The 57,029-nt window shown below is 43.8% G+C and carries 55 protein-coding genes and 1 pseudogene; 7 read left to right on the top strand and 49 right to left on the bottom strand.

Translation table 11 applies throughout. The features are described 5' to 3' along the window. Positions 1-158: 158 nt before the first annotated feature. The 24 genes from Selli1_RS13215 to Selli1_RS13330 all read right to left on the bottom strand — a co-directional run bounded on the left by Selli1_RS13215 (position 159) and on the right by Selli1_RS13330 (position 20,846). Positions 159-911 (bottom strand): lantibiotic immunity ABC transporter MutG family permease subunit, encoded by a 753-nt coding sequence (locus Selli1_RS13215; protein WP_117441975.1) that lies wholly within the window; start codon positions 909-911, stop codon positions 159-161. A 1-nt stretch (position 912) separates the two neighbouring features. Beyond that, positions 913-1,671 carry a lantibiotic immunity ABC transporter MutE/EpiE family permease subunit gene (locus Selli1_RS13220; protein ID WP_117441976.1) on the bottom strand — a complete coding sequence of 253 codons (759 nt, stop codon included), beginning with the start codon at positions 1,669-1,671 and terminating at the stop codon, positions 913-915. Further along, positions 1,664-2,368: a lantibiotic protection ABC transporter ATP-binding subunit gene (locus Selli1_RS13225; RefSeq protein ID WP_117441977.1), complete on the bottom strand. Its 705-nt coding sequence runs from the start codon at positions 2,366-2,368 to the stop codon at positions 1,664-1,666. The genes Selli1_RS13220 and Selli1_RS13225 overlap by 8 nt, the downstream gene beginning before the upstream one ends. Before the next feature lie 144 nt (positions 2,369-2,512). Continuing rightward, positions 2,513-2,737, bottom strand: a complete 225-nt coding sequence (locus tag Selli1_RS13230; RefSeq protein WP_117441978.1) for a hypothetical protein — start codon at positions 2,735-2,737, stop codon at positions 2,513-2,515. 19 nt (positions 2,738-2,756) lie between these two features. Further along, entirely contained in the window at positions 2,757-3,077 is a 321-nt protein-coding gene (locus Selli1_RS13235) for a hypothetical protein (protein ID WP_117441979.1), read from the bottom strand. Positions 3,078-3,232: 155 nt separating this feature from the next. Next, positions 3,233-3,550 (bottom strand): hypothetical protein, encoded by a 318-nt coding sequence (locus Selli1_RS13240; protein ID WP_055153732.1) that lies wholly within the window; start codon positions 3,548-3,550, stop codon positions 3,233-3,235. Continuing rightward, the gene (locus Selli1_RS13245) at positions 3,547-3,771 is read right to left on the bottom strand and encodes a helix-turn-helix transcriptional regulator (protein ID WP_004613729.1); all 225 of its coding nucleotides are present in this window, start codon (positions 3,769-3,771) and stop codon (positions 3,547-3,549) included. Before Selli1_RS13245 ends, Selli1_RS13240 begins: the two co-directional genes overlap by 4 nt. A gap of 126 nt (positions 3,772-3,897) precedes the next feature. Next, the gene (locus Selli1_RS13250; RefSeq protein ID WP_117536413.1) at positions 3,898-4,809 is read right to left on the bottom strand and encodes a conjugal transfer protein; all 912 of its coding nucleotides are present in this window, start codon (positions 4,807-4,809) and stop codon (positions 3,898-3,900) included. 15 nt (positions 4,810-4,824) lie between these two features. Beyond that, a complete protein-coding gene (locus Selli1_RS13255) occupies positions 4,825-5,832 on the bottom strand; it encodes a C40 family peptidase (protein WP_281873300.1) in 1,008 nt (335 codons plus the stop codon). Beyond that, complete coding sequence (locus Selli1_RS13260; protein ID WP_281873302.1) at positions 5,829-8,039, bottom strand: CD3337/EF1877 family mobilome membrane protein; 2,211 nt, start codon at positions 8,037-8,039, stop codon at positions 5,829-5,831. The genes Selli1_RS13255 and Selli1_RS13260 overlap by 4 nt, the downstream gene beginning before the upstream one ends. Continuing rightward, on the bottom strand, positions 8,039-10,489 hold the full coding sequence (gene tcpF / locus Selli1_RS13265; protein WP_117788347.1) for a conjugal transfer ATPase TcpF: 2,451 nt from the start codon (positions 10,487-10,489) through the stop codon (positions 8,039-8,041). Before tcpF ends, Selli1_RS13260 begins: the two co-directional genes overlap by 1 nt. Continuing rightward, positions 10,467-10,865 carry a conjugal transfer protein gene (locus Selli1_RS13270; RefSeq protein WP_004843362.1) on the bottom strand — a complete coding sequence of 133 codons (399 nt, stop codon included), beginning with the start codon at positions 10,863-10,865 and terminating at the stop codon, positions 10,467-10,469. Before Selli1_RS13270 ends, tcpF begins: the two co-directional genes overlap by 23 nt. A gap of 108 nt (positions 10,866-10,973) precedes the next feature. After that, entirely contained in the window at positions 10,974-11,477 is a 504-nt protein-coding gene (locus Selli1_RS13275) for an antirestriction protein ArdA (RefSeq protein WP_117788345.1), read from the bottom strand. A gap of 17 nt (positions 11,478-11,494) precedes the next feature. Further along, positions 11,495-11,998 (bottom strand): antirestriction protein ArdA, encoded by a 504-nt coding sequence (locus tag Selli1_RS13280; protein ID WP_117441985.1) that lies wholly within the window; start codon positions 11,996-11,998, stop codon positions 11,495-11,497. After that, positions 11,917-12,213 (bottom strand): conjugal transfer protein, encoded by a 297-nt coding sequence (locus tag Selli1_RS13285; RefSeq protein WP_281873348.1) that lies wholly within the window; start codon positions 12,211-12,213, stop codon positions 11,917-11,919. The genes Selli1_RS13280 and Selli1_RS13285 overlap by 82 nt, the downstream gene beginning before the upstream one ends. A 104-nt stretch (positions 12,214-12,317) precedes the next feature. Beyond that, positions 12,318-13,043, bottom strand: a complete 726-nt coding sequence (locus Selli1_RS13290) for a CPBP family intramembrane glutamic endopeptidase (protein ID WP_117536709.1) — start codon at positions 13,041-13,043, stop codon at positions 12,318-12,320. 80 nt (positions 13,044-13,123) lie between these two features. Next, positions 13,124-13,345 (bottom strand): hypothetical protein, encoded by a 222-nt coding sequence (locus Selli1_RS13295; RefSeq protein ID WP_009265886.1) that lies wholly within the window; start codon positions 13,343-13,345, stop codon positions 13,124-13,126. Next, positions 13,346-13,480: a DUF3789 domain-containing protein gene (locus tag Selli1_RS13300; RefSeq protein WP_117536720.1), complete on the bottom strand. Its 135-nt coding sequence runs from the start codon at positions 13,478-13,480 to the stop codon at positions 13,346-13,348. It abuts the gene before it with no gap. A gap of 12 nt (positions 13,481-13,492) precedes the next feature. Beyond that, positions 13,493-14,689: a MobT family relaxase gene (gene mobT, locus Selli1_RS13305; RefSeq protein WP_118744266.1), complete on the bottom strand. Its 1,197-nt coding sequence runs from the start codon at positions 14,687-14,689 to the stop codon at positions 13,493-13,495. A 183-nt stretch (positions 14,690-14,872) separates the two neighbouring features. Next, positions 14,873-16,267, bottom strand: a complete 1,395-nt coding sequence (locus tag Selli1_RS13310; protein ID WP_118744265.1) for an FtsK/SpoIIIE domain-containing protein — start codon at positions 16,265-16,267, stop codon at positions 14,873-14,875. Between the two features lie 73 nt (positions 16,268-16,340). Further along, complete coding sequence (locus Selli1_RS13315) at positions 16,341-16,757, bottom strand: 2-thiouracil desulfurase family protein (RefSeq protein ID WP_002322983.1); 417 nt, start codon at positions 16,755-16,757, stop codon at positions 16,341-16,343. A 75-nt stretch (positions 16,758-16,832) separates the two neighbouring features. After that, positions 16,833-17,216 (bottom strand): YdcP family protein, encoded by a 384-nt coding sequence (locus Selli1_RS13320; protein WP_117570680.1) that lies wholly within the window; start codon positions 17,214-17,216, stop codon positions 16,833-16,835. Positions 17,217-17,231: 15 nt separating this feature from the next. Continuing rightward, entirely contained in the window at positions 17,232-17,558 is a 327-nt protein-coding gene (locus Selli1_RS13325) for a YdcP family protein (RefSeq protein WP_005340715.1), read from the bottom strand. A 243-nt stretch (positions 17,559-17,801) separates the two neighbouring features. Then, complete coding sequence (locus tag Selli1_RS13330; RefSeq protein ID WP_117788371.1) at positions 17,802-20,846, bottom strand: SrtB-anchored collagen-binding adhesin; 3,045 nt, start codon at positions 20,844-20,846, stop codon at positions 17,802-17,804. Positions 20,847-21,712: 866 nt separating this feature from the next. Here Selli1_RS13330 and Selli1_RS13335 point away from each other — a divergent pair. Further along, the gene (locus Selli1_RS13335; RefSeq protein ID WP_281873389.1) at positions 21,713-22,546 is read left to right on the top strand and encodes a DUF4299 family protein; all 834 of its coding nucleotides are present in this window, start codon (positions 21,713-21,715) and stop codon (positions 22,544-22,546) included. Between the two features lie 48 nt (positions 22,547-22,594). On the opposite strand, the gene aspS is transcribed toward Selli1_RS13335, so the two are convergent. The 7 genes from aspS to Selli1_RS13370 all read right to left on the bottom strand — a co-directional run bounded on the left by aspS (position 22,595) and on the right by Selli1_RS13370 (position 29,402). Continuing rightward, positions 22,595-24,103: an aspartate--tRNA(Asn) ligase gene (gene aspS, locus Selli1_RS13340; RefSeq protein WP_330677591.1), complete on the bottom strand. Its 1,509-nt coding sequence runs from the start codon at positions 24,101-24,103 to the stop codon at positions 22,595-22,597. A gap of 210 nt (positions 24,104-24,313) precedes the next feature. Continuing rightward, positions 24,314-24,658, bottom strand: a complete 345-nt coding sequence (locus tag Selli1_RS13345; protein ID WP_158099311.1) for a DUF3784 domain-containing protein — start codon at positions 24,656-24,658, stop codon at positions 24,314-24,316. A gap of 69 nt (positions 24,659-24,727) precedes the next feature. Continuing rightward, positions 24,728-25,354: a hypothetical protein gene (locus Selli1_RS13350; protein WP_281873391.1), complete on the bottom strand. Its 627-nt coding sequence runs from the start codon at positions 25,352-25,354 to the stop codon at positions 24,728-24,730. Then, on the bottom strand, positions 25,287-26,570 hold the full coding sequence (locus Selli1_RS13355; RefSeq protein WP_281873393.1) for an ABC transporter permease: 1,284 nt from the start codon (positions 26,568-26,570) through the stop codon (positions 25,287-25,289). The genes Selli1_RS13350 and Selli1_RS13355 overlap by 68 nt, the downstream gene beginning before the upstream one ends. Further along, positions 26,551-27,441, bottom strand: coding sequence for an ABC transporter ATP-binding protein (locus tag Selli1_RS13360; protein ID WP_405595571.1), 891 nt, complete (start codon positions 27,439-27,441; stop codon positions 26,551-26,553). The genes Selli1_RS13355 and Selli1_RS13360 overlap by 20 nt, the downstream gene beginning before the upstream one ends. 96 nt (positions 27,442-27,537) lie before the next feature. Then, entirely contained in the window at positions 27,538-28,743 is a 1,206-nt protein-coding gene (locus Selli1_RS13365; RefSeq protein WP_281873398.1) for a HAMP domain-containing sensor histidine kinase, read from the bottom strand. Continuing rightward, entirely contained in the window at positions 28,731-29,402 is a 672-nt protein-coding gene (locus Selli1_RS13370) for a response regulator transcription factor (RefSeq protein WP_281873400.1), read from the bottom strand. The genes Selli1_RS13365 and Selli1_RS13370 overlap by 13 nt, the downstream gene beginning before the upstream one ends. A gap of 175 nt (positions 29,403-29,577) precedes the next feature. Between Selli1_RS13370 and pepT the strand changes: the two genes are divergently transcribed. Continuing rightward, positions 29,578-30,798 (top strand): peptidase T, encoded by a 1,221-nt coding sequence (pepT, locus tag Selli1_RS13375; protein ID WP_281873402.1) that lies wholly within the window; start codon positions 29,578-29,580, stop codon positions 30,796-30,798. Positions 30,799-30,870: 72 nt separating this feature from the next. Here pepT and Selli1_RS13380 read toward each other — a convergent pair whose 3' ends face one another. Continuing rightward, the gene (locus tag Selli1_RS13380; protein WP_087169263.1) at positions 30,871-31,728 is read right to left on the bottom strand and encodes a YitT family protein; all 858 of its coding nucleotides are present in this window, start codon (positions 31,726-31,728) and stop codon (positions 30,871-30,873) included. A gap of 194 nt (positions 31,729-31,922) precedes the next feature. On the opposite strand from Selli1_RS13380, the gene Selli1_RS13385 reads away from it, so the two are divergent. Next, positions 31,923-32,861, top strand: a complete 939-nt coding sequence (locus Selli1_RS13385) for a D-2-hydroxyacid dehydrogenase (RefSeq protein WP_281873404.1) — start codon at positions 31,923-31,925, stop codon at positions 32,859-32,861. Here Selli1_RS13385 and Selli1_RS13390 read toward each other — a convergent pair. The 9 genes from Selli1_RS13390 to Selli1_RS13430 all read right to left on the bottom strand — a co-directional run bounded on the left by Selli1_RS13390 (position 32,836) and on the right by Selli1_RS13430 (position 42,206). After that, entirely contained in the window at positions 32,836-33,345 is a 510-nt protein-coding gene (locus tag Selli1_RS13390) for a signal peptidase II (RefSeq protein ID WP_191427561.1), read from the bottom strand. The two genes, Selli1_RS13385 and Selli1_RS13390, sit on opposite strands and share 26 nt — an antisense overlap. A 6-nt stretch (positions 33,346-33,351) precedes the next feature. Beyond that, positions 33,352-33,639, bottom strand: a complete 288-nt coding sequence (locus Selli1_RS13395; protein ID WP_281873407.1) for a hypothetical protein — start codon at positions 33,637-33,639, stop codon at positions 33,352-33,354. A gap of 14 nt (positions 33,640-33,653) precedes the next feature. Beyond that, on the bottom strand, positions 33,654-35,345 hold the full coding sequence (locus Selli1_RS13400; protein ID WP_191434676.1) for a S8 family peptidase: 1,692 nt from the start codon (positions 35,343-35,345) through the stop codon (positions 33,654-33,656). A 62-nt stretch (positions 35,346-35,407) separates the two neighbouring features. After that, positions 35,408-36,880: an ATP-dependent Clp protease ATP-binding subunit ClpX gene (gene clpX, locus Selli1_RS13405; RefSeq protein ID WP_087169258.1), complete on the bottom strand. Its 1,473-nt coding sequence runs from the start codon at positions 36,878-36,880 to the stop codon at positions 35,408-35,410. 100 nt (positions 36,881-36,980) lie between these two features. Next, positions 36,981-37,295: a thioredoxin gene (trxA, locus tag Selli1_RS13410; protein WP_087169257.1), complete on the bottom strand. Its 315-nt coding sequence runs from the start codon at positions 37,293-37,295 to the stop codon at positions 36,981-36,983. Between the two features lie 102 nt (positions 37,296-37,397). Beyond that, positions 37,398-38,084, bottom strand: coding sequence for a Crp/Fnr family transcriptional regulator (locus Selli1_RS13415; RefSeq protein ID WP_281873410.1), 687 nt, complete (start codon positions 38,082-38,084; stop codon positions 37,398-37,400). 2 nt (positions 38,085-38,086) lie between these two features. Then, positions 38,087-40,069 (bottom strand): NAD-dependent DNA ligase LigA, encoded by a 1,983-nt coding sequence (ligA, locus tag Selli1_RS13420; protein ID WP_330677593.1) that lies wholly within the window; start codon positions 40,067-40,069, stop codon positions 38,087-38,089. Beyond that, positions 40,066-40,875, bottom strand: coding sequence for a 23S rRNA pseudouridine(2604) synthase RluF (rluF, locus tag Selli1_RS13425; RefSeq protein WP_087169300.1), 810 nt, complete (start codon positions 40,873-40,875; stop codon positions 40,066-40,068). Before rluF ends, ligA begins: the two co-directional genes overlap by 4 nt. Before the next feature lie 38 nt (positions 40,876-40,913). Further along, the gene (locus Selli1_RS13430; RefSeq protein ID WP_281873412.1) at positions 40,914-42,206 is read right to left on the bottom strand and encodes a M18 family aminopeptidase; all 1,293 of its coding nucleotides are present in this window, start codon (positions 42,204-42,206) and stop codon (positions 40,914-40,916) included. Positions 42,207-42,366: 160 nt separating this feature from the next. On the opposite strand from Selli1_RS13430, the gene Selli1_RS13435 reads away from it, so the two are divergent. Further along, positions 42,367-42,858 carry a DUF5721 family protein gene (locus tag Selli1_RS13435; RefSeq protein ID WP_087255524.1) on the top strand — a complete coding sequence of 164 codons (492 nt, stop codon included), beginning with the start codon at positions 42,367-42,369 and terminating at the stop codon, positions 42,856-42,858. Between the two features lie 104 nt (positions 42,859-42,962). Here Selli1_RS13435 and htpG read toward each other — a convergent pair. The 8 genes and pseudogenes from htpG to Selli1_RS13475 all read right to left on the bottom strand — a co-directional run bounded on the left by htpG (position 42,963) and on the right by Selli1_RS13475 (position 53,229). After that, positions 42,963-45,023 (bottom strand): annotated as a pseudogene (gene htpG, locus Selli1_RS18580) (molecular chaperone HtpG). A gap of 334 nt (positions 45,024-45,357) precedes the next feature. Continuing rightward, the gene (locus Selli1_RS13445) at positions 45,358-46,287 is read right to left on the bottom strand and encodes an Rpn family recombination-promoting nuclease/putative transposase (protein WP_281873414.1); all 930 of its coding nucleotides are present in this window, start codon (positions 46,285-46,287) and stop codon (positions 45,358-45,360) included. Positions 46,288-46,932: 645 nt separating this feature from the next. Further along, positions 46,933-47,223 carry a hypothetical protein gene (locus Selli1_RS13450; protein ID WP_281873416.1) on the bottom strand — a complete coding sequence of 97 codons (291 nt, stop codon included), beginning with the start codon at positions 47,221-47,223 and terminating at the stop codon, positions 46,933-46,935. A 17-nt stretch (positions 47,224-47,240) separates the two neighbouring features. Next, on the bottom strand, positions 47,241-48,155 hold the full coding sequence (locus Selli1_RS13455) for an Rpn family recombination-promoting nuclease/putative transposase (protein ID WP_281873418.1): 915 nt from the start codon (positions 48,153-48,155) through the stop codon (positions 47,241-47,243). Between the two features lie 596 nt (positions 48,156-48,751). Further along, positions 48,752-49,702, bottom strand: coding sequence for an Rpn family recombination-promoting nuclease/putative transposase (locus Selli1_RS13460; protein WP_162610227.1), 951 nt, complete (start codon positions 49,700-49,702; stop codon positions 48,752-48,754). Positions 49,703-50,119: 417 nt separating this feature from the next. After that, complete coding sequence (locus Selli1_RS13465; protein ID WP_242960301.1) at positions 50,120-51,232, bottom strand: hypothetical protein; 1,113 nt, start codon at positions 51,230-51,232, stop codon at positions 50,120-50,122. Between the two features lie 84 nt (positions 51,233-51,316). Continuing rightward, positions 51,317-51,688: a hypothetical protein gene (locus Selli1_RS13470; protein ID WP_140398898.1), complete on the bottom strand. Its 372-nt coding sequence runs from the start codon at positions 51,686-51,688 to the stop codon at positions 51,317-51,319. Between the two features lie 176 nt (positions 51,689-51,864). Beyond that, entirely contained in the window at positions 51,865-53,229 is a 1,365-nt protein-coding gene (locus Selli1_RS13475; protein WP_281873423.1) for an ATP-binding protein, read from the bottom strand. 413 nt (positions 53,230-53,642) lie between these two features. On the opposite strand from Selli1_RS13475, the gene Selli1_RS13480 reads away from it, so the two are divergent. From Selli1_RS13480 to Selli1_RS13490, 3 genes are all read left to right on the top strand, one after another. Continuing rightward, entirely contained in the window at positions 53,643-54,692 is a 1,050-nt protein-coding gene (locus tag Selli1_RS13480) for a helix-turn-helix domain-containing protein (protein WP_281873425.1), read from the top strand. 297 nt (positions 54,693-54,989) lie between these two features. Further along, complete coding sequence (gene istA / locus Selli1_RS13485; protein ID WP_281873426.1) at positions 54,990-56,549, top strand: IS21 family transposase; 1,560 nt, start codon at positions 54,990-54,992, stop codon at positions 56,547-56,549. Continuing rightward, positions 56,546-56,905: an ATP-binding protein gene (locus Selli1_RS13490; protein ID WP_281873428.1), complete on the top strand. Its 360-nt coding sequence runs from the start codon at positions 56,546-56,548 to the stop codon at positions 56,903-56,905. Before istA ends, Selli1_RS13490 begins: the two co-directional genes overlap by 4 nt. Positions 56,906-57,029 lie beyond the last annotated feature (124 nt).

Below are 57,029 nucleotides of genomic sequence, written 5' to 3' on the forward strand. Positions count from 1 at the left end.
AAGACTACCGAAATATCTGCGTAACGCACTCCATCCAGAGTCTATAGGGGCATAAATCACTATTTTGTCATCTGAAATATTGAATTTTCAAGGAGCGAAGCCCATTTCAGGTATGGGAAGTCTTAGTTACTAATATTTTAGCCATACAAATTTCTCCTTTATCCCTTTGTTTGCCCCTCCCATTTTTTAAACCATAATACTATTCCAACAAAAAGAAGTACGAAGAACAATAATTGTATCATTAAATCTAATGGTAAATTTACACCTTGTACATTCAAAGTATTATTATCAAAATAAATACTTGTCGTTTTCATAGACCATGTCCACGGAATTAATCTCCATATTCTTTCTTCAATCATAGGTAATGAACTAATATAAGCAACAAATATCGTTCCAAAAATACCGAAGCCTATCGAAGCACCCATATTGAAATAAAAACTACTCCACAGTTGAAAAGGTACAAGGAAAAGAGAACCTACCATAAAAATAAGTGCTGTTTTCAAAAATAGAAGAGCCGTAAAATTGTCTGGGTGATAAACACTCCAAATACTAATATATAATAATATCATAGAAAAAAACACAAAGTAAGCTAATAAACTTAATAAATATAAAGATTTAAAAAAGAAATTTTGCCCTCTATGAATACTTTTTCTTATTACTTGATAATTACCAGCTTCTTGTTCTTGTTCTCCCATAATGCCAGCTAAAATTCCCACCAACAGAGGTACAGCTATAGATGAAATGTTTATCCAATAATACAAACTATTAGAAACAATTTCGTCTTTATTACTCGTTCTACAAATAAACAAAATACAAATAGTTACTATAAGTGATAATGCGAAAGGAATTATGTTTAACATAGTTCGCTTGCTCTTTATATGTTCTACACGTAAGGCTTTCATAAAATACATTTTAATTTCCCTCTCTTTGCGAAAAAATGAATGATGTTACCAACGTAAATATTGCAAAACATATAAGAGCTAATAATATAGCTACTATAATTGTATGTGTGTTTAATAACTCACTTGTATTTTCTAAAACAATTCCATTTGGGTGAATTTTGGTAATAGGTACAACACCTCTTACACCATAACTGTATGGATTAAATATCCAATAATTCTCTGGTGCCATGATAGGTGCTGAAATAAATCCCAAAAAGCCTATTCCCAATGCTCCCACAGTTTTAAAGTTATGCGCACAAAACAAAGCAATGGGAATAATAGGTAAAGATGTTAGCCATGTTATACCACCCATTTCCAACACAGAGATTATCGTATTTATCCCAAGATGATTAAGTAATGCTAAAATACAAACAAAAATAGTCAATAGAGCAGTGGTCATAAATGAATAAAATGCCAAAGCAAATAATTTTGCTATCCAAACCCTTTTCGTTGAACGTGCTTCTACATAAATCGAACGATAGGTATTATTTTTCTTTTCTGTATATTCTGTTAATATACATAGCAATGAAATTCCTAATGTATTGAATGATATTGTCCACATATTGAAAATCATCTTTGTATAATGTTCCCATGATTTTTCTAAAGCATCAGGTGCTAAATTTGCAACTATCATCAGCAAAACAGAAAATATTACAGCTCCTATAAAAAGAGTTGGTCTAAGCAATGTTCGCTTCGATTTTAATAATTCTGAACGAAATAATCTATACATAAGAATATTCCTCCTCTCTAGTAACATTCATAAAGATATTTTCTAAATTGTCATTGTTATTCACTTTTCCCTCATATTTTAATTTTCCATTTATGATAATTCCTACATAAGACGCTATGTGTTGAATTTCTGCAAGATTATGGCTGGAAACTAAAACTGTAATCCCACTTTCATTTAACCTTTTTATTAAATCTCTTAATTCTTGAATACCAATCGGGTCTAATCCATTCGTTGGTTCATCTAGAATAACTAGACTGGGATTGCCTAAAAGAGCTATTGCAATTCCTAAACGTTGTTTCATACCGAGAGAAAAATTTGAGACTTTTTTCTTTCCGGTTTTATCCATTTTTAACAATGTCAGAACACGTTTTACTTCACTTTCTGATACTCCTAACATACAAGCATGAATTTTCATATTTTCTCTCGCAGTTAAATTTCCATAAATTGCAGGATTTTCAATTAAAACACCTATTTTATTTAAAGTATCTTTTGACCATTTCTTTCCATCAAAAATAATTTCTCCACTACTAGCCTTTAACAGTCCGCAAAGGAGTTTCATAGTTGTACTTTTACCTGCTCCATTAGGACCTAATAAACCATAAGTTTCTCCTTTTGGTACTTTCAAAGAAATTCCTTTTATAATGTTTTCATTTTTAATCTTTTTTTCTAATCCTCTTGTTTCTAAAACATAATCCATATTTTTTCCGCCTTTCTACTATATTTTGAAATTTCTTAGCCATTTCTAAGCATTTATAATATAAAACACATTTATAATTAAATTGTAACTGAAAAGGAAAAAGGCTTGCGTGATCAATCATGTACGTAAGCCTTTTTCCTTTTCTTAAATCTTTGTCTTTTTGGTAATCGTATAAATATATTCTTCTGCCGTAGGGCGTTTATTTCCAAAATACCTTTTGAAATTCGCCTGCACTTCTGGGTCGGTGCTGTTCATAGCTTCATCAATCGTCGCTTCTATATCAGCCCGAACATCAGCCAATGATACACCGCCAGCTTTTGCTCCTGCTTTCAATGCTTTTTTTATATCTCTTTTTTTTAAGATAGCCATAATACAACACCTTTCCCATTTATTTTAAAAGTAATTGAATAATAGTTACAAATACCCAAACGAAAAATAAAACACCGTCCAACTTAGCAACCAAATTCAAGACTTTGTTTTCTATTTTTTCTACTCCGCATATAGCATTAAAATTCATTGCAGAAAACGCTAAAATCAATAAAGAATAATTTGACAAATTGTTGCTATCTCCATTATAAAGGGCAAAAGCATATCCAGCCCAAATGGGAAGTAACGCAACTAAAGTAATGCCTTTTAAAAATGTCATGTCTTTTCTTTCGCTTGAAAAATAATTTCCTTTTAAATTTTCTGTTAAATGTTTGTCTGCCATAATCGCAACTCCTTTCAAAATTGTTGGAAGTTCTCTCCCTCTTTTATTGTAATACTTTTCAATCTAATTATAAAGTATTTCTTACATCAAAAGTAAAAAATCAACCACGCTTATCTGAAATGTTGTAAACGTGGCGAAATTAACTTTTTTCAAAACTATTTGATTTTCCTTAAAATCAACAATGCAATATCAGCAATAAATAGAAATAGGGTGTACGATAACTGTAAACCATTCATTAACCTAACATGGTTATCCATAAGCCAACTTAAATTATTTGCCACAATATTCAAAAGGAAGAACAAGGCAACAAAAGCGATTAACGAAGCAGTAGCAATAAGTCCTCGACCTCTTTCATCTCGTCCTTCTTTTGAAAAATAGAAGAATACAAAGAAGCCCAAAAGCAAAAAGCCGAGTATTCCATTTGCTCGCATTAAAAATTTGCTGTCTAATAAAAGCGTTATCCACTCAATCATTTTTCTGCCTCCTCAAAGTCAAATAAATCTTCAATCGCTACATCAAATACTTTCGCAATACTATATGCTAACAACATGGACGGATTGTATCGGTTTCTTTCAAGCTGTATTATCGTTTGCCGAGATACTCCAACAAGGTCAGCGAGTTCTTGCTGGCTCATTCGTTTTGTAGCTCTATAAATGTGTATCTTGCTGTCAAAAGAATACTTTTGTTTTGCCATTTAGCCACCGCCTTATTATAATTTCAGCTTATTATAACATATTTCTTACTTTTTGTGTGGAATTTATGATTATGCCATATAGAAAAAGCGTGTAAATCTGTACTGAAATACACGCTTTATTATCATTTATCCTACAATCTTCCAGTTGCTATCCTTATGTAGTACAAGCTCATATTGCGATACCTGCGTCCCCTTTGTTTGATTATCAAGGAATTTCACGGCAACCTTGACTTTCACATTATCCCCGTCCTTTGTAAAGATAGGGTTTACCAGTTCAGAATAAAGATAGTCCCTGCCGATAGGTTCAAGCACATTTCCCGTTACATAATAGGCAAGTTCTTTTTCTGTGGCTGTTGGATACAGCTTAAAGAATGTTTCCAGAAATGCGGTAGCGTCATTGACGGTATCAGCGTCTACGCTTGCGTCTGCTTCTGGTGTCTTAGGCTCATAGTCTGATTTTTCGATTGCTGGTGCAAGAGTAGGGTTCTGAATGATTACCATATCCCCGTCAGCGTCTACATGGACTTTTACTATATAGGTCGCTTTCACATTGCTTGTCTGTTCTCCCTCTTTTATCTGCTGATCTACTTCGTAGGTAGCAGAAAAAGTGTCCGTTCCCGATTGCTCGATATACCAGATAATCACATCTGTAACTGTGGAGCTGGTTGGTATATCCGTTCTGATTGTATCAACATTCAAGTCCTGCAATTCCTTTGTCAGATAACTGCTGATTGCCTGCGTCCTTGCTTCAATCGCTTCTTTGCTGTTATTCCACGTGTAATAAGACTTCGCAAAGTTCTTCACGAAATTTTCTATCCCGTTGGTGTCCTGCAAGCGAAGTTCAATGATTTCTTTTTCATGGGTCGTGTGCTGGTCGATAGCCGTAAAATTCTTATACCCCCCAAAACTCACGCTTGCGATAAGCACCACCCACAACGCAATCACGGTTTTCTTATGTGTACCTACCTTGACAGTACGCACCTTTTTTTCTTTTGGTTCTTTGAGAGTTTCTGTCTGTTTCTTATTCTTCTTAAACATATTTTCAAGTCCTTTCTATTGTTTTACTCGTCCTGCACCGATTAAGTGCTGTTGCCAGTAACTACTGCTTAGGTCTGCATATCCTATCGGGTCGCCTGCATGGTACATCTGTGTCGGCGAAACAAGAATACCGACGTGTGTTACATAACTTCCAGCGTTATAGGTGGAATGGAAAAATACCAAGTCCCCAGCCTTTGCCTGCGAGAGTGGAAGATGTTGGGTAGCGTCATACTGTGCCTGTGCCGTTCTCGGTAAAGAGATACCAGCTTTTCCATAGCACCATTGCACAAGTCCGCTACAATCAAAGGAAGTGTTCGGGTTACTGCCACCATACACATATTTCCAGCCTTGATATTTCAACGCTTCATTCATTACCTTTTGTGCCAGTTCTCCTGATACCTGCGGTACAGCTAAATACTGATTGACTAATTCCACATAGAACATATTTCCATAGCCATACCGCCAGCCCCCATTCTTCGCAACGGCTATCGGGTTCGTATAGGTTACTTTCTTTCCACCCGATTTCTCACGAGCGAAGCTCTCTGCAAGATTGTATGTATGTTTCTTTCCTTTTCCTGCCACATATCCCACATAGCCACCGCCATAATTATAGGACTGTATCGCTACATTCAAATCGTCGATACCTTGATTTTTGCAGGAAGAAAGCAGGGACGCAAAATATTTACACCCCTGCTTGATTGAGCTTTCTGTATCTAAAGAGTTAGGCGGTAAACCAAGACTTTCCGAACTCTGCATAACATCTACTGCCGTACCGCCACTTTCTACTTGAATGATAGCCAACAATACATTGACATACTCGGAAATACCGTATTCTTTGGCGTATTTTTCCACCATAGGCTGATGTTTCAAGACTTCTGCGGATAGGTTCATACCCGTAATGCCAGAAGAAAAATTGCTGTTCTCATCGTCGCTGTCCGCACTAATGAGGACACCAAAGAAAAGCACCAGAGAAAAGAGGATAGGAAACAGACTGCCAATAAGAGCGATATGTTTCAGTTTCATTTTTTCTTCTGTCCTTTCTTCGTTACAAGATTACGGCTTTTCTCTATGGTCTGTTGGTTCTTCTGGACGCTATGGGTCTGCTGAACCTTTTTCCTGCGGTCTTTGGTGTAATTCTGGCGTGTTTCCTGCAATACTACTTTTTCTACATTCTGCCTATGTACTTGCTGTGTAAGCTGGGTTGCTTTTCTATCAGAAGCACCAGAAGATAGCGGACGCTCTTTGATAACGCTTGTCTTGACTGGCTCGCTTGCTTTTGAAGTGGTCGCTGTGGCAGGGCGTTTGATTTCCTGCGTTTTTTCTGTACTCGGCTTTGGAATGGTTGAAGCTGTGGCTGGTCGCTCATGGGGACGGGTAGCTCCCGTTGTCGCTGATCTGTCAGCCTTTCGCTGTGCCTGCCTAGCTTCTTGTGCTTTTTGAAGCTCCATACGCTTGTCAGCGATATTTTGTCTATGCTGTTCCTGCTTTTCCAATCGTCCCGTCTGTCTGGACTTCTGTTCCTGCACCATGCCACGCTTAAAGTCAGACACGCTGGACTTTGCCTTTTCCTTTGCGGAATACACCGCATAAGCGGTTTGCGTCGGCATATCCTTGATGTTTTCTTTGACAGCGTTTGCCTTGTCTTTCACTTTATTTTTCGTATCTAAGACAGCACCCACCTTTGAGCCTGCACGCTGTCCCATGCTGGAAGTGATATTGCCCCGATTTTCTTTAGAAGCTGTATTTTTTCTTTCAGCTCGTTTTCCAGCAACGGCACTTCCAGCCACCGCACCAGCGACACCGCCCGAAATACCGCCAGCACTTACCGCCCTTGCAATACGGTGTTCCATACGCCTAGCCCTATGTCGCATAAACAGATACGGTCTGCGGAAAATTCTTCGTCCCATGCTTTGACTGTCATTAGCGTTCAAAGAGAACATACTCATTAAATCGCCCAGCTTCATGTAGATACCAGCGAAACATACTATCTGCAAAAACGCCACCATGAAAAATGGATAGTCTGTGGATATGTTATAAAACATACTGGAAATACTGAACGCCACCGTTACAATGAGCGTTATTCCTGCCCGTGTCATAATGGTATTAAACACCCTCACGATTGCCTGCTTTGCCATGCTTTCATAGCTCGGTATCATGGAAAGTAGAAAACTGATAGGTAAAAACATTGCAAAGATAATAAAAAGTATCTGGCTGAACAACATCATGCCCGTAAGTAAGAATACAAATATTGTTATCCCTAAATTGAAGAACAGTAGGAAGAACACCATGCCTAAACGGTTTACAACCTGCGGTATCGTCAGATTGTTGTTGTCGTTGTCCTCGATTTCTGTTTTCACGACTTCCTCTCTGGTTTTCCCGTCCTCGTCCTCTGGACTTGCCGATACAAGAGCGACCACACGGTCTGCCCCGATTTCTTCTGCGTTGCTGTTACCGAATTGTAGAAGTAGCCACGGCTGTTGTACTTGAATAGAAAATAAGCTGTCCCGTATCAAGTCCACGCTGTCCTTGCCCACGCTGTCAGAGTTTGGGAGCATGATTTTTGTTCCCAAGTCCAAAGAAGCGGTGCTGATGTCTGATGAAAATTCATTTATCTTCTTGATGTAATCGGGAGCATAGGCGATAAACGAAGCGGACAGTACGAACACCACTACAAAGTTGATAACGGCGTGAAGTGCCTTGCTGGTTTCCCGTTTGATAAGTCCCGTATAGGCAACATAAAGTCCCACCACTAAGATAATGAGAAGCAGGAAACCAACATAAAAGCCCGTAGAAGAAAAGCCGTTCTGTGTTACGCCTGCAAGGGTCTGTATGCTCTGCCCGATACTCTCTGCCATATCGTTAATGAAGTCCAGCTTATAGGCTTCCTGCACCACATAGCCCGTAGCATTGCTTAAATAAAGGCTTATCGTCCAGACAAAGTTGGTAATGCAGTAAAGCCCGTACTGCACCGATTTTCCAATCCCGTCCAGCCAGTTCCACGGCAACCACGACCAGCTATTATCCACATAAAAATCAAGCTGGTAGTTGGAAAGGGGATATTTTGAGTAAAGATTTTCTGCGTTTATGGTATCGTCCACAAGCCCCGTTGCATGAGCCACCGTCCCCAGAAGTGAAAGCAGGATAAGGGAGAGTGCCACCACGAACAGAGCCATTTTGAGAAAGTGGAAAATCTTCTTTTTTGTGAACGCACCTTTTATCCTTTCTTTCATCACTCCACCTCATTTCTCTGTACGGGCGGTCTGGTATCAAAGGCGTGTAGCAGTTCTTCAAAGACTGGGTGTATCTGCACCACACCGACACGCCCGTATAAGTCCTGCAATAAGCATTGTCCGTTCTCCAAATCACGAAGCCGTTTCTGGTTGTTTTCGTCGTCCTTGTCGATACCGAAAAATTCTAAGGTCTGCTTTATCTCGTTGATGTCAGTAGAACGGAAAGCGAATTTTAAGCCGATATTGTTTTTCAGACTTTCCTTTGACACGTCACCAGAAGATTGTGTAACAAAATAAACGCCTGCCTGCATAGCTCGTCCAGCACGAACCAGCTTATTTGATAAGGTTTCCCCTTGTGCCACATTTAAGAACGCCCATGCTTCGTCCAAATCTACAATCTTAAAAATACTTCTGTCCGAATGGATAAAATCAAGGGCAAAGGTACTAATCACAATTAGCATAGACACCGACAATAATTCAATGGTCGTGTATTCCTCAAAGGTCGTGTCTTTATCTGGCAGTACAAGATCGGCTACTTGAATGATATTGAGCTGGTTATCCAGACTGATAGCATTTTCTACCGTACCGTCCGAAAACAGCAGATGTGCAAAGTCGTAGTCCGTGAAGCTGTCGATATGGTCTGCGATATTTCTTGATATGGGCGTATCTTCACGGCGTAGCTCGTCTATCACATGGAGCAACCCCCGACTGTCGCTCTGGGTAACGGAACGAACTGCTTTACGAAGTACGGGGAATTTTTCGCCGTCCCTAGAGGAAATACCCGTAAGGAATGTCAAGATGTCGATTGCCAGACTTTCAGCGTCTTTTACATTCTTCATAATCACAAACGGGTCAAGAAGCCCTGCATTGTCCTTGTCGCTGGTAAGATTTACGATATTGATTTCATGGGCGATTTCTGGAAGTGTTTCTTTCCAGTTGCCACGCTCTGATTTTGGGTCTAAGATAACCGCTTGTCCCCCAAACAACACCGAATAATACACAAGAAGATTGTTGCAGAACGACTTACCACCGCCAAGCGAACCGACAAAAGCAGAAGCAAGGGCATTTGTAACTGTGCCTTTTACGCCCTGCGAAGCTAAAGACGGTTGCAGGTACACATTTCTTCCCGTATCAACGGAATAGCCCATATAGATACCCGTAGTTTCCCCTAACTGCTGGGTCGCTCCAAAGCCAAGCCCTGCCAAGAAGTCTGATTTTACATACTGCACATAGTCGTTGATATATCGCTTGCTGGCAGGTAAAAATTCAGAATGAAGCCCCAGCATATCCCCAGCAGGACGCACCAGCTTTACATTGAGGTCGTCGTAAAAGTCCTTGACTTCATCACAACGGCGTTTCAGCTCGTCAAGATCGGGTGCAGACACCCGTATCACGTAGCTTAACTTATACATACTTTCTTTGCTCTGGTCTAAGTCCGTTTCCAGTTCGTCCACGCTGTCTAATGCGTCCACCACATTTGAGCTGGTTTCACTTCCTGCTTGATAAGCGTGATTGTCAAGGTCTTTCAATTCCTTTTTCTTGTTGCGGACTGTCGTTAATGCTTTTCGATTTTCCACGATTTCTACATTCATAGAAGTATCAACGGGGAATGTGAATTGCTGTTGCTGGAAATAGAAGATTTCACTTGACGGAAAATCAAGCTCGCCGACAATCGCATTGACGGTAAAATAGGACACATAACTTTCCTTGTCCTCATGTTCCAAGCGTAAATATCGCTGGCTTTCTTCAATCACACACCTTGTCGGACGGATAAGGTCGTAGTATTTTATCAGCGTTTCTTTGTTCAATTTTTTCTTTGGTAGCTGATACTCATAATCTTCATAGGCGATACCGTCCCTGCCGTAAAGATGTTCCATGAGATACCCAAAATCGTTGATTTCCAAGCGACGCACCTTAAAGCGACGGGAGATTTTATTTTCCAGTAACTTTTCCATTTTCATGTAACGGTTGATTTCATCATTCGGCATGGAAACAAAATCATTCATCAGCGTGTGGTTCACTTCATGGAGAAATTCCGTGAACGTCAGCCACGCCGATTTTTTGATGTTCTTCAGATTGAGCTGTTCTTCCGTAACCATGAGCTTAAAGCCAAGAAAAAAGCGGTAGTCCACTTGATTGTCCCCAATCATAGATACTAACGCTTCGGTCTGTTCGTCTATCTTCTGGTAAGCAACTTCCTTTAATTTTCCAGTTACCAGTTTCTTTGACTGTTCCTGCATACTTCGTATGGAGCTTTCCGTGGCAATCTGCAAGGCATGAATTTTACCCTCACGGGACTGTGCGATAAGCTGTCGAAAACTGTCATGCACAATAAATTTCTGCTCTGCGGATAGGAAAGAATAGTTATACGGTATCAGCTCATAATAAGCAAACACTTCATTGTCCTTGTTCCAGACAAGGTTGTTGTCAATATATTTTATCGGGAACATAGTTCACACTCCTTACTGCCGTGATTGTTTCATTCAAGGTCTGCTTATGCAGTTTTACGGCTTTTCCTGCATAAGTGATTTTAGGTCGCAGGGCATAGGTTATCTGTGATTTCAAAAAGCTGTACGGTTTCTTTCCGTCAAAGGTTTTCTGCGACATAAACCAAGTGAGAGCAACGGGAATACCAAAATATTTGAGAAATGCTCCCTCAATCATGGAAAGTGGGGGAATATCCCCAAACAGAATGATGATAAATTCTGTAATCACAAACCATGTAATCTGTGTAAAGGTAACGGGAAAGGGTAAGTTAAAGTCATTGATTGCATACAAGACTTTTTCCACGTTCCAGATACCCGTATAAGATTTAATCTTTTTCAAGTTCTTTCAGCTCCTTTCAAAATAGAAAAGGACAGCCATTTTCAGACTGTCCCTTAAAAGAGAAATACGCTGTCAGTAGCAACTATGCTTGTCGCTGATCTTCCAGCGTTAATATGGTATCTCGCACATACCTCGGCTTGTTTCAATAAAGCAACCGCCCATATCCAAATCTCGCCCGTAGGCTTCATAGTCAATATAGTTCTGTAAGCTGTGTGGAATGTCGCCAAGTGCCTGCAATTCGTCTATGTAGTAGTAGGCAACGTCTGTCATGGTTTCACAGTCGGGATAATAATAAATATCGTCCTTGTGTTCCACGACTTCTTCCAGCGTCCCATAGTGGCTGATAAATTCGTCCAGACATTCTACGATATAGTCGGGAAGTTCCTCTATCATTTCATACATCTCGTTGAGTTCTTCAATGGAAACATACTCGCCAATCGCAATGGGGAAGTTGTCGGTATCATGGATAGCGTATTCCTCATACTGTTCATTCAAGCCGATTTTTTCTTTCACATCTTCCTCGTCAATGGGGAACGTGAACCAAGCACCGACTAAATAGCCCTCATTGTATTTGCCAAGATTAGCAATATAAACCGCCATATCATCAATCATAAGCACCACCTCATTTCCTATTCTGGCAGTTCAAAGATACCGTGTTCCGTTACTAAAAATTTCCCGTGTTCCTGCAAGTGAGAAGCATAGGCTTCAAAATCGAAATAGTATTCTTGACAGTCCTCGGATAAATGCTTGAACGTCGGGTCGTTCATCAGCTTTTGCCTTGCAACATCTATCATGCTTTTGCAGTCGGGATAAACCGTAATCACGTTCCTGCAAAGATAAAGTGCTTCTAAATTCTCAAACACCGTAAGTAGTGATACATATTCTTCCTGCATATCACTTGAAAGCTGGCGGTACATAAAATCTAATTCGTTAAGCTGATACACGCTTGTATGTTCGTGAACTTCATCAGCATAAGGCAACACCTTTTCGATAATGCGGTAATCCCCACTTTCTGCACCGATACCTAACTTTTCTTCAAACTCTGCAACATCTATCGGCAGGTCGAACCAGTATGATGTTGTTTCTTCGCCAGTTGTTCCTTTCGTTTCCACCAGCACCCTTGTTTCCTGCATTGTTCCTCACGTCCTTTCTGTTGTTTCATCACATCTTTTATGGTCTGGTACGACATACCAAACACATACTTTGAAAAATCTTCTAACTGTCTTTCTTCATAGTCGGCAGGGTTCAGTCGTTTCATTTCATGCCATACCTTACGCTTGTAAGAGGGCAGGTCAGAAATATAATCACAGCCGACTTTTGCCTGCATATCCTTAAAAATATCGTTCATTTCATCACTCCACTCTGAAATTTTGGTAAGAAAAAAGCAGTCAATCCTAAGACTAACTGCTTTGTGTGTATGGATATGGAATTATTAAAATTGTGGTATAAATTTCATACGCCAAAAATAATTATTCTAAAAAAATCTATTAAAAAGTGGACAATAATTGCTAATAATAATGAAGATTTCATTTGAATACGAGTAAGTATTATTCCAAAAATACTCATTAGAACTACATCAATAAAGGATATATCCACTCCTGCTGGAAAGTGCATTAAAACATGAGGTACAATTAAAATTAAATAACAAAGAAACTTTTGACTTTTTGTTCTAATTTGATTATTACAAAGAATAACACATAGTGCAAACACCAAATATCTATACAATAATTCTTCTGGAATACTGGCAATAAGGCTTCCTGTAATTGCTTCAAGCCTAAACCCTACATTGATAGAAACAGTCTGCAAAAACCATATTGTATTTAGTAATATTAGGAAAGTAGCAGGGATAATTCCATAAAATATTACTTCCTTTTTATCTTTAGGGAATAAATTGATTTTATAAGAGGAATTATCAAATACTTGTTTTGCCCCGACATATCCTAAACCTATACATATTGCATAAATCGGATTTAAAGATAATATTGCTAACAATATACCTATAAGAACATCAATTTTATCAACTTTCCTCTTTTCTTTTCTATTCCTATATATCAGAAATAACGAAGAAATTAAGAAGAAAACTGGGAAAAAGTTCCCATTTTTTTGCAACATATATATCAATAATAATCCTATGAATAAAAATATTAAATTTCTTGTCATACAACTTTTCTCTCTCATAATACACCCTCATAGTTTCATGATTTGTTATTTTTCATATCCACATTATACCATTCTCATATCAGCACTACAATAAAATTTTATGCACCGATAATCTTATTGAACAGCTCTAACAGTACATCTTTCACACCGCCAGCATTGAATACCAAGCCGACAGCAATCAAGGCAACTACTAAGAAGCCGATAAGTTTGGAAAACTCACGCTTGAACCCTAAGTAGATACCGATAACCACAATCGCCATAAGCACTAAGCTCTGTGCGTTGCTTAAAAACCAAGTGTAAAGATTTTGTCCGAAATTCATTTAATTGTCCTCACTTTCTTCTAATTGTTTCATTTTACAGTCAGCTTCTTTGCCGACATTCAAAATACACATCAAGACCACGCCGATACCCATTCCCATAGATACCAGCAGGAAGTCTTTTAATAATACCCACATTTTTTATCACTCCTAACTTTCTACTAAATCTTTTGCAGGGGTCGTCTGCTGTCTGATTATCATTTCATGCTTTTCTGTGAGCTTCGCCTGCTGTTCAATCATTTCCATGTAGTCTGTACCGTTTCCCTTATCAATCTTTTTCAGCATTTTCAAGGTTGGTGCTACCTGCCGTTGTACCCAACGCAATGTGCGGTCTAAGGTGTAAGGCTCTGGCTTTGTCGTCAGCTTCAAGCTCTGTCTGTTATCGCCGATAAACCAAGCCCAGCGGTCATTGAGCTTCCAGTCATTTTTTCGCTTGTCTGGTTCTTCATCAACAAACCGCACATACTGATTGATGATAGAAAAGGCGGTCTGTTCTGCGTCATAATACGTCAGCAAATCCCGTACTGCATAATAGGCTCGTTCATTCCGAAGCCGTATCTCAAAACGGTTAATAATGTCGGCTTCTTCAAGCGGTGTCCCCAACTTGACATACTGCTCATAGTCCTTTTCGTAAATACAGAAATACACATCTGATTTCAGCGAACCAAGATAAAGAGTACGCCCCATATATTCTCTGTCGTCCTCTCTGTGCTTGATAAGCTCGCCCGACTGGTAAAACTTGTAACTTCTGGACTTTCCGATATATTCCCGTTTCCTGCATTTTTCCGCAAGCTCTGGAATATCCAAAATGCCCGTATGGTCGTTGATAGCAAGGTCGATACGCTTCATCACGCCACCGTCTACGAGTGCGTCCATGAGAAAGTCATACCAGCTTCTTTGCTGTGCTAACAGGTAACTTTCAAACTGCCTGCAACCACGCCCCTTTAACTCTAAAAGGACACCTTTTTCTTCGTCAGCCGACGTATAAATAAAGATGTCCCCTAAAGAATAATGCTCCGTATAACTGTAATGTCCGTAATCTTCATGGAGCATATAATTGATATTCAGTTTTAATATATCTTTGATAATGTGCTGTATATCCAGCGTGGGAAAACGAATTTTCACATAATCAAACAGCATGGTAAGCGGTGCTTCTGGATTGAACCTTGCCAGTTCCTTATGCAGAGTTTCCAGAAGCTCCTTTGACGGCTTCATTTTTCCGCTTTCTATCTTATTGAGATATTCTCTTGTGATACCAGAAGCCACCGCCAGCCTGCCTTGTGAGATACCGTAAGCAACTCGCTTCTCCCGTAATTCTTTTATCCATTGTTCTTCATTCAGAACCATACCCCCAATCTGTCAAGTGTGAAGTTTTTTTAGACGACTTCACAACTGAATTTTGCTAGGAAACCATGCCAGAAGCCTTATGTTTCCTATGTTTTTTGTCTATTGTCTATTTGCAAACGTACCCCTCTGTTAGATACCGAGGGGTTTTACCTGCTGGCGTGGCTGACGCCACACCAGCAACGGCTAGTCCGTGCCGTCGCCTTTCGCTTCGCACGTCGCCGTCCCGTCCTGCCTTGCTTGTGCAAGAGAGCCGATAGTCTGCAAAAAATCATGTCCTTTCGGGACTAAAGGCGTATAAAATTCGCTTATTACGCTTGTTCCCACATCACAATAGCCACGCCCCTTGATACGCTTCTGGAAAAACTGCTTTTTCACATCTGAACCAAACAGCATACCGTAACCTAATTCGCTGATACGTCCAAGTCCCACACGGAAATTGAAGTTATCCCTGATACCGTCCGAAAAATACTTTGCGTCTGGACGCTGGCAGGCAACGATAAGGAAGTAACCTGCTTGCCGTCCCAACATAACGATTTTCTTTAACTGGCTAAGTAGGCTCACGCTTTCTTTTGTCCCCAGCATTTCAAAGAACGCCACATATTCATCAAAGATAAGAAAGCAGGGTGGCAGTCCCAGATGGGCGTAGTTTTCACCTGTCTTATAGTTCGGGTGTCGTTTCATTTCCTCACTTCGCTGTACCATGCCCTCATAGAAATTATTGACGCAATCAATCATTTCTTCTTTGGTGTGGTACACATTTTCCATAACTGTCCCTAAGTCTGCTAAGTCCGCATTTTTGGGGTCTAAGATATAAAGGACAGCGTTTGTATGCAGTAGGGCTTCAATGAGCGTCAGCAGAAAATAGGTTTTACCACCACCAGTCCCGCCAGCAATCAAGGCGTGAGGGAGTGCGTCATATTCCCAGACAAGATTTTTCATAAGCCTAAGACAGCCGTTCTCTGCCCGTACTTCATCAATGGTAATGCGGTTCGCTATCATATCATAAAGCAGGGTATATTCGATATAGCCGTCATGCAGGGTCTTGTCGGTCAGCTCGCAATATAAGCCACTTTCCAATTTATCCTCTAACCGTAAAAGCTGGTCTTGATATTTCCCCAGCGTAATTTCACAGCGGATATGAAGCAGTCCCTTTTCCATTTGATAATAAATCTTCGGAAACCAGACGATTTTTTCCCTTGATCTGCTTTGCAGGTCAGTAAAAAAACCGCTGTCTTGTACGGTATCGGCTTCATACCACTTATTTTCCAGTACCATTCTTGCCAGCTTTTGACGGTGCAGGAGCTTCTTGAAACTGTCGTAACAGAAGCGGTAATACAGAAAAGCGACCAATGCACAAACACCAGTCGCTATCAGTATGGTTATGAAGTTGTAAGGGGAAAGCGTCAAGCCGTTCTCTAACAAGCTGAAATGCTCCCAATCGGTACACATAAACTGTTTGATATTCAGTAGTAGGAGAACCGCCATGAATACAAACAGAAGTGTCCCTATGGAAAAGTGGTAGACAAGGTGCTTGTCGCTGGCTCTGATACGGTGTCCTTTGTTCCAAATCTTTTGCATAAATCAATCACTCCTTTCTGGGTACGAAAAAAGCAGTCAATCCTAAGACTAACTGCTTTTTCATTACCATTCATTAAAAATCTTCTGAGTCCAACACTTTATATCCAGCCTCAATTAACGCTTGTGCAAATAGACCTTGACCTTTTATCAATTTCCCCGTAAAACTACCATCATAAATATTCTTGACTGCACAAGTTGGGCTTCTTGATTGCAGAATAACTAAATCTATTTCCATACTTCTTATTTCATTTAAAGCCAACTGTACCGCATGACGATATTCCTCATCAACAATATTTCCATTTATATCCATGACAATACCATTTACTATTTCCGCACTAGGACGTGGTGTAGGCATATTCGCTAATAATTCTGGACAAATCTCGATAACTTCTTTGTCTTTTAGAAACTCTACAACTTTCGGATTGAGATTATTCCCACCGTTATATTTGCAGTTTTTTCCCATGATACATGAACTAACTAATACTTTCATAGATAAGCACCTCACAATTTATCCTAATTATATCATTCAACGAATTACCTCACAATAAAAATCTAATCTCTAATTTTATTTTTTCGGTTGTCCCTGCGTGTTATTATTCTGTGAATTGCCTGCGTTCTGGTTGCCTTTGTTCTTCAACACAATATCCTCTGCTTTTACATACCAGTCCACATCTGCACCACCAAACGTCTTTCTTGATACCGTATCGGCTACGGGATTGACAAGCTCCACAACTGCATTGTACGGAAATTCCCTTAACGGTACTTCTGGCGGTACAGACACGGGGATAATTCCGCCATGCAGACTGCACTTCAAATCATAGATACGCTTTTTAAGCTGGGTACTCGGTGTCCCGTCCTCATTCTGCAAGAACACATCACGCACCGCTGTAAATTTTAATTCTCCAAATGTTTTCTCTTTGTCAATGACAAATCCGTTTGATAATCTCATAAATTCTTCACTCCTTTACTTTTCTTCAACTGCTACAATATCATCAGCAAGCAACACATAATCGGTATGTCCCATATCCCCGATTGCGTAACCTCTGCCGTATAACTTCGGATTGACAAGTTTTACTTTCTGCTCATACTTGAAATGCTTTTCGCCAGCCTGCACGGGAATTTCTACCACAACATTTTCCCCTCTCTGTACATCTGAATAAAGGTTGTAGCTTCTTCTTGCGAAAAATCTGCGGTTATCTTTATCTCTGTCAAAAACATGGTCGCTTTCGCCTGCAAATTCAAGAGTTCCAAAAGACTGTGCCATATCTGGCACGACATATTTCATTTCCATAGTGTTTTACCTCGTTTCTTTCTATTTTGATAATTGATAAGTTAATTGATTTTGATTTCTTATTCTGGCAGTTTAGAAAGTACCAGCAATCCCCCAGATAGTAAAGGGTAAAATGTATGCTTCGCACCCTTGACTATCCGTGTTCTTGCAGGTTGTGGGCAGACAAGCCAGAATAAGCAAAAGTCTGCCGTTTGACCGCTTCGGCGGAGAGCGTGATTTTTCTTTCATCATACCGTTACCGCCTTATGATTTCTTCGTTTGACGGCGTTTGTAAAGATATGTTCCAGCCAGTCCACCAGCAGACGCAAGCAACATCACGATAAATGCCATTACATTTGTACTGTCGCCCGTTTTGGGACTGTCGCTAGGTCTGCTAGGCTTTTCTGGTGTCGGTGGGGTTTCGGGTTTCTCTGGTTCTTCTGGCTTTTCCTTAAAGGTAATTGTCTGTCCCTTATCCTCAATCTCCTTATGCTCGGTAACTTTCTTCGGCTCGTCTGGATTGCTCAAATCGTACAATTCTTCAAAAGTTACAAGCTGTTTGCCGTCAAGGGAAGTAGCGTCAAAGGTAAAGGAAACTTCCACTTTCATAGTTTCGCTGTCAGCGGTAAACATATAATCACTTTCCACACGCTTTCCATTGATAAGAAGTTCTGCATTTTCTTCTTTCAACATCTGCCAGCCCACAAGTTTGTACTGTGTACCGACTTCTAAGCCCTCTAAGGTTACGGTATCAATGATTGTTACCTTTTTTCCTGCTTCAAGCTCTTTGTTGCCGTCCTTATCGGTAGCGGTAGTATGTATCTTGATGATACGCTCTGTGATAAGTACCGTCTGCCCGTCGTCCTCAATGTCTTTGTGTTCTGCAACTTTTACGGGTTCGTCTGGATTGCTGAAATCATACAATTCTTCAAAGGTAACAAGGTTCTTGCCACCTAAAGCAGACGCATTGAATGTATAGGAAATTTCCACTTTCATTTCTTCCTCATCAGCGACAAAGGTATAATCGTTTTCTACACGTTTCCCGTCAATGATAAGCTCGGCGTTTTCTTCCTTTAACATCTGCCAGCCTTTGAGCTGATATTTTGTACCTTTTGTAAGTCCGTTTAATTTGATGGTATCAACAATCGTAACCTCTTTTCCTGCAAGGATTGTCTTTTCGCCGTCCTTACTGGTCGCTGTGGTATGGATAGAGATTTCTTTTTCGTATTCATCAGTCAGCGTTCCTAAATCAATCACAAGGTTATTTCTTGATACCACGATTTCAAAAGGTGGGATAAGCTCAAAGCCTTTGTTGCTTTCGCAACGCATTTCTTCAATGATGTAGGTATCATAAGGTAATGCACCCTTGCTGTCGTCTGGTTCAGAAGTTCCAAACCACACACCGTCCTCGCTGTTCTTTCCTGCGTTGGTATTGTGCTTATGTGAAGCCCATTCAGCAGAAGTGGAGAATTGCCCGTTATCATCAGTTACTACAACATGACTTTCCCCAGTCGTCTTGCTTGTGATCCTAAAAGGAACATCAGCAAGACGCTTGTGTGTGCCTGCACCGATTTTTACCCCCTCAATATCTCCACGCTTAATCTGATTATAGATAGAATGGGCTTTTTCGGTTAAGTCCACGATTTTTCCATTTTCTGTGATTGTAAAATCAATCGGCTTTGCACCGTCTGTCAAATATCCGTTTGGAGCTTCACTTTCAACGATACGGAAGTTTCCATAAGGTAAGAGGTCAGAAGCAGTAGAAGCGACACCCTCAATATCTGTACGAATAGTTTTTACGACTTCATTTTTCTTGTATAGCTTGCCCTCAACCAAAACAGAATTATCATTTAAGGAAATGATGTCAAAGGCAGTATCTTTCAAAGTGGCACTTCCTTGTGGCTTCGTATCGCCCGTTTCTAAATCTCGTTTCTGAATTTTCACACCGCCACGGATAACCTTGTCTGATACGGAAAACTGGTTACTTCCAGATAATACGGCAAGGTCGCCGTCCTCGGTAATCTGTGTTACATATAAGCCCTTAATCTGTTCGGACTTATCGCCAGCCTGCATATATGCACCGTCTAACAAGTAGCCGTTTGGAGCTTTTGTTTCTTCAACGGTTAGTGTTCCTAAAGGAAGAACGGCTTTACCGTCCTGCATATAGAAGCTGTCGCCAGACACCTTGTATGCGTCCGCTAATTTTGTGATGTAGTGGGTTGTTCCGTCGCTGTCAGTTTCAGCGATTGTCTTTGTAACCCATGTACGAGTAGCTTCGGCAGGGAGATTGTCTTTATTGTAGAAGCCAGCATAATACTTCCATGTAAATTCCGCACCTGCTAAAGAAGCGTTTCCCTGCGGATTGTCTTTCTGTGTTTCCATATCTATCTTGAAAAGCTCAATCAAAGTGTCTGTTACTTTTGGTGTATCTGATACTTTCAAAGTCGCTGTTTTTCCAGCTTCAACCTTTAAGGAATATACCGTTTTATCTACTTTATATCCTGCTGGTGCGGATAATTCCTTGATATAAACTGTGCCTGCCTTTACCTCTACAACATCTGTATTTCCGTTTTCATCAGTCGTAAGGGTGGCAAGCTGTTTTGTGCAATTCTTATCAGCAAAGACACCATAGGTCGCACCAGCGATAGAGTAATTTCCGTTACCGTCTGTAATGCTGGTATTACTGGAAGTCTTTTGCAGTTTCGCATTTCCGACATTCAGTTTCGCCCAGAATTGTCCCAATTCCTGCCCCTCGCCAGAGTAGATATAACCGCCACATTCATAGCGTCCTTTATTTTCTTTGACAAAGGCTTTTGCACCAGCGAAAACTTCGTCCTGCGTAGCCTTTGGTATTTCATCATAAGAAGCTCGCACGTTATCACATTGCCAGACAAGATGTACGCTCAATCTCTGCCAGACAACACATTGTTCCAACAGATAGACTTGCTTGTAGTTCAGTTCCTTATGAGCTTCGCCATACTGTTTGACATACTCTAAAGATAACGCCACATCTGAAATCTGGTCGGCACTCATGCATGAGCTTGCGTCAGCTCTGGTCTTGTAGCCGTTCTTAAAATCTGTATTGATGTCAATACAATAGGCAGTTTCGCCCTCGACTTTCATATAGCCCTCATTGAATGTCGAACCGATAGAACCGTCATTCATTACTTTTTCAATGATACCGACACGCTCCGCACTTTCCGTCCAGTATTGCTTGCTTTCTGCATGAACGGGTGTAGTCGGTAAAGCAGTAACGACAGTCGCAAGAGCTAAGAAGCCCGTACACAATCGTTTTAACATCTTTTTCATAAGTCTAATGCTCCTTTCATTTTGAGTAATAAAATAGCCGTCCAATAAGAACGGCTGGAAATAGAAAAGGAACGTCATTTTAGGCGTTCCATAGTCTATAAAATATTCAATTTTTTTACTGATGTGTTACTCATCAAAATCTCAAATCAAGGTTATTTGACACCAATTTTGACACCAAATTTTTGTATATTGACGATTTTTGATGAAATGTGATAAATTCATAAAACCCGTGAAAAGCCTGTAAATAGGCACTTTACGGCACTCTATGAACTAAGACAAAAGCTACGCTGTAATAACAATACTCGAGTGCTAATTCTCTGAATTTTCTCGTTTCAATTTTCTATATTTCCTGCTCTTTCACTATCTAGTTCTTACCTGACTTAGAAGATCATCGCCAGTTATCCGTCTGTGCGATAAAACTACGGTTCTGTCAAGGAAACTCTCTTTTAGAACAGTAGTAAATTGTGGGTGACGACGGTTCTTGCAACAAAAATTGACCGGCTAACCGTACTATATCGTCCGTGTCTACGGTGCCTACAACAAAAATTGATCTGGCAACCGTACTAAACTGCTCGTGCCTACGGTGCTTACAACGAAAATTGCCCTGGGAACCGTACTAAACCCCTCGTGACTACGGTGTCTACAGCGAAAATTGATCTGGCAACCGTACTATATTGCGCATGACTACAGTTCTTACAGCAAAAATCGATCAGCTAACCGTACTATATCGCACATGACTACGGTTCTTACAACAAAATTGACCGGCTAACCGTACTTAATCGCCCGTGTCTACGGTTCTGCCAGGGAAATGCTTTCCGATTGCTCTCCTCCTTTCCTTATTGTATAATGAAATCAGGGGTGATCCTATGTCCGTAACTGTAGAGATCCGTCAAAAATCTATTTTCAGAAAACCGTTGACCCTGGAGGATGTGATCCGTCTGTCCGGCTTGTCTTATGGGACCGCCGATGAAAATTTCCGGCTCATAGAGCGTGAAACCGGGAACTGTACCCTTCTGTATGATCCGGAAAAACTTGCAAGAGGGATGGAGCTCTCCGTAAACGAAAATGCAATTTCCCTGAAGCTCAGCCTTCCTACCAGCAAAGCGGAAATCCGCCGTTTCTATGAAGTGGTCAAGCTTCTTTGCACCACACTGAAAACAAAACAGTTTATTCTGGAAGGCCAGACACAGACACTCCGTGACATCGATACATTGATGCAGAATGATGCGAACGCATCCATGGGCGCTCTGGACGATCTGAATCAGGAAATCAGCAAGAACGAATACAAGCATTTTCAGGTTTTCGGAATCTGCTTTCCGATCTCTCTTGGAAAACATGAATTCGACTACATCGGCAATGACCTGGATCGTCTTGGGGAACTTCTGCATTATCTACAGTCGCAGGATGTGTATTACGCAGCTCCGAAAGTATACCGCGTGAAGGAACGGCTGGTCGGAATTTATTTTACTGAAGCAGATCTTCCGACCGTCCTGCCGACAGAACCTTATATTATTCTTGATCAGATCAAGGGGATTGAGGACTGGTATCTCATGCTGAAGAATCAGCGTACTGTCCGTTACGAAGACTTCATGAACGCGGTTTCTGAAAAAACTTATTTTGACGCAAACCACCGGATCATTTCACTGAGCCAGGAGAAACTGGATGCCATTCTGGAAACCTGGGAATCTCCGGTAGACTAAAGCGAAGGCTGTGCGGATTCCGTTCCGCACAGTCTTCGCTTTACTTTCCTACGGCACCAGCCGGTGGATGTCTCTTGGAAACAGGGATGCCCGGCGCACATTTTCAAAGCCAAGCAGCCTGCTTGTAAATCGTTCCAGTCCAAGTCCCAGGCCTCCGTGCGGCGGCAGTCCGCACTTATGTGCCATGAGATAGCTTTCAAACACTTCCGGATGCATGCCTCTTCGTTTCATCTTCGCCACCTGTTCTTCGTAATTGTGAATCCGAAGCCCTCCTGTCGTGACTTCCAGACCTTTGTAAAGAAGGTCGAAACTTTTTGTCACATTCGGATTTGTCTCGCTGTCCATAGCATAAAATGGACGCTTTTTCTCCGGATATTCGGTTACAAAGACAAGCTCGCTTCCGGTCTCTTTTAGAATCCATTCGGAAAGCAGCTTTTCTTCTTCCGGTTCCAGGTCTTCCGGCTCCTCCACCGCTCTTTTCCGAATCTTGGCCACAATCTCTTTTGCTTTGGCAAATGGAATCGCCGGGATTTCTTTCCATTCCGGAATCTCCACCTGAAGGAGGGCAAGCTCTTCCTGGCACTCTTCTTTCAGAGAAGCGAATACAAATTTCAGCATCGCAGCCTCCATCTCCATCAGCTCTTCCACTCTCGTCACATATCCCATCTCAAAGTCCACGCTTGTATACTCGTTTAAATGTCTGGAGGTGTCATGTTTCTCCGCCCGGAATACCGGCGCAATCTCAAAGACTCTCTCGTAGACGCCTACCATCATCTGCTTATAAAACTGCGGGCTCTGTGCCAGATACGCTTCCTTTCCAAAATAGTCCAGCCGGAAAATATTAGCTCCGCCTTCGGCTCCTGCGGATCCGATCTTCGGTGTATGAATCTCCGTAAATCCCTTTCCTTGCAAAAATCTGCGTACCGCGTTGGTAATGCCGTTCTGAATCCGGAAAATGGCACGTTCTTTTTCATTGCGAAGTGTCACCGGACGATAGTCAAGCAGCGTGGCGATGGATGTGTCCACCTGCTTTTGATTGATGACCACCGGGCTTTTTTCATACGGCCTTGAGAGTACTTCCATCCCGATCAGATGCAGCTCCACACCGGTCCGTGACCGCTCTTCCTTCACCACTTCCGCCTGGAAGATCACGCAGCTTTCCTCTTCCAGTTCCTCCAGCGAAAAGGATGCCTTTTCTTCGGAATAGACACACTGAATCACGTGTTTTGCCGTCCGCAGCAGCACAAATGCAAACCCTCTCATCTTCCGGATTTTGTAAATGCTTCCGTGTATCTCCACAATCTCCCCTGCATGCTCCAGAAGGCTGAGTTCCTCCTGCTGATTTTTTACGTTTCCTTCGATATATCTGATTTCTTCCATCTTTCTTTTCCTTACCCTTTCATGAATTTCTGATCGTCTTTTCTTCTCTTCCGTCCGGACCCTCATCCATGTGGGCATCGTCTTTATGTCCCATTCGATCACAACCTTTCCTGCCAGAATAAAAAGAGCTGTTGGCTGTACCTTTGGCTTTTCGGTAACAAAAAAACAGAACCACACAAGATTTCTCCTCATCCTGTGTGATTCTGTTTCTATTTCTTCCACACAGGTACAACACAAGAAGCGCTTGTACCTGTGAACTCTCTCACAATACAAGCGCTACCTATCGTCGTCCCTGTTCATACTTACAAACTGATTCATTAATACCGGGCTCATACAAAAAGCAGCTCCTTTCGATTTTCTTCATTCTAGATCGAAAGGAGTGCTCTGTCAAGACCTTTTATATTTTTCGTACTTTTTTTCCTTAAAGCTTCTGCCGGAAAAGAAAGCCGCCAGCCATACGCCGAGAAATACCACTACAAGAAACGGTGTCAGCACATAGGAAAGCACGGCTCCGAGCACAAACCACAGTGCCCACAACACAAGTCCGTTTCTTGCCCCGTTTACAACAAGGCCCGGATCATAGAGATTCTGTTTCTCCTTTGGAAGATCCCGGTAACTTTTAATCAGCCAGACGCATTTTTCACCCAGAACAGTAAAGACCACTGCGTGGGCAATCAGAAGCGCCGTCATCATCATGCAGATAAACACTGCAATTACAATCACTCGTTCCATTATCCTTCTCCTTTGCATCGGTCTTCTATTATCTTACTCCGATTTCCAGAAAAGGCAAGTGCTTCTTTTTCAGGATCGTTCTTTATGAATACTTACCCACACTGCCATCAGGAGGCATATAAGGCCGGTCACAGCCAGATACCTTTTTTCTGTATAGCCTCCCGCCGACAAGGAAAACAAAAACCAGTTGCCCAGATATTTTTCTCCGGTCCCGAAAGCGAACAGATAATATGCAAGAGATGCCATATAACCGATGACCGGATTTCCGCTCAGAGCGTAAGCCGCGGCCCCCAGTCCTCCCAGGAAAATCATTCCGGAAAGCGCTGCCAGAAAGAATTTCCCTGCTGGAAAACTGCATCCGCCCTGTTTCAGCATCCACACAAAAGCCGTGGTCAGAAGCACCATCACAAGAGCGCTTAGTAGAATCCGGATCAGATAAATGCTTCCCATGGAAGTATATTTTGACCGGATCAGATCCCGGATGTCCGGATTCTGTTCCGGAAGGAAAATCGGAATCAAAAGAATCATGCCGGGCAGTACGGCATAAAAATCCAGAAGCTGTGCTGTCTCCACCTGACTTAAATTCTCGACTCCGACAATCAGGGGAGCCGCGCCAAACAGAACGGCACTAACGAGTGCCTGCTGCGGCAGATGATGCCGGATGTACTCTTTTCCGGCCGCGAGATATCGTTCCATTTCCCCATTTCCCCTTTCTTCTTGCCTCAAAAATCATGGCTGCCGCTGTCACAAGTGCCAGTGCCAGCACTACATAAAATCCCCGGTTCAATGCAAGCTGTGAAAACTGATCGTGGAATCCTGTGTAGTTAAACTCTGTATTGTGTCTTGGGATCAGGTTCATACCGTAGGCTCCTCCACCCATCGTATCGCTGCCTGCAAAAATCGAGAGAAACCACCAGGCTGCCTGCACGAGGACGCCCGCTGCCGTTCCCGTCAGTTCTGTCAGGAATATACCAAGCGCCGTCACCACAAGAATGGTCGGAAGAAGCCAGCCAAAACTGTACCGGAAAAAGGCGGTCAGATCCAGGGAAATTCCTTTTCCCTGCACGAATCCGGCGCATTCCGCCAGAGGATAGCATGACAGGAGAAGCACCGGTACAAACATGCACAGGCACAACGCCGCATACCTGCTGAACAGAATCGTAAAGGAGGAAGCCCTTCTTACATAGAGCAGTTCCTTCATCTGCGCCCGTTTATCCCGGATTTCTCTTGTCACGGCCACAAACACAGGAAGGACTGCCAGAATAATTCCCATATAGTCGCAGAACAGTCTTGCGTACCCTCCGGTCAGACCGTCTTTTTCCAGCAGATTGTTGTATTCTTCCAGGGCGTCTTCATAAGTCATTTCCACCATAGCATTCTGTCGGATTCCCTCCTCGGTAAAACCCGATCCCGGTCCCAGGATCTCACAGACCTTCTGCATATCTGTCAGAAACGTATCGTAGGCAAGCCCCTCCTTCGGTTCCAGTACAAAGTTTCCGCCCACCATCATGTAGCTTCCATCTTCCATCGCGACGGTCTGACTTTTCACCCACTCCTCGTAGCAGGTCTCAAGCTCTTCTGTCGAAAGGCCGGTTGTATCCTCGAGAATCGTTTCGATCTCCTGCTTCTCTCCATCACTCAAGGAGACATGCTTGTTAAATCCCACCGGTGCTGTTGTAAAGGTATCATTGAGATAAGATTCGGCAAGAAGTCCAAGTGTCCCCCTTATCTGGTCTTCCTTCTTGTCGGAAATCTTCAGTCCGTAGCTTTCCTGTTCAGGTTCCGGCTTCGACTCAAAGGTGATCGTCCCCATCTGGCTGAAGAAAAAAAGGGCGGCCCCCAGAACATACAGCCAGAAAATCAGGCTTCTCAACAGCATCCTGCACTCTTTTCTAAACAAGGTCCAGAACATGAGAAAATCCCTCCTTTTCCTGCATCAGATACATATACGCATCTTCCACACCCGGCTCGCAGGCCGAAGCTTCCACCTGCGGCTTCTGCTCCGAAAGGAAACGAACCATTACATTATTTCCCTGGGTCAGCATACTGGTCAGGACATAATTCTCCTTCATCTTTGCAAGATCCTTCCTGCTGATCTGTGCAGTGTAGACTTTTCCTTCCGTCATCCGCAGCAGATCCATCACCGTGCCGTTATAGTAGATTTCTCCTTCATCCATGATGGCAATCTGTTCGCAGGTGGCCTCAATATCCCCGACAATATGGGTAGAGAGAATCACAATCCTGTCCTCGGCAATTTCACAGAGAAGATTCCGGAACCGTACCCTTTCTTCCGGGTCAAGCCCCGCTGTCGGCTCATCTACAATCAGAACTTTCGGATCGTGCAGAATGGCCTGGGCAATTCCAAGCCGCCGCTTCATTCCTCCTGACAGAGCCCGGATTTTTGTCCGGTAATGCTCCTGAAGATTGACCTTCTCCAACAGAACCGGGATCCGCTCCTTCCGCACCTTTTTCGGCATTTTGGATAAGGCTCCGAGATAATCCATCGCTTCATAGACTCCCATGTTGGGATACATGGAAAACTCCTGCGGCAGATACCCTGTGATTCTGCGGATCCTGGCCGCCTCTTCCACCGGAATCCCGCACACGGTCACCTTTCCTCCCTGCTTTCCGATCAACGTGGCAAGCACCTTCATCAACGTTGTCTTCCCGGCCCCGTTTCTCCCAAGCAGGCCAAACATGCCGGAGGGAATCGTAAGTGTCACATTTTTCAGCGCATGCTTTTTCCCGTAATATTTTTCCAATCCTTCAATCCGGATTTCCATTTCATTTCTGCTCATCTGTCCACTTCCTTTCTTCTTGATATCCTTATCATACATGGGATTTCTCTACTTTCTCCCTAGATATCTGAAAGGATTTCTTTAGATTTTCCCCTGAATTTCAAAAGAAGCCGACACGACAGCCCCGGACTTCCATGCACTGTTTGCAAAGCTGATCTCTCCTCCGTGCTTTCTGCAAAGCAGATCCGACAGGCTAAGCCCGATCCCGAAATGCTCCTCTTTTAGTCCCTCACTGAAATACAGATCCGACGCATTTTCCAGTGCTTCCACGGAAAATCCCGGTCCATCATCGGATACAAACAGATAGAAAAATGCCCCTTCGACCTTTGTTTCAATCTCCACCTGACTTTTTGCATACCGGATTGCATTGGAGAGCAGGTTGTCGAGTACTTCCATCACAATATCCTCGTCCAGAATCAGCTCTCCCCCGGAGCAGTCATGCAGGTAAACAATCTTTACTTCTTTTGCCACATTCAGTGCATCCACCATGCCCTGAATCCGCATCTCCAGTTCCTGTTTTCTTTTCCCTGCCGGTGCAAATGGAATTTCATCTACCGACCGCAAAGACTTCATGGTTCCGCTGAACCGTTCCAGCCGTTCCGCCTGTTCCGAAAGAAGACGCAGGGTGTCCTTTAATTTTTCCTGGCTGATAGTCCCCTTAGGCAGATACCGGACAAGGAAATCCGAATACCCCCGGATCACGGTCAGCGGGGTACGCAGATCATGGGCAAAGGCAGCATTCAGCTTTTTCTGCTCTTCTACCAGATTCCACATCTCTTTCTGATTTTCCTCCAGATTTTGCCGCATCTCTTCAAAGGAAACGCAAAGCTTTCCCATCTCATCCTCACTCTCATAAGCAACTGTAAAATCCAGCTCCTTTTTTCCTACCTTCTCTACGGCATCCTCGAGAATCCCAAACGGCTTTTGAAGTCTCTTCCGGTAAAACAGGGATCCTGCCGCCAGCATCGTCAGCACCGTATAGACATACGGACACCATCGTACCATCTCCTGGAGCAGAATCAGTATCGTTTCCTCCCTGTCGGTAATCCCGGCCGCTGACTGTTTATAATAAAAGAAAAGAGCCTCTCTTGTATAGGCCCGGTCCATGTTCACATTCTGCCGCTCCGCTAAAATTTCCGTCCATTTTTCACAGATCCGTATGGTAGCGCTGCTCATCAGGAATGCAATCACCGCAGCGATACACAAATAAGAAAGCAATGCCTTCTTCACCGGAAGATTCCGGATACAGCTCCGGAACTGTTCCATCTTTTCATCTATCCAATCCATTTATAGCCCACTCCCCAGACTGTCTCAATATAATCCTGTTTCGTTTTCTCCGCAATCTTTCCCCTGAGTCTGCGGATATGCTCCATCACAATGCTGCTGTCACCGTTTCCTTCCATTCCCCGGACCGCTTCGTAAATCTGTTCCTTGCTGAATACCTGCCTTGGATGCATGGAAAGAAATGCCAGAATGTCAAACTCGGTTCTTGTCAGACGAATCTCCTCCCCGTTGCAGCGGACACTCCGCTCATCGTACCGGATGGCAAGGCCCTGATTCTGCGCCTCCTCTTTCTCCTGCCGCCCCCGCTTTTCCCGTCGCAGGTGGGCCATTACTCTGGCACCCAGTTCATCGATGGAAAACGGTTTGGTTATATAATCATCTCCTCCGGACAGCAGCCCGTTGATCCGGTCCTGCTCTTCAATCTTTGCCGTTAAAAAGACAATCGGACAGCGTACTGTTTCCCGGATTTTCTGGCACACCGTCATTCCGTCCATATCCGGAAGATTAATATCCAGAAGGATCAGATCCGGCTGCTCCCCGGCACACCGGACCGCCTCCCGTCCGTTTTCGGCCGTCCGTATTTCATATCCCATCATTTCAAAATAATCTTTTAAAAGCATCCGGATTCCCGGTTCATCATCTACAATCAAAAGTCGTTCCATTTTCTTTTCCTCTTCTTTTCCATATCATTTCAGCGTTATTATACTACATCTTTCCCTATTTTTTCCCTACAATTCTCCCTCCAAAGTGTCCTTCCGGATTTTCGGGACTTGTACATCCTGTAAAAAATGCTATAATGGGATATAGGAAAATTTACAATAAAGGAGAGGAATTCCAATGAAAGCTTATGAAAGATTACTAAAATACGTCGTTGTCAGGACACCAAGCGATGAGAACAGCGAAACTGTTCCATCTTCCAAATGCCAGTTTGATCTCGCGAACATTCTGGTAGACGAACTGAAAGAGCTGGGCGTGGAGGCTCATGTGGACGATCAGTGCTATGTATACGGAAAGATCCCGGCAACTCCGGGCTACGAGAACTGCCCGAAGATGGGATTCATCGCTCACATGGACACGGTTTCCGATTTCTGCGACCATGACATCGTTCCGGTGATCCATGAAAACTATGACGGCGGAGACGTTGTGCTTGGCGACAGCGGCCGTGTACTGGAAGTCAGCGCCTTCCCTCATCTTCCGGAACTGAAAGGCCGTACTCTGATCACAACAGACGGCACGACAGTACTCGGAGCAGATGACAAGGCCGGCATTGCCGAGATCATGACCATGATCGAACGCATCAAAGAGGAAAACATTCCTCATGGAGCGATCCGTGTTGCTTTCACACCGGACGAAGAGATCGGAACCGGCGCTTCCCACTTCAATGTAGAGGAATTCGACGCGGACTTCGGCTACACTCTGGACGGAGACGGCGAAGGGGAAATCCAGTACGAAAACTTCAACGCATGCAAAGCAGACTTTGAAATCACAGGCTTTGCCGTTCATCCGGGATCCAGCAAGGATACAATGATCAATGCAAGCCTTGTTGCCATGGAAATCAACAACATGCTTCCGGGCTGCGAGACACCTCGTGGAACTGAAGGATATGAAGGATTCTACCATCTTGTTTCCATGAGCGGAGATGTAGGAAATGCGGAACTCCACTACTTCCTCAGAGATCATGACGCTTCCATGTTTGAAGCACGCCAGCAGACACTTCGTCTGATCGAAAAAGACCTGAACGAAAAATGGGGCGAAGGCACAGTAAAACTGACGATCACACAGCAGTACAAGAACATGTCCACCATTATCAAGGACTGCATGCACCTCATTGAGAATGCGAAAACTGCCTGTGAACGTGCCAATGTTCCGGCTCAGATTCTTCCGATCCGCGGCGGCACAGACGGATGCCAGTTAAGCTTCAAAGGACTTCCTTGCCCGAACCTTGGTACCGGCGGACACGCATACCACGGACCATATGAACATATCACAGTAGAGGGAATGGATCTTGCAACCGATGTAGTAGTCGAAATCGTAAAGCTTTACGCAGAACAGAAATAAAAGATACGAAAAAAAACGGCAGAGACCTGAATGATCTCTGCCGTTTCTGTTTTCTCCTACATGTCCCGGGCTTTAGTGGGCTTTGAATCCCTCTCCAAGCACCTCGTTGGACTCCACGATGATGATAAATGCCTTCGGGTCAATCTCCTTTACAACCTTACGGATTCCGTACATTTCTTTATTGTTGCATGCACAGAGTACAACATCTCTCTGAATATGGGAATAGCTTCCCTCTGCCTTTAAGAACGTGCTTCCCCGTCCGACTTCTTCGTCGATCCGTGCCGCCACTTCTACCGGAAAGTCTGTCACAATCAGAGACATCTTTCCGGAATCAATTCCGTACATTACCTTGTCCACAACCGCTGAGAGAATAAAGCTGATCATCATACCGTAGATCAGGCTGTCAATATCTTTCGAAACAAGAATTGTTCCAATAAGAACAACAATCGCTTCCAGCGCAAATGAAATCTTTCCAAGAGACAGATGCGGATTCAACGCTTTAATAGAAAGCATGATGAAATCCGATCCTCCTGTAGATGTATTTCTCATGTAGATCAGGGCATAGCCCAGACCGGAGAAAATACCCGTACAGATTGCTGCCAGCATCCGGTCTCCGGTATATACCGGGAACATCGGCGCAACAACGTCCATGATCACGGACGTAATGATGATCGTCCGGATGGAGCGGATAAAAAAGTCTTTTCCGAGGATCCGGAAGCACGCAATGGCAACCGGGATATTCAGAAGCATCGCAACCGTACCGATCGGCAGTCCAAACAAATGATAGAAAATCAAAGCAATTCCGTTAAATCCTACCATTGGGAATTTCGCCATGGCGGCAAAGTTGTATGTTCCAATTGCAATCAGAATTCCCCCGACAATATCAATCAGTATGTCAATTCCAAGTTTCTTCGTATCCAGTTTCTTCATGTTGGATTCTCCTTTCCGCAGTTTTACTCTCTTTTTTCCAAAAAAATAACATCTGCAAACTATTAGTATAATTCGCAAATGCTCTTCTGAGGATTAGTATACTATTTCTTCTGATTTATTGTCAACCCCTTTTCTTTACTTTTCCGTTCGTTCTGTCTATAATGAAAAAAAAGAAATAATAAGGAGGCTCTTTCATGAAACTTGTATTTCTGGATGCCAAAACCATCGGCTCAGATATCGATCTGTCCGCTTTTGAAGACTTTGGCGAAGTGATCTATCACGACTTCACGACACCTTCGGAAGCATCTACACGGACTCAGGACGCTGATGTTCTGATTGTCAATAAAACACCCGTCAACGAAACAACCATCGGGAACGCTTCCCATTTAAAGCTGGTCTGCGTCACCGCCACTGGTACCAATAATCTGGATAAAGACTATCTGGAACGCCGTGGGATAGCCTGGCGCAATGTGGCCGGCTATTCTACCGAATCCGTTGCGCAGCACACCTTTGCCATGCTCTTTTACCTGCTGGAAAAGCTCCGCTATTACGATGACTATGTCAAGGAAGGCAGCTATATCAACGACCGGATCTTCACCCATTTTGCCGAGCACTTTCATGAACTTTGCTCCATGCGCTTCGGCATCATCGGACTTGGAAACATCGGCCGCCGGGTAGCTGATATTGCCTCCTGTTTTGGTGCGGACGTTGTATACTATTCTACCTCAGGCAGCCCGGAGCAGGAAGGCTATCATCAGGTGGACTTTGACACTTTATTATCCACCTCCGATATTATTTCCATTCACGCCCCTCTGAATTCAAATACGGAAGGGCTGATCAATGCAAAAGCTCTCGAAAAGATGAAATCATCCGCCATCCTGCTGAACCTCGGACGGGGACCGATCGTTGTGGAGCAGGATCTGGCGGACGCATTAAAAAAGGGGACCATCGCCGCGGCCGGTCTTGACGTACTTTGTCAGGAACCGATGTCAGCTGACAATCCCCTCTTTGATATCAGAGACAGTAAAAAACTTCTGATCACACCTCATGTTGCCTGGGCGGCGGTGGAATCCCGCACCCGGCTGATGGAAATTATTCATGGTCAGATTAAAGAGTTTTTCTCTGCTTCTTAACCTCTTTCCGGATTTCTTTTGTGACTGATCTGGCGGCCTGGGCGGCTGCAAGAACGGCAGCCCCGGCCATCAGGCAGAAATCTCCGATATTAAACGTAATCTTTCGTATCTGCGGATCCGCCGCCGCAAATCCGATGTAATCCACCACATAGCCTCTCCTGAAACGGTCGTATAGATTACTCAGCGCCCCGGCAAGCATCAAGGATGTCCCTGCAAATTTCCATGTTCCTTTTTTAGAAAAAAACAGCTTCACATGGTAACAAAGCAGCAGGATTCCGGCAAGAAGGGATCCTCCCTTTACAATCCGGTCCTCTCCGCTTAACACATTCAGGGCAAATCCATGATTGTGTACCTTGCGGATCAGCACTTTCCCTCCGAAAAGCTCTTTTTCTTTCTCTCCGTCGGCTTTTTGTTCCGTACGGTACTTACAGAAGAGATCTGCACCCAGAAGAATGGCCGCAAATCCCGTTATCCATTTTTTCATCCGCATTTATTCTCCTTTGATCCGGTCGATCTCCTTTTTCAGGTCTTCGATCTGCTCCTGTCTTTTCTCAATCGCTTCACAGAACTCAATGCATGACTCATCTGTCACCTCATTCTCCTGAAACTTCTCATAAACGGACTTGCCGATGTCAATATAGTCCCGCTCATTGGCACGTTCCAGAGTACGGATCCGGCTTTTCAGCTTTTCCGTATCCAGGATCTCATTGGTCTTTTTTCCTACAATATCTGCAGTCTCTGAAATTCTCTTCCCAAGTTCGCTAAAAAAATCATCCATTGTTTCTTCCTCCTTTATAACTGCCGTATCTCTTCAAAGGTGTGGTAAAGGTCCATCGTACCATAGCCCCACTGCCGGTTCGGATATTCGTTTCCAGGAATCCTTCTTGTACCAAGAATAAGAATATTCCTCACCTGAGCCGAGGATGCCTGAGACTTCTGATCCTGTATAATCCACTGCAAGAGAAGCGCCGCGCTTCCGGCCGCAATAGCGCTCGCCGCGCTGGAACCGGACCTCTCCGTAAAGGTTCCTCCCGGAACAGCCCCTGTCACATTAACGCCCGGAACGGCAAATTCCGGCTTGATCATCCTGTTTCTAGTATAGCCCCTGCCGGACTGAACCGCAACCGAATTTTCTTCCCAGTTATAAAAGGAAGCGGTAATAGCTGACGGTGTGCTACCCGGCTCCAGAATCGTCTCGTCCGGGCTCGACCTCAGAAAATAGACTTCTCCCGTCAGAAAATCCGAAACCGGAAGCCAGATATGAAAAAGCCCGTCGATACTCTGCAGAGGTTCCAGACCGATTTTCCAGATTCCTTCTGCCGGATTGATAAATCTCAGAATAATCAGTTCCGAATTCGTCCGCTCTACCAGGAGACGGTAGTCTATAATAACCGTTGTCTGTTCCAGAAGAAAACGGTATTCATTTCTACTGTTCTGACGGATCGGAACTTTCTGAATCTGCTCCCCGGACGGGGAGTATAATGAGACTGCCAGAACATCCGGAATGTCTGTCCAGATTTCCGCCTGAAATCCCCGTACTCCCGGCCCGATCCGAAGTTCCACCATCTCCCTTTCCTTCTGTCCGCTGGTCTCTCCCTGATAATGATGCCGCTTATCTGCCTCATTTCCTGTTCCTGTCACAACTACGCGGTTTTTCTGACCGGCATAGAATTCCAGTTCCTCACATACCGGCGCCGTCCCGTTATGCCCTCCAAGACTGCCCCCCAGGGGCACGCAGAGTACAAGCGGCCGGTCATATTTCAGCGCCAGCCGGTTTAAATAGTAAAGTCCGGCAAGCATATCATTCTCCTGATAGGCCAAGGCCCCTTCCCGGATAAAATAATACTCCCGCAGATACTGTTTTGCGGGTTTCAGCTTCACCATGGCAATCATCGCCTCCGGCGCAGCCCCCACGAACTGGTTCTCCACATTGGCGCTTCCTGCTGCCACGCTTGCCGTAAAGGTTCCATGCCCGTCCTCATCTTTTGTCGGCACAAAAGCAAACGGATCTTCCTGCTGCAGTGCCTTGTTAATATCTTCTCTTGTATAGGCACTTCCATAGCAGAATCCTTCCGGCGGATTGCCGTCCTGAATGGTCTGGTCCCAGATCCCCAGAATCCGGGTGGATCCGTCCAGACTTCGGAACACCGGATTTGTATAATCGATCCCGGTATCCAGAAATCCGATCAGCATCCCCTGCCCTTTCAGCTCCAGTCCCGGATAATTCTGTACTGTCGTAATCCCGGCAGCATTTAAGGCCCCCATATCGAGCGGCGTGAAACACTTTGGAATGGAATAATAAGGAATATCATTTTCCGGAAAACGCTCTGCCTCAGAGCGCGGCAGATACACATTCTGATACAAAGTTCCTGCCGGCTGTGTCAGATAGGTTCCTTCCCTGAGTAAAGAAAAAAAACGGTCTGTGAACATAAAGTCCCGATATTCTTCCGACAAAACCGCTTCCCTGCACTGTTCTACATCCATCAAAAAACCTGCATATACTTTTTGTAAGTATATGCAGGTCCCATATTACTTATTTCATTTTTCTAAAGACCGGACTCCTGTACCGGATTATTCTCAAGCAGCGGAGGCACTTCCTGGCCCCTGAGCCGGATCACCGGTCCGCCTGTTCCCTCTATGTAGTCCCTTGTGATAATCACTTCGCCGATGCTGTCATCCTTTGGAATCTCATACATGATATCCAGCATGAACTCCTCAATGATGGCACGCAGCGCTCTGGCCCCGGTATCTTTCTCCATCGCCTTCTCCGCAATAGCGTACAGCGCGTCATCCTCAAATTCCAGACGCACCTCATCCAAAGCAAGGAGCTTCTGATACTGTTTGAGGATCGCGTTTCTAGGCTCTTTTAAGATCTTGACGAACATATCCCGATCCAGGCTCTGCAATGTGCAGATCACCGGGAGACGTCCCAGAAATTCCGGAATCATTCCGAAGTTTCGCAGATCCTCCACCGTCACCTTTGACAGCAGATTTTTGTCGTTGTCATATTTGTCCTTCAGATCTGCAATAAAGCCGATGGAGGAGTGCTTATTGAGCCGCTCTTTGATAATCTGCTCAAGCCCCGGAAAGGCTCCGCCGCAGATAAAGAGGATGTTTCTCGTATTGACCGTAGTCAGAGGTACCATCGCATTCTTGCTGTTGGCTCCTACCGGAACCTCCACATCGCTTCCTTCCAGAAGCTTGAGCATTCCCTGCTGTACGGATTCGCCGCTGACGTCTCTCTGATTTGTATTTTTCTTCTTGGCAATCTTGTCGATCTCATCTACGAAGATAATTCCCCGCTCCGCCTTCTCTACATCATTATCGGCTGCCGCCAGAAGCTTCGATACAAGGCTTTCGATGTCATCACCGATATATCCGGCCTCTGTAAGGGAAGTCGCATCCGTGATGGCAAGCGGTACATCCAGAAGCCTTGCCAGTGTCTTGACAAGGTATGTCTTACCGGAACCGGTCGGTCCAAGCATCAGAATGTTGGACTTTTCGATCTCGATGTCATCCATCGTATCGGTCACCACTCTCTTGTAGTGGTTGTAAACCGCTACGGAGATGATCTTCTTCGCCTGCTCCTGACCGATCACATAATCATCCAGCTTTGCCTTGATCTTGTGCGGCGCCGGAATATTGTGAAGATCCAGCTCCGGCTTTTCTTCTTTCTTCTCTTTTTTCTTCTTTACCTTCTGCTGCTTCGGCATCATGTTTTCCAGATCCTGCATATTCAGAATCTGAACACCCGGCATCCGCATCAACTGGTTTAAGTCGATCTGTCCGTTATTCATCATATCAAAGCTCTTCTGCATACAATCCGGACAGACATACAGATTATTCGGAAGCTCTATCATCTTTCCCGTAATGCTTTCCGGGCGGTGGCAGATAGAGCAGAGTTTTTCATATTCGCTGTCATCTTTTGACGTATCTTCTACAACGCCTTTGACAGTCTCTTCGAGTTTCTGGTCATCTGTGTTCACTTCGTCGATCGTTGTATTCTTTTCATCTGACATTTGCTAAAACCCCTTCTATACTGATTTTATAGAATTTTATAGAAGATATTATAGCCCAGATGTCCCGTTCGGACAAGTAAAGTTTTTCTAAACTGATGCTTTACTCTTCCACCCACGCCTTTAATTCGTCCTCCATCAGGACTCCGGAATGGCGTTTTACGGATTCGCCGTTCTGGAACAGCATGACTGTCGGAATGCTCAGGATCCGGAACTGCTTTGCAAGCTCTCTGTTTTCATCCACATTGATCTTTCCGACTTTTACCGCGTCCGTCTTCTCTGCGTAGGAATGGATGATCGGGATAAAGGTCTGGCATGGTCCGCACCATTCTGCCCAGAAATCAATTAATACCGGTTTCTCGGATTTTAATACTTCCGCTTCAAAATTTTCCTGTGTGATTGTCATTACTTCTGCCATCTATTATTCCTCCTGTGAATTGTTGTTTTCCTTGTTTCTGTCTCCTATTATACGCAATTTCCCACCTGTTTCCGTAACAAAGTCACAAAGCCGGCCGCTTTTTTATCGAAGACTCTCCTCCGCCAGCACATAAAGGCGGTCCCGGTCCAGGATCCGGACCTTTCCTCTGGAAAGAAGCACAAGCCCCTCCTGCTGGAAATACCGCAGCATCCTTGTGACCACTTCCCGCGCCGTTCCAAGCTCTCTCGCCGCCCGGTCGTGGGTGAGGGAAAATTCCTCCTCCCCGGTATTCTGGGCTTCCTCGATGAGCAGTGCTGCCAGACGCTTGTCCACACTCTTCCCAAGGATCTGCTCCATCGTCCACATGACGTCGGAAAACCGCTCCGCCATCAGGTCGTTTGTATATTTCATGACCGGAAGAGACGTATCCATCAGCTCCTGATAGACAACCGGAGGAATGACCCAGTAGGTCGTTTCCTCCCGCGCCTCCATCCAGATCTCAAAATCAATGTTCCGGAAAATACAGCTTGCCGCCAGAAGGCACATATCCCGCTCAAACATCCGGTATACCGTGATCTCCTTTCCTTCCTCCGAGACCACATAGGCTCTTAGCTGCCCGCTCTTTACAATCAGAAATCCCAGGCAGTCACCACTTCCCCGGTGGACAATTTCGCCTTTTCCGGCTGTTTTTTGCACTGCCTCCGAACGGATCTTCGCCTTCTGGGACTCAGTCAGGCTCTCCCAGAAGGGCAGGTACGCTTCTATTTCATTTTCTGCATGATTTCCCATTTTTATCCCTCGTTTTTCAGCATATCCAGAAAATCTTCCTCCGAAAGGATCGGAATTCCGAGCTCTTTCGCCTTCCGGTTTTTGGAGGAAGTGGATTCGGTGTCATTGTTGATCAGGTAGTTTGTTTTGGATGTTACAGAACCTGTCACCTTACCGCCCCGTTTCTCAATCTCTTCCTTGACTTCGTTTCTGTTTTTAAAATGTGTAACCGATCCGGTAATGACAAAATTGATTCCGGCAAAGCTCTGCTGCTCCTGCCGCTCTTCCTTTTGCAGATGAAGTTCCTTTAACAGATTTTCATACCGGGCTCTCTTTTCCGGATCCTGAAAATACTCTGTAAATGTTCCAGCAATAACATCCCCGATTCCCTGAATCCGGCTCAATGCCTCCCGGTCTGCATCGGCAATCTTTTCCGGATCGTCATCAAACTGTCTGCAAATCAGTTTTGCCGTGGCCGCCCCCACGTTTTCAATACCAAGGGCGTAGATCAGCCTGGAAAGTGTCGTCTCTCTGGACGCTTCAATGCTGTCCAGCAGATTCTGGCAGGACTTTTCTCCGAAACCGTCCATCTCCTGAATCTCCTCCCGGTGTTCATCCAGGTGGTAGATATCCGCAAACTCATGGATGAATCCCTTTCCGATCAGCTTTTCCATGGTCGCCTCAGAAAGCCCGTCAATATTCATGGCATCCCGGCTGACAAAAAGGGTGAATGCCTTGATCTGTTTTGCCTGACACTGCGGATTCGTACAGTAGAGCGCTTTCGCATTCAGGATCTGCCGGACCTCAGTCTTCCCGCTGCACACCGGACACGTTTCCGGAATGTCCCGTACTCCGCTTCTGGTCAGATTTTCCGCGATCTGCGGGATAATCATATTGGCCTTGTACACCTGAATCCGGTCCCCGACGCCCAGCTCCAGTTCCTCCATAATGCTGATATTGTGGACGCTGGCTCTGGAAACGGTCGTTCCCTCCAGCTCTACCGGATCGAAAATAGCCACCGGATTAATCAGCCCTGTCCTGGACGGACTCCACTCGATCTCCCGAAGCGTCGTCTCCCGGATTTCATCCGCCCATTTAAAAGCGAAGGAATCCCGGGGGAATTTGGCAGTACTTCCTAAAGACTGGCCGTAAGCAATGTCGTCATACAGAAGCACCAGCCCGTCGGACGGCACTTCATTTTTCTGAATCTGATCAGCAAACCAGGCCACTTCTTCCTCGATCGTGCCTGCATTTACCATATGATATTCTACAGTCTCAAAGCCCTGTTCTTTTAACCACTCCATCTGGCGTTTTCTGGAGTTCTCAAAGTCTACGCCATCCGCCCGCACAAGGGAAAAGGCATAAAAGCGGACATTTCGCTTTGCCGTGATCTCATTATTCAGCTGCCGCACGGAACCGCTGCAAAGATTCCGCGGATTTTTGTATTTCGCATCCACATCCTCGATTTCCTCGTTGATCCGTTCAAAATCATCATAACGGATCACCGCCTCGCCACGGAGAATCAGTTCTCCCTGATAAGGAATCTTTAACGGAATGTTTTTGAACACCCGGGCATTGTTGGTAACAACCTCCCCGATTTCTCCGTTTCCTCTGGTGACCGCCTTAAAAAGCGCCCCGTCCCGGTAGGTCAGGACAATCGTAAGCCCGTCCATTTTCCAGGAAAGCAGGGCAGTCTGGTTTCCCAGAAATTCTTTTAGACGGCCCACCTCCTTGGTCTTGTCCAAAGAGAGCATCGGACGCTCGTGCCGTTCTTTTGGAAGCTCGCTGACCACCTCGTATCCGACATGCACCGTCGGGCTTGCCGCAAGGGTCGTCTGGAGCTCCTCCTCCAGCGAAAGCAGTTCGTCATAAAGCCTGTCATACTCAAAGTTGCTCATGATCTCCCGCGCTTCCTGATAGTAGGCGCGTCCTGCCTGATTCAACAGATCGACAAGCTCGGTCATCCTCTGCTTCTTTTCTTCTATGCTTCCCTGTATTTTTGTCATGGTTTCTGTCTCCTGTTCTCTTTTCTTTCCCGGTTCTTCCGGTCACGCTCCGGCATGTTGGAAGAGTGTTCCAGCATCCGGTCCAGACTTGCAAGCTCCTGCTCTGTAAGAGGCCGGTACTGCCCCGGCTTTAAATCTCCAAGGCGGATCTGCATGATCCGCACACGCTTCAGCGTCACGACCTTATAGCCGAGTGCCTCGCACATCCGGCGGATCTGCCGGTTCAGTCCCTGTGTCAGGACAATCCGAAAGGTCTTTTTCCCCTCTTTCTTTACCTGACATGGTCTTGTCACCGTATCAAGAATCGGAACTCCACGGGCCATATGCTGCAGGAATTCCTCTGTCACCGGTTTGTCCACCGTAACAAGATATTCCTTTTCATGATAATTGCCTGCCCGCATCATCTTATTGATAATATCCCCGTTATTTGTCATCAGAAGAAGTCCCTCAGAATCCTTGTCAAGCCTGCCTGCGTACGTGATTCTGGTCGGATAATTGAGAAAGCGGATAATATTGTCCGGCTCCCGCTTCTCTTCCGTACAGACAATTCCCCTTGGCTTGTTGACCGCAAGGACAATCATTTCCTCCTCCGGTTTCACCAGTTTCTGGTCTACCCGGACTTCCTGTCCCGGCGTGATCTTCATACCTGTTTCGGCCTTTTTTCCGTCCACGGTCACCCGGCCGGCTTCAATCAGACGGTCCGCCTCCCGGCGGGAGCAGACCCCTGCTTCGCTCAAAAATTTATTCAGACGTAAGGCTTCTCTTTTGGAACGTTCCTGAAACTGTCGTTCGATCTGGCTGTTCAAAATCCTGTTTTCTCCCCTTTTCTCTTTCTCATCTTCCATTATTCCGCTGAAAAGAAAGTGCGGATAAAGGAAGTCAGCGCTTTCATATCTTTCTTTCCCATCAGTTCCCTGCTGGAATGCATGGCAAGAAGCGGCACGCCGATATCGATGGTCCGCACCGGTACCAGGGCGGACGCAATCGCTCCCAGTGTTCCGCCGCCGGTTCCGTCCGAACGGTTTACAAATTTCTGGTACGGAATCTTTTCTTCCTCGCAGAGTGCCTGTACAACGGCAATCGCTTCGCTGTCCGTAGCGTAGCTCTGGGAAGAAGCTTCCTTGATACAGAATCCCCCGTTCAGCACCGGATGATTCGTCGGATCCGCCTTTTCCTGATAATTCGGATGTACACCGTGGGCTACATCCACAGAAAGCAGCATCGTATCCTCCAGCATTCTCAGAAGATCCATCCGGTCCCATCCAAGAGCGGTCACAATTCTCTCCAGAAGCAGAAGAAGCAGCGTCGATCCGGCTCCCTGCTTGGTGCTGCTTCCGATCTCCTCATGGTCGAACACGATTCCAAGATTGATGCCGCCCGTTCTTTCGCCGTCCCAGAGACCTTCCAGAATCGCAAGCACTCCGGTCAGGTCGTCCAGTCTCGGTCCGGATACAAATTCCTCTTCAAATCCAATCAGCTCTCCCGGATCCGCATTGTAGATATTCATCTCATATTCCAGAATATCCTCCTCCGCTACATCCAGCTTTTTCGCAAGGTATTTCTTAAAAAATCCCTTCTCTTCCACTCCGGTTCCCATGGCTGCAAGCGGGAGCATCTGGGTCTGACGGTTTAATTCTCTTCCTTTATTCATCTCACGATCCAGATGAATAGCAATATTCGGAATCGTCAGAACCGGTTTTTCAAAATCTACCAGCCGCATTTCCGGATGAAAGGCATCTTTCCCGCGGACTGCCACACGTCCCGCTGCTGAAAGCGGACGGTCCAGCCAGCTCGCCAGATTCACCCCTCCATAAGGCTCCGTATTCAGCCTGATATACGCTTCTGCCTTCATATCCGGATCCGGCTTGATCCGAAATCCCGGGAAATCACCGTGAGCTGCCGCCATCCGGATCTCCTGCTCCTTCTTTGCATCCTTTCCGATGGTAAATGCAAAGAGCGCGGATCCATGGTGAACCAGGTAGTATTTTCCGCCCGGATTCAGGCTCCATTCCTCTTTCCAGGAAAGCGGGGAAAATCCCTTCTCCTCCAGCAGCTTTCCCGCCGCCTCCACCGTATGGAACGGGGAAACCGCTTCCTTTGTAAATGTAAGCAAGCGTTCTATTTCATTCATCGTCATCTGACCTCCTGATCTCATTTTGCGCTACCTCTATCTTACTTACAACAAGACAAAAAGTCAACGCCGGGAGAACTTCCAAACAAGTCTATATCTTTTTTACAACGATTCTGGTATACTGGTACAAGGAAATTAAGAAACTACAAACCATGGAGGCTTACGAATGGTCAGCTATATCATGAATACAAAAAACTGCATGTCCGTCCTTCTGTTGTCCAGCCGCTTCGACAATTTCTCCTTCATCAGCGGAGAAATCACGACCTACTGCACCTTCCAGATCGACGGAACCTACCACCCGGAATTTTATCCGGACAACGAAAATGAAAGCCCTGAGCCTTACGTCCGCTGGAAACAGGTAAGAGAATACTGCTTCTCCCTCATCAAAGGAAAACAGACGCCATTACGCTTCCACTTCATTCTCTCCCTCGCTCCGGACCAGATCGAGTCCCTCCTCCAAAACGAAGGACTCCCATACCAAACCAGCGACATCAAAGGACTGTATCTGAACTTCCGCTTCGACGGCACCAGACTCACATGCACCACTGGAACATCCTTCCACACATTTGTACTTGACAAAAGCCTGGAACATACATGGGACAGCATGGTAACCAAAATATTCACACAAAAAGGACTGGAATTCGAAGAAAATCGGTAGAAAACACCACAAACGCAAAAGTTGTACGGTACAGATTGCAATACAGATTTTTCAAAGGGGACGTGTTCCGATGCATCGGAACACGTCCCCTTTGAATAAAAAAGTTATTTTGTGAGCATCATCATGATGTCGTTGCTTCGTTTGATGAATGCTGTCATTTCTTCCGGGTTGAGTGGTTTGTTTGACAGCATTGCCAGGTCGTAGAGCTGCTGGCAGATGAGGTTGATATTTTCGTTGTCTTTGTTGTTTTCGATGTACTGTACCAGTGGATGGTTGATGTTCAGTACGAGTGTGGTGTCGGTTCCGAACATGGAGGCGTCCATACCGCCCATGCCATACATCTTCATCATTTCCTGCATTCTTCTGGACTCTTCGGAGAGGGTCATCATGGATGCAACGCTCTCGTCTTTGAGTTTTTCGACTTTGACGTTTAAGTTTTCGTTGTTCATCGCTTTTTTCACGATACCGGCAATTTCTTCTGCGCGTTTGTCGAATGTTTCTTTTTCTTCTGCGCTCACTTCTTCTTTGAACTGATCTGTGACATCAGCGTCAATTCTCTGGAAGTGGATGTGTGGATTTCTCTGCTCTAACTGTGTGATGAACGGAGAGTCGATATTGTGGGAGAGGATGACCGCATCCATGCCCTGGCTCTTGAACATGTTGATGTACTGGCTCTGCTGCTGTTCATCTGTCACGTAGTAGATAGTCTTCTTCTCCGGCTCTTTCTTCTCGTCTGCTGTTCCTGCTTTCTGATCTTCTGTCTTTTCTTCTTCGGTTTCTTCCGGTGCTTCGCCGATCAGGTCTTTCATGGACAGATACTTGTGATCCAGGTTCTTGAAGAGGATGGAATCCATCATCTTATCGCAGAATTTCTGGTCTTTGAGGCATCCGAATTATACGAACGGACTGATATCGTCCCAGTATTTCTCGTAATTTTCCAGATCTGTGTTGCACATTCCTGTCAGTTTGTCAGCGACTTTCTTGGAAATGTAGTCAGCCACTTTATTTACAAATCCGTCGTTCTGAAGAGCGCTTCGTGATACGTTCAGCGGAAGATCCGGACAGTCAATCACACCTTTTAAGAGCATCAGGTATTCCGGAATGATCTCTTTGATATTGTCCGCAATAAATACCTGATTGTTGTACAGCTTAATTGTTCCTTCAATGGAATCGTACTCGGTGTTAATCTTCGGGAAGTACAGGATTCCTTTCAGGTTGAACGGGTAGTCCATATTCAGATGGATCCAGAATAATGGTTCTTTGTAATCCAGGAATACTTTTCTGTAAAACTCGATGTAGTCTTCTTTGCTGCATTCGTTTGGATGTTTTGCCCACAGCGGGTGAATGTCATTGATCGGAACCGGGCGTTTCTCTATTTTGACTTTCTCTTTAGCCGGAGAAACTTCTACCATTTCTTTTTCGCCGTTTTCATTCTCGCGCTCTTCCATCTTTGCATCTTCATGGATGTGCTCTACTACGACGTCGGTATCTTTCAGTTCGCTCTCATCGATGGTCTCATACTCGGTCGGTGCATTGGCCTTTTCGAGATAAATCTCAACCGGCATGAAAGAGCAGTATTTCTCAAGTACTTCTCTTGCACGGTATTCGTTTGCAAACTGTAAACTGTCCTCATTTAAGAACAAAGTAATCTCGGTACCTACGCCTTCCTTATTGCCTGGCTGCATCTCATACTCTGTGCCGCCTTCGCTTACCCAGTGAACGGATTCAGCTCCTTCTTTATAGGAAAGAGTATCGATATGCACTTCATCCGCTACCATGAACGCAGAGTAAAATCCAAGTCCAAAGTGGCCGATCATATCGTCTTCTGTCGTCTTATCTTTATATTTCTCAAGGAACTCGGTTGCACCGGAAAATGCGATCTGGGTGATGTATTCTTCTACCTCATCTGCTGTCATACCGATACCGTTATCGATGAATTTCAGTGTCTTCTCTTCCGGATTGACCACAACGTGAATCTCCGGCTTGTAATCCTCCGGCAGGCTGTATTCGCCCATCATATCCAGCTTTCTCAGCTTTGTAATAGCATCGCATCCGTTTGAAATCATCTCACGGAAGAAAATGTCATGGTCTGAATACACCCACTTCTTTATAATAGGAAAAATATTTTCACTGCTGATGGAAAGACTTCCTTTTTTTACTGACATGATAATCACTCCTTCATCATATATCGTGCCGGCGGTGCACTCCTTCTCATGGCACTTTCAGCTCCGCCGGCATATCTTCTTTTCACATCTAACAGTAATCTTAATACTCGGATCTGAAAAAGTCAATAGAAAATTAGCACTCTTTCCAAAAGAGTGCTGATAATCTATCCTTTTTCACTTTTTCATGCTGTTTTTCTACCCGCACACTACTGCATAGCCGGGATATCCCAGAGATTCAAAGACGTTCCGATCTGCATTTCCCGCGCTGCGTCATAACAGTCACATGCCCACGCAACATCTTCTACCGGAAGACCGCCTTCCGCAAAAATGTATATTATTCCTCTTTGCTTTCCACAAGCTTTTGGAACTCTTCTACTGGCATTTTTGCCTCTTCTGCCGCCTCTTCCAACGTCAGACGGTTCTTTCGGTAAAGCTGAATCAGCATCGACTGCTCTCCCTGAGTAATTCCACGCTCGAAGCCCTGCTCCATGCCCCGCTGGAAGCCCCTATTCCGGGCTCCCTCCATATTGGATCTGTAATCCAGGATCGCTTTCTCCCTGGCCTCATACTGTAAACGCTTCTTCTCATCCAGGCTCATCTTTACTAAATCCTCGTATGCTCCTTCCAGATATTCATTTCCCTTTGCCACTTCTTTCAGCTCCTCTTTATTCTGCCCTCGAAAGAAACGCATCCACTCCATCACATCTTCCGGTCCGCTGGCCTTTTTTTGAAGTTTCGGAAGCTCCAGAATCTGAATCTCCAACTTATCTGTATACTTCTTCCCTGCCATTTCATCCCAGAAATGGACCGTCCGGTAACAGAAATCATCATCTGGAAACCGTTCAAAGTTCAGTACGCTGACCTGAATACACTTCTTCAGGATGCGATAGCTTTCCCCTGCTTTGATCTGTCCTGCATACATTTTGCTCAGGTAAAATATCAGGCGTTCATCCCAGTATTCCACATAAAACACCTGCATTTCGATATCTATCTGCATTCCATCAGCCAGGCATACATGCACATCCAGAATTCCCTGCTTTTCCTCTTCTGCTTCTTTGGGAAGCTCGTTTTCCAACAGGATCGTCTCATCAATTTCTTCCGGCTTAACCTGCAAAAGCACTGCAATAAATCCCTTTCTCGTCTTCGGATTTCTCATCAGTTCTTTGAAGCACCAGTCCACGGAAGGTTTCATGATAAAATCTTCGTTTCGGGCAGTTTGTCTTCTCTTATTCTGTGTCTTTCTTTTTCTTTTGTTGTTTCTCATAATTCGATCCTTTCCCGGCTTCTCATCCACTGGAAAAGGATGTTTCTGTCTGCTGTAAGTGTAGCACATTTTCTTCATTGGAAAAAGTGGTTTGCCTGAGAAAGGAATATAGAAATGTAAGAAGCCATCCGATTACCGACCAATGTGTCTGCCGTATATAAATGTAGTGTTTGAAAATTTCGGCGAATGCCTTAGAAATACGAAAAGCGAGTGCGTTTCAGATATGAATAGAGTAACATATCAATAACGAAAAGGCAAGAAACCAGAGGCCACTATTACAACCAAGTATCGAGAAATCCTTCGCCAGAAAAGCTTAGGATTTAGTAAACGGAACATCGCACATAGCTGCGGCGTATCCCGTAACACAGTTGCCAAGGTCGTCAAACGGACGGCGGAAATGAATCTTTCCTGGCAAGTGAATCATAAGATGATCAACAACTCACTTGGGGAAATGCTTTTCCCCAAGTGAAAATCATCAACCAATAAAAGACTACCTGATGATAAAGTTATGATCTTACAGGACACGCTGTCAAGTTCTCCGTTCGATGATCCAAAAATAGAACCTCTTTGCCAGGGAACAGTACAGTGCTCTGTTATTTTTCACATATTCTTTCTCTATATAGGAATATATAGATTGAAATACCTTCATATTTTATTTTTGATTCGGGGATGAACCTTGTACCTGTTTGTGAGCAAAACTTCCATAATAGAATTCTGCATCTCCAGAGATAAATCAGTATAATACCATGCCATCGAATGGTGCTCATTATCATACAATTCTAAAAATGGCTTATAAAAGGTATCATTAATTTCCTTTCTTCCTTCCCGATAGTCCTCTCTATAACTTGTATATCTTCCAAGAAAAAATGTAAGGAGAGCCGTCATCATCGTAAGAACCGCTTCATTCTCCGTAACCCAATGCATTAACGCTTTCAATATCTTTTCCCCACACCTTATTCCATAGAATGTTCTGCCAATTCCACAAGCTTGCGAAACTCTTCTACTGTCATGTTTGCTTCTTCTGCAGCCTCCTCCAACGTCAGACGATTCTTCTGATAGAGCTGAATCAACATGACCTGACCACCCTGTATCATGCCTCGCTGAAAGCCCCTCTTCCTGGCTCCCTCCATGTTGGAACGATAGTCCAGGATCGCTTTCTCCCTGGCCTCATACTGTAAACGCTTCTTCTCATCCAGGCTCATCTTTACTAAATCCTCGTATGCTCCTTCCAGATATTCATTTCCCTTTGCCACTTCTTTCAGCTCCTCTTTATTCTGCCCTCGAAAAAAACGCATCCACTCCATCACATCTTCCGGTCCGCTGGCCTTTTTCTGAAGTTTCGGAAGCTCCAGGATCTGAATCTCCAGCTTATCTGTATACTTCTTCCCTGCCATTTCATCCCAGAAATGGACCGTCCGGTAACAAAAATCATCATCTGGAAATCGTTCAAAGTTCAGTACGCTGACCTGAATACACTTTTTCAGAATGCTATAGCTTTCCCCTGCTTTGATCTGTCCTGCATACATTTTGCTCAGGTAAAATATCAGGCGTTCATCCCAGTATTCCACATAAAACACCTGCATTTCGATATCTATCTGCATTCCATCAGCCAGGCATACATGCACATCCAGAATTCCCTGCTTTTCCTCTTCTGCTTCTTTGGGAAGCTCATTTTCCAACAGGATCGTCTCATCAATTTCTTCCGGCTTAACCTGCAAAAGCACTGCAATAAATCCCTTTCTCGTCTTCGGATTTCTCATCAGTTCTTTGAAGCACCAGTCCACGGAAGGTTTCATGATAAAATCTTCGTTTCGGGCAGTTTGTCTTCTCTTATTCTGTGTCTTTCTTTTTCTTTTGTTGTTTCTCATAATTCGATCCTTTCCCGGCTTCTCATCCACTGGAAAAGGATGTTTCTGTCTGTTGTAAGTGTAGCACATTTTCTCCATTGGAAAAAGTGGTTTAGGGAATAAATGATCCTGATAGAAAAGCGAAAAAGAAACTGTCCGATTGCCAGCCATTAGATCTGCCGTATACAATAATAAGATTTGAATAATTCGGCGAATGCCTTAGAAATACGAAAAGCGAATGCTTTTCAGATATAGATAGAGTAACATATCAATAACGAAAAGACAAGAAACCAGAGTCCACTATTACAACCAAATATCGAGAAATCCTTCGCCAGAAAAGCTTAGGATTCAGTAAACGGAACATCGCACATAGCTGCGGAGTATCCCGTAACACAGTTGCCAAGGTCGTCAAACGGACGGCGGAAATGAATTTTTCCTGACCACTGAATCATGGCATGATCAACAGCTCACTCGGGGAAATGCCTTTCCCCAAGGTAAAATCAGCAACCAATAGAAGGCTGCCTAATGAAATGTAAGGAGAGCCGTCATCATCGTATGAACCGCTTCATTCTCCGTGATCCAATGCATGAACTCTTTCAACCTCTTTTTCCCACACCTTATTCCATAGAATGTTCTTCCAATTCTGCAAGCTTCCGGAACTCTTCCACCGTCATTTTCGCCTCTTCTGCCGCTTCTTCCAACGTCAGACGGTTCTTCCGGTAGAGACGAATCAGTGTAGACTGCTCTCCCTGTGTCATGCCACGCTCAATCCCCTGTGTGATTCCACGCTTCACGCCCCGCTGAAAGCCTCTTTTCTCGGCTCCCTCCATGTTGGACCTATAGTCAAGGATCGCTTTCTCCCTGGCCTCATACTGTAAACGCTTCTTCTCATCCAGGCTCATCTTCACTAAATCTTCGTATGCTCCTTCCAGATATTCATTTCCCTTTGCCACTTCTTTCAGCTCCTCTTTATTCTGCCCTCGAAAGAAACGCATCCACTCCATCACATCTTCCGGTCCGCTGGCCTTTTTCTGAAGTTTCGGAAGCTCCAGGATCTGAATCTCCAGCTTATCTGTATACTTCTTCCCTGCCATTTCATCCCAGAAATGGACCGTCCGGTAACAAAAATCATCATCTGGAAATCGTTCAAAATTCAGGACGCTGACCTGAATACACTTCTTCAGGATGCGATAGCTTTCCCCTGCTTTGATCTGTCCTGCATACATTTTGCTCAGGTAAAATAGCAGGCGTTCGTCCCAGTATTCCACATAAAACACCTGCATTTCGATATCTATCTGCACTCCATCAGCCAGGCATACATGCACATCCAGAATTCCCTGCTTTTCCTCTTCTGCTTCTTTGGGAAGCTCATTTTCCAACAGGATCGTTTCATCAATTTCTTCCGGCTTAACCTGCAAAAGCACTGCAATAAATCCCTTTCTCGTCTTAGGATTTCTCATCAGCTCTTTGAAACACCAGTCCACGGAAGGCTTCATGATAAAATCTTCGTTTCGGGCAGTTTGTCTTTTCTTATTTTGTGTCTTTCTTTTTCTTTTGATTTTTCTCATAATTCGATCCTTTCCCGGCTTCTCATCCGCTGGAAAAGGATGTTTCTGTCTGCTGTAAGTGTAGCACATTTTCTCCATTAGAAAAAGTAGTTTGCCTGAGAAAGGAATATAGAAATGTAAGAAGCCAGCCGATTGCCGGCCAATGTGTCTGCCGTATATAAATGTAGTAGTGTTTGAAAATTTCGGCGAATGCCGTTGAAACTGGAAAAGCGAATGCTTTTCAGATATGGACAAGGTAGCATACAAGCATGGAAAAGGCAAGAAAAATATGCTTTTTTCTTATATTTTCTGATTTTATCTCTTTTATAACTCAGCCCTTTTAAGTCTTTTCTGCTCGATTATCTAAAAATATCATTATATCAAAATAATTTGAGGTGCCTCTCGACACCTCGTTTTGATTCATACTGTTTATTTTTCTTAGTCTCTAATATTTTTATTTCTTCTAGGCATTTTAAACTCTGTTAATTTGTAATTCTGAATCCAGCCTAAATATGCTTCTCCGTCTTCGTCTTCCCAGACAATCTGTCTCCATTTTTTACATTTATCTATAATCCTGACTATTTGCCCTTCTTCAAGTTTTCCAATCACCAAGGAATGACAATCATGTTTTAAACGCACAACGCTATCTCTATTCACGATTCTGTAGCTTATCGCATTCAATTCTTGGGCATTATATCCCATTCCAACTATATAATAATTATTAACCTGCTGCGTACAATTATAATTGTTTACTGTCGTTGCTGGAGAATTTGATGTAAGCGTGACAATAAGCATGATAATATTGATGATTGTATTCAGCCATTCTCTCACTTCTTTGGCGTCGATTGTATGTTTTTCTATGATTTGACTGTTATGCTTCTCTTTCTTGGCAAATATATCTGTTGATTTTTCCTTGTCATATTCCGATGCAATGGCTTCTGATACAGTTTCAAGGTCCCATTCCTCTGATTCTCGCAAAACTCGATCTGCTACTTCTCCAAGTAACTCCATATTTATATTCTGAAGCGATTCTTGTGACAAATTCGTAATAGTAGTCTGACTCTTTGTGATTTTAGAAATAAGAGATGAACTCCCAATATCCTGAAGAATCGATGACAGACCAGAAACACTTGCAGAAATCTCATCCATTTTTGAAAAATTTATTGATGCTTTTAAAGGATCCACTATTCCATAAACTGTTCTAATTGCCTTGCTTATACTGTATGCATCTACATCCGCCACATTGATGTTTCCTATTAAACTCTTATATTCTGCAAAATCATAGTTCTTCATCCCATTAGTCCGAATTTCTAATGCTTCTCCAATTCCGCTAAGAGCTCCTATGTGTAATGGTTTGAGCATTTCATCGTATTTATTAAACACCTTCTGTGTTTCGGTTATGGTAGGATTAGACACAAGATTTGAAATTTCTTTTATCGTCGACAACTCATGATCTTTTATAAATTGCGATAATGATACACCTGCTCCCAAAATGTCTTCCTGCATTTTTATATTTTTGTACAAAAAATCCATTTGATCTTCTTCACTCATTATTTTCCTCACCACAATATCTTTCCTTTTACCAATTGATAATGTTCTTTAATATCATCTACAACTTTATCTCATCCGCATATATTACTTCACATATCCTAGACTATTTTCTTTTTTCCTGATCAATTTTTCACATTTTGCAATTTTAGCATGGACTAATATTAATAACATACCTATACAAACAGCAACTACTATATTGAGAATGATACCCTTCCGTTGTTCTGCAAGCTGTTGAACGATAAAAAGGGCATTCGGAATATATAATGCATTTAAGAGCTTTTCCAACCCTTCTCCCATAGATTTTATAGAATATAATTTTTCTATTGACTGCTTTCTTAATCTTGTATTATCATCTATCCATTTCTTCTTTATTTTGACAGACAGACACAAAACTGTAATTACAATTACTCCCCAAACCAATCCATCAACAACATATTCTAGTTTTATAATATTCACTCCCTTTTCATGTTTTAGGAAAGGCTTCAAAAAACTAACTCTACCGCTATGTCGCCCTCCTTAACATTTCTTCAATAATTATAATGATTAGTCTAACATACATTTTCAAAGTCAACAACGCAAAACCGAAATATTACTATATCTTTGGACAAATGAATTTATAAATTTCTTTTTCATTATTTTAAGTCTAAAAAATCCACAGATTCATTGTCACAATTTTTTCTCCACTCTTCCAACCACTCAACCAACATTCTACCCCTTTGTAAATATTTTGTAATTCTAGCAAAATAAGGATTTTCTGGATTGGCGAAATTTATCACCATATCTTTTCGAGTTCTTAAAACACTTGATATAGAGTCTATTTCTCCTGGTTTCCCATATGATGGATATCCAAATATTTCTATCGAATTCAGGCGTTCCAGTGCCTCACCAGATATTTTCTTTTCTCCAATTCTTTCTAGGCTGAATCCTTTTTCTTTGATATAATCTGTGAATGCTCTATATTCTTCTTCTGATTTGTAAACAGGAATAACTCGCAAAAGCATATCTTGTGCTTCTGAAGAAAAATTTTCACCCATCTTGTTAAACACAAACTTGAAAAATAAAAATTTCATCGTATTCTTTATATAATACGCATCGTTCCAATAGGCCGGGGGAATAATCTTCGTTCTGCCTTCATCAATACATTCTACCGAACTAGAAAACAAAGGAATATTTTTATAATACAAGACCACCTCTAAATCATTAGAAAAATCTGTATGATAACTTACATTGCAAAATGCAAAAATATAGAAATAACATTCTGCTACATTTTTGTCATTGACATCCTTAGGCGGCACATAGTCATCATTTGACAGTTCTTCTTTGCCATAGATAATATATATTGTATAGTCCGGATCCGGTTTATAGTAAAAGAAGGAATAACTTTCTGTCCCTTCTCTACTCTTTTCTTGGTCTACAAACTCCCAGTTTTCTATATCTTCCAGATAGTACATAGCTCTTTGAGAAGGACTATATAACAAGCCGAATCTCCGTTTCCACAATAGTTCTGTATCGTACAAATCTGCCGTTTCATTTTTTGGTGTATTTGTATCCCCTTTTCTCGTATAAATTGCTCCTGCTGATAGTTTTCCTTTCGGACTTGGATAGCTTGCGGTCAAGTAAAAGGGCGTGTTGTTACTTTGTTTGATTATAATAACATCAATTTGACACTCTGAAATCTCTATCGTTTTCACATACACTTCAGGGATATAACCGCCGGCCCATCTTGGCTTCTGATGAAGTAAGTTTATAATATTTTGCTGGTTTTTCCGGTTCTGTTCTTTTACACCGACTATTTGATAACTTTGATCCTCAACTCCAATAATAATATAGCAGTCCCTGTTTGCCATACTATTTGCCATACAGATAATATCATGAAGCAAATCTATATTATCAGAATACCATTCTCTTTTAAAATCCCAATACTCTCCTTCTGCCTGTGTTTCAATAAGTGTTTTGATTTCCTTTTCCAGGATCTGATCTGCCTGCTTTACATCCATTTTATTTATCAGCTCCTTTTTCTTCATTTTGTAATAATACATTTCCCCATGATTCTCTGAGATCATCAGTTCTATTGTAGTCCTAAAGAAATTTTACCATAGCTTCATTAAATACTCCACAAAATATCATCCATGCCGCTAATCAAATTTACCTGTCAAGTTCATTTTATCTCTTGACCATTCATTAAAACAAGTACTATAATCAATTTACCTGCCAGGTAAATTAATTTTAAACAGCTTTTTGAAAAACTGACAATTTCATTGAAAATCACATACAGGACTAAAAAACTTGAAAAGATCTGCACAGATGCTTCGCAGGCGGAAAAAAGCACGGGAAGCAAATTGCAAACATTATCGAAATCGTAGATTATCACTAAACTAACTATGCGCAGCACTCAAAGGGGGAAACTATCATGGTAAAGAGTCGTACTTACATTGCCACGCCACCGGGGGCAACCATTAAGGAACAATTAGAAGATCGAGATATGAGCCAGAAAGAGTTTGCAATTCGTATGGATTTATCTGAAAAACATGTAAGCAAATTGATTCACGGAGAGGTTGCTTTGACACCTGATGTCGCGGAGCGTCTGGAACTGGTTTTAGGAGTTCCTGCAAAGTTCTGGAACAACCTGGAGATCATCTATCGTGAGAAGATACTGAAAGCAAATGCAGAAAATCATATGGAACAGGATATTGAGATTGTCCGAAAGCTTCCCTACCGGGAAATGGCTAAAAACGGGTGGATTCCAGATACTCGTAAATCAACCGAAAAGGTAATCCATCTCAGAAAGTTTTTTGAGGTGGTTCAGCTTACCCTTATTGAAGATGAAAAGCTCAACAAAATCGCATGCAGAAGGCTGTCTTCCACTTCCAAAAGTGACTACGCTTTTTTAGCCTGGGCTCAGCAGGCAAAGCGTGAAGCAAGATCCCGCGAAACTGCTCCGATCAATCTGAAATACTTAAAAGATTCTCTCTCAACTATACGAGCTATGACTACTCTTGCACCTGAAGTTTTTGCTCCGAATCTGATACAACTTTTATCCAACTGTGGAATTGCCCTGATCTTTCTTCCACATATTGGCGGCTCCTTTCTTCATGGTGCTACACTTCAGGACGGAAATAAAATCGTAATGGGTCTAACCGTCCGTGGAAAATTTGCTGACAAATTCTGGTTCAGCTTATTTCATGAAATCGGACATATTTTAAATGGTCATCTTAATCAGCCGCATGGAACTTCAAAAGAAGATGAGGATGCAGCGGATCAGTTTTCCAAAGATATCCTGATCCCGGAACAGAAGTTTCAAATGATTGTTTCAAAAGGTGATTTTTCAAGAAATGCATTGCTTCACTATGCCGTGGAGCTTGGAATTGATGTCGGTATTCTTGTCGGCCGATTGCAGAAAGAAGAGCTTATTGGATATACAGATCTGAATGATCTGCGCTCAAAATACGAATTAAAATAAAAAAACTCTCCATACCAAATGGATTCCTGTTTCCCTTTGATATGGAGAGTTTCATTTTTAGATCAAATATTTATTTAAGATACAGTATTAATCTCTCTCAAATAAATCTCTTGTATAAACTTTGTCTTTTACATCTGTATATTACAGATAAACTGACCATTCCTCACGGTCAATCTGACCACCTTCCACGGAGATTTAGATCACTGATCTCGAAGAGGGATAGTCGGCGATCAAAGTCATTCTTATAATAAGGATGGCACACTTTCGTGTGACTATCATTTAAGGAGGACGATGATCATGGTAGATTATCGCGAAATCCTGAGGCTCCAGAGCCTTGGGTACAACATCACTCAGATCGCCGGATCGCTGCACAGCTTCCGCAATACTGTAAGAGAAGTAGAACGGCTTGCTGATGAGAAAGGGATCCGATGGCCACTTGGAATGGAGGTGACAAATTCACAGCTTTATGTCCTGCTTTATCCGGAACGGCAGGAAAAAGCAAACGTTTATCTGGAACCGGACTGTGCCTGGATCCACCGTGAACTGGCAAAAAAAGGAGTGAACCTGACACTGCTTTGGAAAGAATATCAGGCTAATTGCTCCAATGTTGGGCGCGTCCCATACCAGTATACACAGTTTTGTGACATTTACCGGGCATGGGCGAAAAAATCCAAAGCCACGATGAGGATCCACCATAAACCCGGAGATGCTATGGAAGTGGACTGGGCTGGCGGGACACTGCCGGTCAAAGACCCCATTACCGGGGGAATAGTTCCTGCGTACTTGTTTGTCGGAGTTCTTCCCTGCAGCTGCTATGTCTATGCCGAACTCTGCAATGACATGAAATCTGAAAACTGGCTGCTCTGCCATGTACATGCCTATGAATATTTCGGTGGCGTACCCAGGCTGACGATCCCAGATAATCTCCGCACTGGTGTGCTGAAAAACACCCGTATGGAAACGGTCCTTAACCGCAGTTATTCAGAGCTTGTTGACCACTATGGTACCGCAATCGTTCCCGCGCGCGTCCGCCATCCACAGGATAAGGGCCATGCCGAGAGCAGTGTCTCTTATGCCTCTACATGGATCCTGGCAGCGCTGCGAAATGAAACATTTTTCTCTCTGGCAGACGCAAAAGAGGCTGTAGCTGAAAAGTTGGAAGAACTCAATGGTTATCCCTTTAAAAAGCGGGAAGGGAATCGCCGCGATGCTTATATCCATGAAGAGAAAGCATTCATGCAGCCGCTCCCTGTCAATCCATACGAGCCGTCCGTCTGGTCAGACCAGACAGTCCTTCTTGATTATACTGTTACAGACGGATTAAACAAGTATTCGGTTCCGTATGACCTGATCGGCGAATCCGTCAGCGTTCGCGTAACACGCAATACAGTGGAGGTATTTTTTCACGGAAACCGGGTAGCTGTCCATCCAAGAGAGGTCAGCCGTAAGCGGGATCCAGTCATGATAACTTCGCATATGCCGGAGAACCATCGGCAGTATCTTACCTATACCAAGGATGATTTCCCGTCCTGGGCCTCCACGATCGGCCCCAATACAGAAAAAGTCGTCCGCTTTTTTCTGAAATCCGGAAAAGCTCCTGAGCAAGGCTTTAAGTCTTGCATCAGCCTGAAAAAATACGCAGATCGATACAAAGCTGAGCGGATCGAAGAGGCATGCCGTCAGATCCTTCTGTTCAGTGGTGATCCTTCCATCCGCGGGATTCAGGCATTGCTGAAATCCCCGGTAAAGAAAGATGCGAAGACAGATCAACCATCTACCCAAAGGGCGAATCGCCACCGGAGCCGGGGATTTACCCGTGGTGCGGAACAGTTCCGGGAAGGAGGCGATGAAAAATGATCGACCTCACAACCGTCAAAGAGCTGCGTGCCCTGAGGCTTCCCGGCATGGCCAGGGAACTGGAGTCACAGTTGGAAGATCCACAGCGTTATAAGACACTCTCCTTTGAGGAACGTTTAGCGCTGCTTGTAGACGCAGAAAGCGTTTCCCGAAGAAAAAACACAATCCAGCGCCGGATCCATGAAGCCAAACTCAGTGAAAGCCAGGCCTGTGTGGAAGCGATCGAGTACCATGAAGACCGTGAACTGGATAAAGGGCTGATCACAAAGCTTGCAACTTGCGCGTATATCCGTGACAACCACCATGTAATCCTGAAGGGAGCAACGGGCGCGGGAAAATCTTATATCGCAAACTGAGTATTCCGGGGCATTTTCCATCACCAGTCCGGCGTTAGGAAATCACTATTCCGGATAAGCGGAAATCACTGTTCCGGGACAGGAAATCACATTCCAGAGCCTTATAATAGAGACATGCATCGCA

The organism is Sellimonas catena (assembly GCF_027924685.1).
Taxonomy (GTDB): domain Bacteria; phylum Bacillota; class Clostridia; order Lachnospirales; family Lachnospiraceae; genus Sellimonas; species Sellimonas catena.

Excerpts from the sequence above, each read along its gene's own strand:
- Selli1_RS13215 (WP_117441975.1), bottom strand. The coding sequence starts at position 911 with ATGTATTTTATGAAAGCCTTACGTGTAGAACATATAAAGAGCAAGCGA.
- Selli1_RS13220 (WP_117441976.1), bottom strand. The coding sequence starts at position 1,671 with ATGTATAGATTATTTCGTTCAGAATTATTAAAATCGAAGCGAACATTG.
- Selli1_RS13225 (WP_117441977.1), bottom strand. The coding sequence starts at position 2,368 with ATGGATTATGTTTTAGAAACAAGAGGATTAGAAAAAAAGATTAAAAAT.
- Selli1_RS13230 (WP_117441978.1), bottom strand. The coding sequence starts at position 2,737 with ATGGCTATCTTAAAAAAAAGAGATATAAAAAAAGCATTGAAAGCAGGA.
- Selli1_RS13235 (WP_117441979.1), bottom strand. The coding sequence starts at position 3,077 with ATGGCAGACAAACATTTAACAGAAAATTTAAAAGGAAATTATTTTTCA.
- Selli1_RS13240 (WP_055153732.1), bottom strand. The coding sequence starts at position 3,550 with ATGATTGAGTGGATAACGCTTTTATTAGACAGCAAATTTTTAATGCGA.
- Selli1_RS13245 (WP_004613729.1), bottom strand. The coding sequence starts at position 3,771 with ATGGCAAAACAAAAGTATTCTTTTGACAGCAAGATACACATTTATAGA.
- Selli1_RS13250 (WP_117536413.1), bottom strand. The coding sequence starts at position 4,809 with ATGTTTAAGAAGAATAAGAAACAGACAGAAACTCTCAAAGAACCAAAA.
- Selli1_RS13255 (WP_281873300.1), bottom strand. The coding sequence starts at position 5,832 with ATGAAACTGAAACATATCGCTCTTATTGGCAGTCTGTTTCCTATCCTC.
- Selli1_RS13260 (WP_281873302.1), bottom strand. The coding sequence starts at position 8,039 with ATGAAAGAAAGGATAAAAGGTGCGTTCACAAAAAAGAAGATTTTCCAC.
- tcpF (WP_117788347.1), bottom strand. The coding sequence starts at position 10,489 with ATGTTCCCGATAAAATATATTGACAACAACCTTGTCTGGAACAAGGAC.
- Selli1_RS13275 (WP_117788345.1), bottom strand. The coding sequence starts at position 11,477 with ATGATTGATGATATGGCGGTTTATATTGCTAATCTTGGCAAATACAAT.
- Selli1_RS13280 (WP_117441985.1), bottom strand. The coding sequence starts at position 11,998 with ATGCAGGAAACAAGGGTGCTGGTGGAAACGAAAGGAACAACTGGCGAA.
- Selli1_RS13285 (WP_281873348.1), bottom strand. The coding sequence starts at position 12,213 with ATGAACGATATTTTTAAGGATATGCAGGCAAAAGTCGGCTGTGATTAT.
- Selli1_RS13290 (WP_117536709.1), bottom strand. The coding sequence starts at position 13,043 with ATGAGAGAGAAAAGTTGTATGACAAGAAATTTAATATTTTTATTCATA.
- Selli1_RS13295 (WP_009265886.1), bottom strand. The coding sequence starts at position 13,345 with ATGAATTTCGGACAAAATCTTTACACTTGGTTTTTAAGCAACGCACAG.
- Selli1_RS13300 (WP_117536720.1), bottom strand. The coding sequence starts at position 13,480 with ATGTGGGTATTATTAAAAGACTTCCTGCTGGTATCTATGGGAATGGGT.
- mobT (WP_118744266.1), bottom strand. The coding sequence starts at position 14,689 with ATGGTTCTGAATGAAGAACAATGGATAAAAGAATTACGGGAGAAGCGA.
- Selli1_RS13310 (WP_118744265.1), bottom strand. The coding sequence starts at position 16,267 with ATGCAAAAGATTTGGAACAAAGGACACCGTATCAGAGCCAGCGACAAG.
- Selli1_RS13315 (WP_002322983.1), bottom strand. The coding sequence starts at position 16,757 with ATGAAAGTATTAGTTAGTTCATGTATCATGGGAAAAAACTGCAAATAT.
- Selli1_RS13320 (WP_117570680.1), bottom strand. The coding sequence starts at position 17,216 with ATGAGATTATCAAACGGATTTGTCATTGACAAAGAGAAAACATTTGGA.
- Selli1_RS13325 (WP_005340715.1), bottom strand. The coding sequence starts at position 17,558 with ATGGAAATGAAATATGTCGTGCCAGATATGGCACAGTCTTTTGGAACT.
- Selli1_RS13330 (WP_117788371.1), bottom strand. The coding sequence starts at position 20,846 with ATGAAAAAGATGTTAAAACGATTGTGTACGGGCTTCTTAGCTCTTGCG.
- Selli1_RS13335 (WP_281873389.1), top strand. The coding sequence starts at position 21,713 with ATGTCCGTAACTGTAGAGATCCGTCAAAAATCTATTTTCAGAAAACCG.
- Selli1_RS13345 (WP_158099311.1), bottom strand. The coding sequence starts at position 24,658 with ATGGAACGAGTGATTGTAATTGCAGTGTTTATCTGCATGATGATGACG.
- Selli1_RS13350 (WP_281873391.1), bottom strand. The coding sequence starts at position 25,354 with ATGGAACGATATCTCGCGGCCGGAAAAGAGTACATCCGGCATCATCTG.
- Selli1_RS13355 (WP_281873393.1), bottom strand. The coding sequence starts at position 26,570 with ATGTTCTGGACCTTGTTTAGAAAAGAGTGCAGGATGCTGTTGAGAAGC.
- Selli1_RS13360 (WP_405595571.1), bottom strand. The coding sequence starts at position 27,441 with ATGGAAATCCGGATTGAAGGATTGGAAAAATATTACGGGAAAAAGCAT.
- Selli1_RS13365 (WP_281873398.1), bottom strand. The coding sequence starts at position 28,743 with ATGGATTGGATAGATGAAAAGATGGAACAGTTCCGGAGCTGTATCCGG.
- Selli1_RS13370 (WP_281873400.1), bottom strand. The coding sequence starts at position 29,402 with ATGGAACGACTTTTGATTGTAGATGATGAACCGGGAATCCGGATGCTT.
- pepT (WP_281873402.1), top strand. The coding sequence starts at position 29,578 with ATGAAAGCTTATGAAAGATTACTAAAATACGTCGTTGTCAGGACACCA.
- Selli1_RS13380 (WP_087169263.1), bottom strand. The coding sequence starts at position 31,728 with ATGAAGAAACTGGATACGAAGAAACTTGGAATTGACATACTGATTGAT.
- Selli1_RS13385 (WP_281873404.1), top strand. The coding sequence starts at position 31,923 with ATGAAACTTGTATTTCTGGATGCCAAAACCATCGGCTCAGATATCGAT.
- Selli1_RS13390 (WP_191427561.1), bottom strand. The coding sequence starts at position 33,345 with ATGAAAAAATGGATAACGGGATTTGCGGCCATTCTTCTGGGTGCAGAT.
- Selli1_RS13395 (WP_281873407.1), bottom strand. The coding sequence starts at position 33,639 with ATGGATGATTTTTTTAGCGAACTTGGGAAGAGAATTTCAGAGACTGCA.
- Selli1_RS13400 (WP_191434676.1), bottom strand. The coding sequence starts at position 35,345 with ATGGATGTAGAACAGTGCAGGGAAGCGGTTTTGTCGGAAGAATATCGG.
- clpX (WP_087169258.1), bottom strand. The coding sequence starts at position 36,880 with ATGTCAGATGAAAAGAATACAACGATCGACGAAGTGAACACAGATGAC.
- trxA (WP_087169257.1), bottom strand. The coding sequence starts at position 37,295 with ATGGCAGAAGTAATGACAATCACACAGGAAAATTTTGAAGCGGAAGTA.
- Selli1_RS13415 (WP_281873410.1), bottom strand. The coding sequence starts at position 38,084 with ATGGGAAATCATGCAGAAAATGAAATAGAAGCGTACCTGCCCTTCTGG.
- ligA (WP_330677593.1), bottom strand. The coding sequence starts at position 40,069 with ATGACAAAAATACAGGGAAGCATAGAAGAAAAGAAGCAGAGGATGACC.
- Selli1_RS13430 (WP_281873412.1), bottom strand. The coding sequence starts at position 42,206 with ATGACGATGAATGAAATAGAACGCTTGCTTACATTTACAAAGGAAGCG.
- Selli1_RS13435 (WP_087255524.1), top strand. The coding sequence starts at position 42,367 with ATGGTCAGCTATATCATGAATACAAAAAACTGCATGTCCGTCCTTCTG.
- Selli1_RS13445 (WP_281873414.1), bottom strand. The coding sequence starts at position 46,287 with ATGAGAAACAACAAAAGAAAAAGAAAGACACAGAATAAGAGAAGACAA.
- Selli1_RS13455 (WP_281873418.1), bottom strand. The coding sequence starts at position 48,155 with ATGAGAAACAACAAAAGAAAAAGAAAGACACAGAATAAGAGAAGACAA.
- Selli1_RS13460 (WP_162610227.1), bottom strand. The coding sequence starts at position 49,702 with ATGAGAAAAATCAAAAGAAAAAGAAAGACACAAAATAAGAAAAGACAA.
- Selli1_RS13465 (WP_242960301.1), bottom strand. The coding sequence starts at position 51,232 with ATGAGTGAAGAAGATCAAATGGATTTTTTGTACAAAAATATAAAAATG.
- Selli1_RS13475 (WP_281873423.1), bottom strand. The coding sequence starts at position 53,229 with ATGGATGTAAAGCAGGCAGATCAGATCCTGGAAAAGGAAATCAAAACA.
- Selli1_RS13480 (WP_281873425.1), top strand. The coding sequence starts at position 53,643 with ATGGTAAAGAGTCGTACTTACATTGCCACGCCACCGGGGGCAACCATT.
- istA (WP_281873426.1), top strand. The coding sequence starts at position 54,990 with ATGGTAGATTATCGCGAAATCCTGAGGCTCCAGAGCCTTGGGTACAAC.
- Selli1_RS13490 (WP_281873428.1), top strand. The coding sequence starts at position 56,546 with ATGATCGACCTCACAACCGTCAAAGAGCTGCGTGCCCTGAGGCTTCCC.